We start from the raw sequence: 54,781 nt of genomic DNA, 5'->3' as shown, positions 1-54,781 counted from the left end.
CGGTATGGACGGGCCGGTGCTGAGCGGAGGAGTGATCGTGCTCGTCGCCGTGCTCTTGTGGATGCTCTATCTGCTGCCGTCGTGGCGAGGCCGGTTCCAGTACAACGCCGCCGAACGCAACGCCGTGCGACTGAACCAGGCGCTGCGCGTGCTCGCCGAGACGAGCGAGACGCCGGGGGAGGTCCGCGTCGAGCTGAACGCCCGCACCGCGCTCGCTCAGCAGAAGCTGGCGAAGAGGGTGCAGTCGGAGCGGGAGGCCGCCGCGCTCGAGGCTCTGCGGCAGGAACTCGCGGCCACCAGGGCCGACCCTGTGATCCGTCGGGCGCGCGCGCGCAGACGTGTGCGTATCCTCGCGACCAGCAGCCTGCTGGTCGGGCTCATCGTCGCCGGGCTGGGCGTGTGGCAGCTGCTGGCTGCCGGCGGATCTGCTCTGATCTGGGTCGGTGGTGCGGTGGTCGTCGTCGCCGGTGTCGCTCTGCAGCGCATGGCCGCGGTCGCGAACCGTGCCGCGCGCGCCGCCCACGTCGTGGCCACCCCTGTTGCTCCGCGTGTGACCCCCGAGCTTCACGACCAGGGCCGAGCGACGTGGACGCCGCGTCCGCTGCCCGAGCCGATGGCATCCGTGGCGGGGTCCCGCGCGCAGGTCGCGCAGGCTCAGCTGGACGCCCAGGAGGCGCGCCGCAAGGCCGCGCGAGTCGCCGCACTGCGCGAGCGGGCGGAGCAGATGGCACCGGAGCCGCCGGTGGCCCTGCCGGCCGCGTCGTCGCCGTACGCGCGGATGGGGTTCGTCGACGACGCCGAGATCGAGGCCCACGTGCGCGAACTGCTCTCCCGTCGAGCCGCAGGATGACGGTCTGCGACGCGAGCGGCCCTCTCGTCGTGATAGCGTAGAACCTGTTCACGGGCCTATGGCGCAGTTGGTAGCGCGCCTCGTTCGCATCGAGGAGGTCAGGGGTTCGAATCCCCTTAGGTCCACCGTGAAGACGGCCGATGGGACATGAGAGATCATGTCCCATCGGCCGTTCTGGTTCCTCGGCCGCTCGTGCTGGAGGTCGAGACCGGGTCTGTGAGTGAGCGCCCTCGCCGCACGGGGGTTGGGGCTGGTCAGCCCCGGCTCGCCTCGAGCAGTAGCCGGAGCCGCTCCTCGGGGCTGCCGACGATCGTGACCACGTGCGGGACGGAGCCTGCGCGCTCGAGGTCATCGACGAGTCCCACCAGCGCTTCGTCCATCGCGACGCGCAGAGCCGGGTCCTCGTCGCCCGTGACGTGGATCGGCCGGCTCCCGTCCAGGGGCACGATCGCGACGAGGTCGATCGCGGCCATCGACGCCTCCACGATCTCTGCGGCGCGGGCGAGGAGCGCGCCGTCACTGCGGCCCAGCTCCTCCAGAGCGGTCAGGTAGGCGAGGAAGTCGAGTGGCCCCCGCTCGCAGATCACCGCGGAAGCGGCGGCCGACTCCCGGAGCCGCGCCGCGGTGACGCGCAGCTGCACGGCGAAGCTGTGCTCGCTCGCGGGATCGTCGAGATCGAGGTCCTCGAAGGGGTCGGGCAGTACGACGTACTCGGGGCGGACCGCACGGAAGTCGGAGATCAGCGTGCTCTTGCCGCTGGCGTGCGTCCCCGACACCACGATCCTCATGTGCGTGCGGCGAGTCCGGCGAGCAGCTCCAGCACGCACAGAGCCGCCAGGCGGACGGTGCGGGCATCGTCGGCGTCGGCGGTGGCGTCGACTTCGGCCAGGTCGGCGCTCGCGACACGTCGATCCGTCGCGACGGCCCTGCTGAGGGCGCGCAGCTCCCACGCCTGCAGACCGCCGGGCACGCTCGCCGGGCAGCCCGGCGCGACCGACCGGTCGCAGACGTCGACGTCGATGTCGAGGTGGATGCGCGCATCGGCTCCGGAACCGGCGACCTCCACGGCCTCCGCGACGACATCGTCGATTCCGCGGCGGCGGAGCTCGTCGAGGGGGATGACACGGATGCCCCACTCGGCTGCGCGTCGGGCGTAGGCGGCGGAGTTCGCGAAGTCGGCGATGCCGATCTGCACGACCTTGGTCGGGTCGATGCGCGTGGTATCCAGCGGCGACGTGGCGGGGACATCTTCCACGAGGCGCCGCACGGGAGTGCCGTTCGAGATGCCGTCGCGCAGGTCGAAGTGGGCGTCGAACGTGATCAGTCCCGTCGCTTCGGCACCGAGCGCCACGGGATAGGTGAGCGAGTTGTCGCCGCCGAGGGCGATCACGAGTTTCGAAGGGGCGGCGAGCTCGCGCACGCGGGAGATGACCCTGGCCTCACCGGCGGAGCCGTCAGGATCGGCGATGTCGCCGGCGTCGGCGATGCGCAGCACCTCGTCGAGCTCGATCACCGGCGGTCCCATCAGCGCGGTGCCGTAGCGGGGGAGAGCCGCGCGGATCGCCGTGGGCGTCGCGTGCGCACCGGTCGGGGAGAGCGAGGTGCGCCAGGTCGGCACCCCGACGAGCACGGCGTCGGCGGTGCCGTCGAAGGCAGGCCAGGACCCGGCTCGGGGCCAGAGGGGATCGTGGCTCAGCGGTCGGGAGGACGAGGGCATGGTCAGACTCCGGGGATCAGGGCGTGCGCGATGGAGAAGATGACGAGACCGGCCAGGGCGCCGACGAACGTGCCGTTCAAACGGATGTACTGCAGGTCGCGGCCGACCATGAGCTCGATCTTCTCCGTCGTCTCCGCCGGGTCCCAGCGTTCGACGGTGTCGGTGATGATCGAGGCGATGTCGTGCCGGTAACGGTCGACGAGGAAGACCGCGGCGTCCGATACCCACGTGTCGACGCGGTTCTGCAGCGCGGCGTCGGTCGTGAGGCGCTCCCCGACCTCCTGCAGGGCCTGCACGGCGCGGCGTCGGAGGCCGCTCTCGGGATCGGCGAGGGCAGCGAGCAAGCCGTTCTTCGCGGTGTTCCACGCCTCAGCGGCCAGAGCGCCGACGCGGGGGCTGTCGAACAGCGACGCCTTGGCGTTCTCGAGCTTCGCCCGCGTCGCCGGGTCGTTCTGCAGGCTGTCGGCCAGACGTGCTAGATAGCCGTCGACCGCGAGGCGTGCCGGGTGGTGGGGGTCGGCCTGCACGGCGTGCACGAACTTGACCGCCTCGTGATACACCGTGTCGTCCACGAAGCGGTGAGCCAGCTTCGGCACCCACCCCGGAAGGCGCCGGGAGACCAGACCGCTGAACGATTCGGCGTTCGCGTCGAGCCAGCGCGAGATGCTGTCGGCGGCGAGGTCGACAGCGCCGTGATGGGCATCGGCCTCGACGATCTTCTCGAGCCACGCTCCGGCGGGCGGACCCCACTCGGGATCGACCAGATGCTCGCGGGCGAGGTCCGTGATCAGGTCTCGCACGTCGTCGTCGCTCAGTGCGTTGAGTACGGCCGTGGCGATCGTCGCACCCTCGGCGCCGACCCGCTCCGCATGCGGGGCCTCGCGCAGCCAGTCGCCTGCGCGCAGAGCGATCTTCGTGGTCGACAGCTTGGTGCGCACCACGTCGGCGGCGAGGAAGTTCGTCTCCACGAACTCGCCGAGCGAGCGGCCGATCTCGTCCTTGCGGTTCGGGATGATCGCGGTGTGCGGGATGGGGAGCCCGAGCGGGCGTCGGAAGAGCGCGGTCACCGCGAACCAGTCCGCGAGCGCACCCACCATGCCGCCTTCGGCCGCCGCGCGCACATAGGCGAGTCCCTCGATGCGCTGCTGGAACGCGAAGGCGAACACGAACACGACGGCCATGAACACCAGGGCGCCGAGGGCGACGGCCTTCATGCGTCGGAGCGCGCGGAGGCGCTCCTGGTCGGCGGGCGAGAGCTGCGTCATCGGTGTTCGCGGCATGACGTCATCCTTTCACGCCACCGCACCGGCGGCCCTGTGCGCGGAGCGTGCGCTGTCTCGGCGCACAGACAGCCGGATACCCCCTGGGGGGAGTACCCTCGAGGGGTGATCGAAGACATCAAGAAACGTGCGCTGCACCGCACCAGCATCCTCGAAGGACAGATGCGCGGCGTCGCGCGGATGATCGAGAACGAGGACTACTGCATGGACATCATCACGCAGTCCCGCGCCATCCAGCGCTCCCTGGAGTCACTCAACCGCCTGCTGCTGGAGAACCACCTGCAGACGCACGTCACCCACATGTTCGAGGAGGGCGGCGAGGAGCGGGAGAAGGCCGTCGTCGAGCTGCTCAAGGCCTTCGACTTCGACCGCAAGTAGGGTCCAGGGCCGGCGCGACACAGCGCCCCGACGGAGTCGTCGAGGCGCTGCGCGGTGAGTCACCTGCCGCTGTCGTCGAACACCTCGCCCTCCATGGCGTCGTAACCCTCGGCCTGCGGGTCGCCGTGGGAGCCGCCGGAGATCGCGTACTCCTCTTCGGGCGACAGCACCAGACGGTGGCGGAAGAAGAGCCCGAATCCGAGCAGGATCACGACGTAGACGATGGCGATCGCCACGATGGCGGGGCCGAACGTCGGATTCAGCAGGAACCCGACGAAGATCAGCGCGGCGATCACGAGCGCGACAGCTGCGCCGGGGATCCCCCACGGGCTCCGGTACGGCCGCGCGACGTCCGGGTACTTCCTGCGGAGGATCATGAACGACACCAGCTGGAGTCCGTAGGCGAGCACCGCGCCCCAGACCGCGATGTTCAGCACGATCGCGCCTGCCACCGACCCGGCGCCTTCGGCGTCGACGGCCGCGAGCACGTCGAGCACGATGAGGGCGACGAAACCGATCGCCGCACCGACGACGAGCGCCACCCACGGCGTCTGCCGCTTGCCGGTGAGGGAGAGGAAGCGAGGGTAGTAGCCTGCGCGGGAGAGCGAGTACATGTTGCGGCCGTAGGCGAACATGATGCCCTGCAGGGAGGCGAGCAGCCCGATCAGGGCGAAGAGCGCGAGCACCGCGGCGAGTTGGTCGCCCACGATGGCGCGGAAGCCGTCGAGCAGCGGCTCGCCCGCGGTACCGGTGGCCTCGGCGCCGATCACGCCGGTGTTCAGGAAGAGGACGAGCAGACCCGTGACGATGAGGGTGCCGCGCGCCCAGAAGCCGGCCTTGGGGATGTCGCGGGTCGGGTTGTGCGACTCCTCGGCGGCCAGGGGCAGCTCTTCGATGCCGAGGAAGAACCACATCGCGAACGGGAGCGCGAACAGGATCGGCAGCACGCCGTGCGGCAGGAACTCCGTCTGGCCGGGGTCGGGGGCGATGTCCCACAGCGCGTCCCAGCTGAAGGCGCCGGAGAAGATCGCCATCAGGGAGAACACCAGGATGATGCCGATCGAGATGATCGAGACGACGATCGCGAATCGGAACGAGATCGCGGCCCCCGCGGAGTTCAGCGCGATGAACACGATGTAGAGGATGAGGTACCAGAGCCACCCCGGCAGCTGGATTCCCAGCAGCTCGCTCGTGATGCCGTTCGCATACGACGCCGAGAAGTAGACGATCACCGCCGTGGTCGCGACGTACTCGATCGTCTCCGCTGCGCCCGTGACCAAGCCGCCCCACGGTCCAATCGCCGATCGCGCGAAGGAGTAGGCGCCCCCGGTGTGGGGCATCATCGCGGCCATCTCGCCGATCGCGAAGATCATGCCGTAGTACATGAGCACGAGGATCACGAAGGCGATCAGCATTCCGCCGAAGCCCGCGAAGTCGATGCCGAAGTTCCAGCCGGAGAAGTCTCCGGAGATGACGGCGGCGACCGCGAGACCCCACAGGCCCCAGACACCGGCAGACCTCTTCAGGGTGCGTTTCTCGAAGTATTCGTTCCCGGCGCGTGTATAGGTCGCCCCAGCGACCTTGCGGGATTCACTGCTCTGCTCAGACATCCGCTCTCCGTTCGCAAGCACACACAGGCGCCGGGTGCACCTTGCGGATGATTGTGACAGCCAATGGTGGTTTCGTCTACCTTTAAACGTCCTGGTGATCTACTCTGATGGCGAAGCCGGTCGGCCGATCGCTTCACCACGACGACGGGAGCGAGACGATGGCGGGAAACCTGAGCATCGAGCAACTGGATGCCGGCATCGCCGCCGGCGAGATCGACACGGTGATCGTGGCCTTCGCGGATGCGCAGGGGCGGCTGGTCGGCAAGCGGGTGTCCGCACGACTGTTCCAGGAGGACATCGTGCATCACGGTGCCGAGGCGTGCGACTACCTGCTGTCGGTCGATGTGGACATGAACACGGTCGACGGCTACGCGATGTCGGGGTGGGATCGCGGCTACGGCGACATGGTGCTGCGGCCCGACGTCGCGACGCTGCGCCGGATCCCCTGGCTGGCGGGGACGGCGCTGGTGATCGCGGACCTGGTGTGGGGAAACGGGGAGCCGGTGAGCCCGTCGCCGCGGGCGATCCTCGACCGTCAGCGCGATCGACTGGCCGAACGCGGCTGGACCGCGTTCTCGGGCACCGAGCTCGAGTTCATCGTCTTCGACAACACCTACCGCGACGCCTGGGCCCGCAAGTACGAGGGACTGACGCCGTCGACCGACTACAACGTCGACTACAACCTGCTCGCCTCCACCCGCCTCGAGCCGCTGCTGCGCGACATCCGCAACAGCATGGACGGCGCGGGCCTCTACTGCGAGGGCGTGAAGGGGGAGTGCAACCTGGGGCAGCAGGAGATCGCCTTCCGCTATGCCGAGGTGCGCGAGACCGCTGACCAGCATGCGCTCTACAAGAACGGCGCGAAGGAGATCGCGGAGCAGCACGGCCAGGCGCTCACCTTCATGGCGAAGTTCAATGAGCGCGAGGGCAACAGCTGCCATATCCACCTCTCGCTCCGCGCCGACGACGGCACTCCGGTCATGGCCGGAGACGGCGAGCACGGATTCAGTCCGATCATGGGGCACTGGATCGCCGGCATCCTCGCCACGCTCCGGGAGTTCACCCTGCTCTATGCGCCCAACATCAACTCGTACAAGCGGTTCGCGAAGGGCAGCTTCGCCCCGACCGGAGTGGCCTGGGGCATCGACAACCGCACCTGTGCGCTGCGCGTGATCGGGGCGGGGGCCGGGCTCAGGGTCGAGAACCGAGTGCCGGGCGGCGACGTGAACCCCTACCTCGGGATCTCGGCCATCATCGCCGGCGGTCTGTACGGCATCGAGAACGAACTGCCCCTGCCCGACCGCTTCACCGGCAACGCGTACGAGGCCGGCGTCGAACACCTTCCCACCACGCTGCGCGAAGCGGCACAGCTGTTCAGCGAGTCGGCCATCGCGCGCGAAGCGTTCGGCGACGACGTTGTGGAGCACTACCTGAACCAGGCGCGCATCGAGGTCGAGGCCTACGACGCCGCCGTCACCGACTGGGAGCGGATCCGTGGTTTCGAGCGGCTCTGACCCGGCACCGTTGATCGGGGTCACGACCTACCTCGAGCGGGCGCAGCAGGGGGTGTGGGATGTGCGGGCCGCGTTCCTGCCCGAGCAGTACCTGACCGGAGTGACGGCATCGGGCGGAATCGCACTGCTCCTGCCGCCACAGGACCCGGAGTCGGCGGATGCAGCCATCGCCGGGCTGGACGGACTGATCCTCTCCGGAGGGGCCGACGTCGCTCCCGAGCTCTACGGCGAGGAGCGGCATCCGCTCACGGATCCGGCCCGGGTCGACCGCGACGCGTGGGAGCTGGCGCTGTTCAGAGCGGCCGAGCGGCGCCGCATACCGGTGCTCGCGATCTGCCGCGGGCTGCAGCTCGTCAACGTGGCGCGCGGAGGCACTCTGCACCAGCACCTGCCCGAGTCGCTCGGCACCGAGCGCTACCGCCTGGGCGGAGGCGTGTTCGCCGAGAACGACATCGAGGTCTCGGGCGACACGGCGCTCGCCGGCGTCCTCGGTGCCGGCGACGTACGCGTTCACAGCTATCACCATCAGGGCATCGATCGGCTCGGGGAGGGGCTGGTCGCCGCTGCGCACTCCGCCGACGGACTCGTGCAGGCGTTCGTCGACACCGCAGATGGTCACGTCGTCGGCATTCAGTGGCATCCGGAGGAGAACGCCGAAGACCGACGTCTCTTCGAAGATCTCGTCTCGCAGGCTCGCGCGTTCGCCGCCGGGCGGAAGGAGGACGCCCGATGAGCGCGTTCACAGTCATCAACCCGTCCACCGGCGCCGCGATCCGCGAGGTCCCCAGAGCCGGCATCGGAGAGACGGATGCCGCGATCGCTCGTGCCGTCGCGGCGCAGCGTCGATGGGCGGCCCTGGCCCCGGTGGCACGTGCGGATGCCCTCCGGTCGTTCGCCCGCGCGGTGGACGGCGCCGTCGAAGAGCTGGCGCAGCTGGAGGTGCTCAACTCCGGGCATCCGATCGGCTCGGCCCGCTGGGAGGCCGGTCACGTCGCCCAGGTGCTCAACTACTACTCCGCCGACCCGGAGCGCCTGTCCGGGCGACAGATCCCGGTGGCCGGCGGGCTCGATGTCACGTTCCACGACCCCTACGGCGTGGTCGGCGTGATCGTTCCGTGGAACTTCCCGATGACGATCGCCTCGTGGGCGTTCGCACCGGCGCTCGCCGCGGGCAACGCCGTGGTGCTGAAGCCCGCCGAGCTGACACCTCTCACCGCCATCCGCCTCGGCGAGCTCGCGCGCGAAGCAGGACTACCGGAGGGGCTGTTCGAGGTCGTCACCGGGTCGGGCTCGGTCGTCGGGCAGCGTCTCGTGGAACACCCGGACGTGCGCAAGGTCGTCTTCACCGGCTCGACAGAGGTGGGCGTCGAAGTCGCGGCGGGCTGCGCGCGAGCCCTCAAGCCCGTCACGCTCGAACTCGGGGGCAAGAGCGCGAACATCGTCTTCGAGGACGCGGATCTCGAACGCGCGGCGGCCGGAGTTCCCGGATCCGTGTTCGACAACGCCGGCCAGGACTGCTGTGCGCGCAGCCGCCTGCTCGTGCAGCGCTCGGTCTACGACCGGTTCCTCGAACTGCTCGAACCGGCCGTCGCCGCCTGGCGTGTGGGCGACCCCGCCCGCGATGACACCGACATGGGGCCGCTCATCTCGGCGGGACACCGCGATACCGTGGCGTCGTTCCTCGACGGTGCAGACATCGCCTTCCGCGGCAGTGCCCCCGAGGGGGACGGGTTCTGGTTCGCGCCGACCGTGGTGCTCGCCGACCCCGCCGACCGCATCGCGCAGCAGGAGGTGTTCGGGCCCGTCGTCGCGGTGATGCCGTTCGAGGACGAGGCCGATGCCATCCGTCTGGCCAACGACACGGCGTACGGTCTCGCGGGCTCCGTCTGGACCGAGAGCCTGGGACGCGGTGTCCGCGTGGCCCGGGGTGTGCGCAGCGGCGTGCTGTCCGTGAACTCGCACTCCTCGGTGCGGTACTCCACGCCGTTCGGCGGCATGAAGGCGTCGGGCCTGGGGCGCGAACTCGGCCCCGACGCCGCCGAGCACTTCACCGAGACCAAGAACGTCTTCTTCGCGACCGATGAACACTGATCGCGTCGTCCTTTCACCCATCCGGAACGGAGAACCCACATGAGCATCGATCTGACCCAGCGTCTCAAGGACCGCGTCGCCATCATCACCGGCGGCGCGAGCGGCATCGGGTTCGCCACCGCCCAGCGCTTCGCAGCGGAGGGGGCCCTCGTCGTGATCGCCGACGTCGATCCGACGACAGGAGAGGCGGCGGCCGCCGAGGTGGGCGGCGTGTTCCGCCCGGTCGACGTCGCAGACGAGGCCAAGGTGAACGCGCTGTTCGACGGTGTCGCGGCGGAGTTCGGGCGGATCGACATCGCCTTCAACAACGCGGGCATCTCGCCGGCCGATGACGACTCCATCGAGACGACGGAGCTCCCGGCGTGGGATCGCGTGCAGGACGTGAATCTCAAGAGCGTGTACCTGTGCAGCCGTGCAGCCCTCCGTCACATGGTGCCCGCGGGGCGCGGATCGATCATCAACACCGCCTCCTTCGTCGCGCTCCTCGGATCCGCCACCTCGCAGATCAGTTACACCGCGTCGAAGGGGGGCGTGCTGGCGATGTCCCGCGAGCTCGGTGTGCAGTTCGCCCGTCAGGGAGTGCGGGTGAATGCGCTGTGCCCTGGACCCGTGAACACCCCGTTGCTGCAGGAGCTGTTCGCGAAGGATCCGGAGCGGGCGCAGCGGCGCCTGGTGCACGTGCCGATGGGACGCTTCGCGGAGCCCGCCGAGCTCGCAGCGGCCGTGGCGTTCCTCGCGTCCGACGACGCGTCGTTCATCACCGCGAGTGCCTTCGTCGTCGACGGCGGGATCACGAACGCCTACGTCACCCCGCTGTGAGCCACCCTCACCTCGCTGTGACAGGGTGAAGGCATGAGCGAGCACTCCCACGACGGCGACCTCGTCGAAGTGCGAAGGGCCGTCTACCGGCCACTGCGGCGCGGCAATGCGCTCGAGGACGCGGTGGCCCGACTCGTGCAGACGATCCGGCTCGGTGTGGTCGCTCCTGGCGAGTCCCTGCCTCCGGAGCGCGAGCTGGCGGCGTCGTTCGGGGTGAGTCGCGACACCGTGCGCGAGGCGATCCGCGAGCTGGCCGACACCGGCTACCTGCTGCCGCGGCGTGGTCGCTACGGAGGCACGTTCGTGGCCGACCCGCTGCCACACCCCAGCGTGCCGGGGGCGGTGACGCCGGACGAGATCGACGACGTGCTCGGGCTGCGCCGCGTGCTCGAGACCGGGGCCGTGCGCGCGGCCGCGAGCCGCTCCTTGGACGCCTCGACCCGTGCCGACCTGTGGGCGCGACACGAGGCGGCGGTGCCGGCGGGTCCTGAGGAGTATCGGCGCCTGGACACGCTGCTGCACCTGGCCATCGCCGAGGCCGCCGGAATCCCGTCGCTGGTCGCGCTCGTGGCCGAGAACAGGGCCGACGTCAATGCATGGCTCGATACGTTCCCGCTGATGCCGCGCAACATCCAGCACTCGGGGGAGCAGCACGAGAGCATCGTCTCCGCGATCCTCGCCGGACGTCCGGATGCTGCCGAGGCGGCGATGCGCGATCATCTCGCCGGGTCCGAAGCCCTGCTGCGTGGCTTCCTCCTCTGATCGGTGCCAATCGGTCGCCATTTCCTGAATCGGCAACGGATACCGTTGCGAAATCATCAAGAGGCTTCCGATTTCGCTATACCTGACGCCTTTCCTGTGACAGACTCGCGACAAGCGAATCTCAATGGGGAGGCTCCATGCCCGACAACACCCGAATGTCGACGGCGACACTCGATGCACCCACCGCCGCCGGCGCGGTCCACATCGACGGCGTCACCAAGCGTTATGGCACCGCCACCGCCGTCGACGACCTGACCCTCGACGTGCAACAGGGGGAGTTCCTCTCCCTACTCGGCCCGTCCGGCTGCGGGAAGACGACCACCCTGCGCATGATCGCGGGCTTCGAATACCCGGATGCCGGGGACATCCGCATCTCCGGCCGCAGCGTCTTGAACCTCCCCCCGTATCGGCGCGAGGTGAACACCGTCTTCCAGGCGTACGCCCTGTTCCCGCACCTCACGGTCGCCGAGAACGTGGCGTACGGGCTGCAGCAGCGGCGCGTGCCCAAGGCCGAGCAGCGGGAACGGGTGAGCGAAGCACTCGACATGGTGCAGCTGCGCGCCTTCGCCGACCGCAAGCCCACACAGCTCTCCGGTGGACAGCAGCAGCGCATCGCTCTGTCGCGTGCACTCATCAACCGGCCGAGCGTGCTCCTGCTCGACGAGCCGTTGGCGGCACTGGACCGCCAGCTGCGCGAGGAGATGCAGCTCGAGCTCAAGCTGCTGCAGGCGCGGCTGGGCACGACCTTCGTATTCGTCACCCACGATCAGGCCGAGGCGCTCTCGATGAGCGATCGGATCGCCGTGATGCGCGCGGGGCGGATCGAGCAGCTCGATGCGCCGGACGCCATCTACGCGGAGCCGGCCTCCGCCTACGTGGCGTCGTTCATCGGCCAGCAGAACTTCGTGCACGGCACGGTTCGGGCAGGTGGGGAGGCGGTCGACACGGCCATCGGCGTGATCGCGGGCCGCTGGGGTGGGGAGCATGTGGCGGCGGGGCAGCCGGCCGTCGCCGCCATCCGGCCGGAGTACGTCCGTCTGGAACAGGGCGAAGGCGGGGGCATCCCCGGGCGCGTGCTCGGTGTCTCGCACCTGGGTGAGACCCTCCAGGTCGCTGTCCGCGTCGGCGAGGACGCCACGTTCCTCTCGCGCATGCCGGCCCCGACCGCGCCGCGGGTGGGAGTCGATGACGCCGTCCGCTGTGTGTGGGATCCCGCGGATGCGCGGCTGTTCGCCGCCGAGGGCATCCCCACCACCGCGACGCACGTGATCACCCTGCCCAAGGACGGCGGGCTGTGACGGGCGCTCCTCCGGTGCGCGTGCTCGCACACCGGAGTGCCGCGCGGGTGATCCGCACCGAGCTGACCCGACGGGGCTTCCTCGCCACCGCGATCATGGCGGGCGGCGCCGTCGTGCTCAGCGCGTGCTCGCCGGGGCAGAACGCCGCGGCCGTGCATGCCGAGGGCGGCCCTCTCGAGGACAAGCTCTCCATCTACAGCTGGGGTGACTACGACGCCCCGGAGGTGCTCGAGCAGTTCACCGCCGAGAGCGGCCCGCGCATCGTGCTCGACGCCTTCAACTCCAACGAGGAGCTGATCGCCAAGCTGGTCGCCGCCCGCGGCACCTCCGGCTACGACATCGTGGTGCCGACCGGGGTGTTCGTCGGGCCCATGGCCGAGAACGGACTCCTGCAGAAGTTCAACCTCGACCTGCTGCCGAACATGAAGCACGTGGCCCCCGAGTTCCGTGGGCGCTCTTGGGATCCCGGCAACGAGTACTCGGTGTGCAAGGCGTGGGGGACCACGGGGTTCGTGTACGACAAGAGAGTGATCTCGCGCGAGCTCACGACCTGGAACGACTTCATCGATGCCGCGCAGAACGAGGCATCGGGCTCGACCTCGGTGCTCGACGACCCGGCACCGCTGCTGGGCATCTACTTCTGGGCGAACGGCATCGACTGGACGACCACCGATCCCGACCACCTCGACGCGGTCGAGAGGTTCCTGGTGAAGGATCTCGCTCCGCACGTCTCGGCGTTCGACTCGTACCCCGGTGGGTCGTCGATCCCGCAGGCGTCCCACGCGCTGCTGCAGTCGTACAACGGCGACGCGCGGCTCGGCATCTTCGAGTCGGACGACCCTGACCGCTGGCAGTGGGTGCTCGGGAGCCCGGCGACGGAGCTGTGGATGGACAACTGGGCGATCGCCGCGGGAGCTCCGCACCCCGAGGCCGCGCACGCGTTCATCGACTTCGTGCTGCAGCCCGACGTGCAGCTCGCACAGGTCGACTACATCGGCTACGACACCGGCATCTCCGGTATCCGCGAGGAAGCGGAGGCTGCGGGGCTGGAACGGCTCGACATGGTGTTCTTCGACGAGGAGCAGGTGGCCACGATGCACGAGGGCAAGCTGACCGATGCGCAGGACCGTGTCGTCTCGATCTGGAACTCGATGAAGGCGGCCGCCGGTGCCTAAGCTCAAGTTCGGTCTCGCGATCCCCGCGTGGGTCTGGCTGCTCGTCTTCTTCGTGGCCCCGATCTTCATGGTCGTGGTGTTCAGCTTCGGCTACAAGCCGAGCATCTTCGCCACGCATGCGCTCGACCACCTCTCGTTCGACCGCTACCTCGAAGCGCTCTCCCCGACGTTCTTCAGCACGTTCCTGAACACGCTGTGGATCGGCATCCTCGGCACGGCCCTGTGTCTGGTGATCGGCGGTCCGGTCGCATACTGGATCGCGGTGAAGGCCCCGCCCTCGAAGCGCGGACTCCTGCTCGCGCTCGTGATGGTGCCGTTCTGGACCAACTTCCTCGTGCGCACCATCGGCTGGCAGGTGATCCTCGCCCCCGAGGGCTGGCTCTCGCAGCTGCTGCAGGGCATCGGGGTCATCCCCGGTCCGCTCGATCTGCTCTACTCGCGCGGCGCGGTGCTCCTCGGCGTCGTCTACAACTACCTGCCGCTGATGATCCTGCCGCTGTTCGTGGCCTTCGATCGCGTGTCGGGGCCGCTGCGCGAGGCGAGCAAGGATCTCGGTGCGAACAGCGTCACGACCTTCCTGCGGGTGACCGTGCCCCTGGCCAGGCCCGGAATCATCGCGGGAGTGCTGCTGGTGTACATCCCGCTCATGGGCGACTACATCACGGCGACCGTGCTGGGCGGGGCGAAGGGCAACATGATCGGGCAGGTCGTGGCGAGTCAGTTCCAGACCGCGCAGAACTGGGCGCTCGGCTCGGCCATGGCGGTACTGCTGATCATCGTCATCATGCTCTCGATCGCCGTCGCGGCCGGACTCCTCTGGCTCGTGACCCTGCCGCTCCGGCAACGCAACCGCCTCGTCCTGGGGGAGGGATCATGACCGCCGTGACCGATGGACCGCAGAAGACCGCACCGCGCGTGCGCCGAGGGGCCGGTCGCTTCGTGCTGCCGATCTGGGCGGCGCTGGTGTTCCTGTTCCTGTTCCTGCCGATCCTCGTGATCATCGTCTACTCCTTCAATGTCGGCCGGCTGCTGGTGTCGTGGGACCATTTCGGCTTCGACTCGTTCCTCGCGATCGTGAACAAGCCGGCGATCCGCGACGCGGTGCTCGTCTCGGTGCGCACGGGCCTGCTGGCGGCGCTCCTTGCCACCGCGCTGGGAACCCTCGCCGGCATCGCGATGGCACGCAATCCCGGCAAGTGGGTGTGGTGGTTCCTCGGACTGCTGCTGCTCGTGTCGGTGACGCCGGAGATCGTGGATGCCGTCGCGCTCCTGCCGTGGTTGGTCTTCCTCGGGCAGGACGCCGGGATCGGCATCTTCAACGACGGCACCATGAGACTCGTGGTGGGACAGTCGCTGTTCTCTATCGCGATCGTGTCGTACATCGTGCGGGCGCGGCTCGTGGGGCTCGACGCCCGGCTCGAAGAGGCCTCGGCCGACCTCTATGCGCCCCCGGTGCGCACCTTCTTCAAGATCACGCTGCCTCTCGCGATGCCTGCGGTGCTCGCCGGGTTCCTGCTCTCGTTCACGCTGAGCCTCGACAACACCGTCGTCTCCGCCTTCGTGCAGGTCTCCGGCACGACGCCGTGGCCCGTCTACGTGCTCAGCGCCCTCCGCAGCGGGTTGCGGCCGGAGATCGCCGCGGTGTCCACGATCATGCTGGTGCTCACGCTGCTGGCACTCGCTCTGGTGGCGGTCGTCCTCAAGCGTGCGGGTGACTCGGCGACCGAGATCGCCCGCACGATGGCGGGAGGGTGAGCATGGTGTTCGCAGATCTGGTGTTCACCGCCGGCACACGGGGAGGACGGGTCTTCCTCGCGGACGCTGCGCGATCGACCGCGCATGCCGTCGCCGTCACGAACGGCCGCATCAGCGCAGTGGGACACGACGTCTCGGCGCTGGTCGGCCCGCACACCGAGGTCGTCGACCTCGACGGCGGGCTTCTGGTACCGGGGTTCCAAGACGCGCATGTGCACCCGGTGTGGGGTGGGTTGGACATGCTCCGCTGCGACCTCGCCGAGCTGTCGACGCGCGAGCAGTACCTCGACCGCATCGCCGCATATGCGCAGGAGCATCCCGATGACGAGTGGATCCTGGGCGGCGGATGGCAGATGTCGGCGTTCCCCGGCGGTGTACCGACCGCGGAAGACCTCGACTCCGTCGTGCCCGACCGCCCGGCATTCCTGCCCAACCGCGACGGCCACGGCGCCTGGGTCAACTCCCGAGCACTCGCGCTCGCCGGCATCACCCGCGCGACGGCCGATCCAGAGGACGGGCGGATCGAGCGCGACGCGACCGGCGCACCGAGCGGCACGCTGCACGAGGGCGCGATGGGCCTGGTCAACAGGCTGCTGCCGACGGAGGTGCCCGAGCGTCTGGTGGAGGCCCTCCTGCAGGGGCAGCGCCACCTGCACTCCTACGGCGTGACGGCGTGGCAGGACGCGATCGTCGGCACCGAGTACGGAGACGCGGGCGACCCGCTGCCCGCGTACCTGACCGCCGCCGCATCCGGTGCGCTCACCGGTCGCGTGGTGGGTTCGCTGTGGTGGGATCGGTCGCGCGGCCTGGAGCAGATCGACGACATCGTGCGCCGACGTGATGAGAGCACGGTCGGGCGATTCCGGGCACGCAGCGTGAAGATCATGCAGGACGGCGTGGCGGAGAACTTCACCGCCGCGATGCTCGAGCCCTACTGCGACGGCCACGGGCATCCGCGCGAGGACTCCGGGATCTCCTTCGTCGAGCCCGAGCTGCTCAAAGAAGCCGCGACCAGGCTCGATACCCTCGGATTCACGCTGCACTTCCACGCGATCGGCGACCGCGCGGTGCGGGAGTGCCTGGATGCGGTCGAGGCCGCGCTCGTGCGCAACGGACCTCGCGGGAACAGACACCACATCTCCCACATCCAGGTCGTGCACCCCGACGACATCCCGCGGTTCCGGGCGCTCGACGTCACCGCCAACATGCAGATGCTGTGGGCGACGCTGGAACCGCAGATGGTCGATCTCACCATCCCCTTCCTCGGGGAACAGCGGTCGGCGTGGCAGTACCCGTTCGGTGACCTCCTGCGTTCGGGGGCCGCGCTCGCCGCAGGAAGCGACTGGTCGGTGAGCACACCGAACCCGATGGCGGCGATCCACGTCGCGGTGAACCGTCGTTCCGCGCCGACCGAGTGGGAGGGCGATTACGAGCCGTTCCTCCCCGAGCAGGCGATCGACCTCGCCACGGCTCTCGTCGCGTACACGGCGGGCTCGGCGCGGGTGAACCACCTCGACGACACCGGCACGATCGCCGTGGGGATGCGGGCCGACCTCGCCCTGCTCGACCGTGACCCGTTCGAGCATCCGGCCGACGAGATCGGCCTGACCGAGGTGCGCGGCACCTGGGTCGAGGGGGAGCGGGTGTACGACTCCGCGGAGTGAGCCGCGGGACGACTCCGAACACACGAAACCCCGACGACATCGCGTCGCCGGGGTTTCGTGCCGGGTGCTCGTGTCGTCAGCCCGCGGCGACCTCGTCGGCGACTGCGAGAGCCTCGTCGAGCGCGGTGAGTCCGCGCACCAGATCCTCTTCGCTGATCACCAGCGGCGGAGCGACGTGCATGCGGTTGAAGTGCGTGAACGGCCAGACCCCGGCCTTCTTGGCAGCCGCGGCGAAGGCGCCCATCGGCGCGGCATCCGCTCCTGAGGCGTTGAACGGCACGAGGGGCTCGCGCGTCTCCTGGTCGCGCACGAGCTCGACGGCCCAGAACAGCCCGAGGCCGCGCACGTCGCCGACGCTCGGGTGCTTCTCGACCCAGCCGCGCAGCGTCGGCTCGACGATACGGGTGCCGAGGTCGCGCACGCGCTCCAGGATGCCGTCGCGACGGAACACCTCGAACGTGGCGACGCCGGCCGCGCAGGCGAGCGGATGGCCGGAGTAGGTCAGTCCGCCCGCGAACGGCATCGTGTCGAAGGCGCTCGCGATGCGGTCGGAGATCACCACGCCGCCCAGCGGAACGTAGCCGGAGTTCACGCCCTTCGCGAAGGTGATCAGGTCGGGGCTGGCGTCGAACGCGTCGATGCCGAACCACTCGCCCAGGCGGCCGAATCCGACCATGACCTCGTCGGCGATGTACACGATGCCGTATCGGTCGCACAGCTCGCGGACACCCTGCAGGTACCCGGGCGGCGGGACGAGCACGCCGTTGGTGCCCACGACCGTCTCGATGATGATCGCCGCGATGGTCTGCGGCCCCTCCAGCTGGATCGTCTGCTCGAGGTGTGCGAGCGCCCGCTCAGCCTCCTGCTCCGGAGTCTCGGAATGGAACGGAGAGCGATACAGGTACGGTCCGAAGAAGCGCACGGCACCGGAGTCGACCGTGTCGTTGGCCCAGCGCCGCGGATCGCCGGTGAGCGAGATCGCCGTCGAGGTGGAGCCGTGGTAGCTGCGGTACATCGACAGCACCTTGCGGCGTCCCGTGAACTGGCGGGCCATGCGCACCGCGTACTCGTTGGCCTCGGCGCCGCCGTTGGTGAAGAACACCTTCTCCAACCCCTCGGGCGCGACCTCCGCGATCAGACGTGCGAGCTCGCCGCGCACGTCGTTGGCGATGGAGGGCTGGATCGTCGCGAGGCGTCCGGCCTGCTGCTGGATCGCGGCGACCAGATCGGGATGCTGGTGCCCGAGGTTGAGGTTCACGAGCTGGCTCGAGAAGTCGAGGTAGGGGTTGCCCTGGTAATCCCAGAAGGTCGATCCCTCGCCCGCGGCGACGGGCAGCGGGTCGATCAGGCCCTGTGCGCTCCAGGAGTGGAACACGTGCCCGCGGTCGTCTGCACGCGCCTGCGCTTCGGCTTCGGGGGCGGGCAGCGGGTGCGCGACCCCGTGTCGGTCGGTGAAGTTCGTCATCGTCGTGTCCGCTCAGTCGTTGCTCGGGAAGTCAGTCGTTGCTCGGGAAGTCAGTGGTTGCTCGGGAAACCGAGGTCGATCTGGGAGGGGGTGTGGTCGGGCCAGCGGGTGGTGACGACCTTGGAGCGCGTGTAGAAGTGCACCGACTCGGGGCCGTAGATGTGCGAGTCGCCGAACAGCGAGTCCTTCCACCCGCCGAACGAGTAGGCGCCGATCGGCACGGGGATCGGAACGTTCACGCCGACCATGCCGACCTCGATGTCGAACTCGTACTGACGGGCCGTGCCGCCGTCGCGCGTGAAGATCGCGGTGCCGTTGCCGTAGGCGTTGGCGTTCACGAGGGCGACCGCGTCGGCGTATGTGTCGACGCGGACGACCGACAGCACCGGGCCGAAGATCTCGTCGTCGTAGACCTTCATGCCGGGGGCGACCTGATCGATCAGACTGACACCCAGGAAGAAGCCCTCCGAGTCGAACTCCTTCTGCGTGCCGTCGACGACGACCTTCGCGCCCTCGGCCTGAGCGCCCGTCACGTAGGAGGCGACCTTGTCCCGGTGCTCGCGGGTGATGAGCGGACCCATCTCGCTCGCGGTATCCGTGCCCGCGCCGATCGTGAGGCCGCCGATGCGGTCGGCGATCGCGGTGACGAGGTCGTCGGCGATGTCGCCCACCGCGACCAGCACGGAGACGGCCATGCAGCGCTCGCCGGCGGATCCGTAGGCGGCGGAGACCGCGGCGTCGGCTGCCGCGTCGATGTCGGCGTCGGGCATCACGACCATGTGGTTCTTCGCGCCACCGAGGGCCTGCACGCGCTTGCCGGCAGCCGAGGCACGCTGGTAGATCGAGCGGGCGATCGGAGTGGAGCCGACGAAGCTCACCGCGTTGACGCGCGGGGAGTCCAGGATCGCGTCCACGGCCTCCTTGTCGCCGTTGACGACGTTGAGCACTCCGTCGGGCAGGCCCGCCTCGCTGAAGAGCTTCGCGAGCCAGACGGAGGCGGACGGGTCCTTCTCGCTGGGCTTGAGGACGACCGTGTTGCCGCAGGCGATGGCCGAGGCCACCATCCACAGCGGCACCATGACCGGGAAGTTGAACGGGGTGATCGCCGCGACGACGCCGACCGGCTGCTTGACCGAGTGCACGTCGACGCCGCGGGCCACCTGCTCGCTGCGCTCGCCCTTGAGCAGGTGCACGAGGCCGGCGGCGAACTCGACGTTCTCGATGCCGCGCGACACCTCGCCCGCTGCATCCGAGAGCACCTTTCCGTGCTCGCTCGTCACGATCGCGGCGAGCTCCGGCGTGCGCTCCTTGAGCAGCTGGCGCAGGCGGAAGAACACATCGGCGCGCTTGATCAGGCTCGTCTCGCGCCAGGCGGGGAGGGCAGCGGCTGCGGCGGCGATCGCGGAGTCCACCTCGACGGTGGACGCGAAGGCCACCTGCTTCGACACCTGGCCGGTGGCGGGGTCGAAGACCTGGCCGGTGCGGGCCGCTTCGGCGGTCTCCGCTCCGTTGATGACGTGACGGACGATGTCCACGATGTTCCTCCGAGGGCTGAAGAATGCGCCGTTCGAACACTCTGACCGGTGTCCGATAGGCTTGTGCTCCTCAATGATCACAGAGCCGAGGAGCTGGTCGTGATGTCAGAACGTCAGGACTTCCGCTCCATCCGGACAGATCGTCCGGTTCGTGGCGACGCCCTCCTCACGGTCGCCGACGTCCTCGCGGAGACCGTGCTGCAGGCGGGCGCTCCGGAGGTGATCGTCGGCGGTGGGGCGCTCGATGCCGCCGTGCGCTGGGTGCACGTGTCCGACAGTGCCGGTGTCGCCCGTCTGCTCGACGGCGGCGAGCTCCTGCTCAGCACCGGGGCCGGCTGGCCGACCGCTCCGGCGGAACTGCGTGCTTTCGCCGTCGGACTTCACCAGGCCGGGGTCGCGGGTATCGTGGTCGAGCTCGGCTCTGGCCAGGCGCGCATCCCGGAGGCCGTCGTCGAGGTGTGCACGGAGCGCGGGCTCGCACTGATCGCACTCACCAGCGAGATCAAGTTCGTCACGGTCACGGAGACCGTGCACCGCGCGCTGATCGCGGCGCAGACCATGGCCCTGCGCGAACGCCAGCACCTGCACGAGCTCTTCACGGCGCTCAGCTTGCGCGGAGCTCCGGCCGACGTCGTCGTCGCGGAGACGGCGAGAGCGCTCGGCGCACCCGTCGTACTGGAGAACCTGGCGCGTGAAGTGATCGCGCACGAGACCCTGCGGATGCCGGTCGCGGAGGCGCTGGGGAAGCTGCGCTCGGCCGACCGTGTGCCCGTACAGGCGCGCGGCGTGCGGTGGGGGACCCTCCTCGCACTCCCCGGACCTGCGCATCCTGCCGGCCGGCTCACCGTGCTCGAACAGGGGGCCACGGCCCTCGCATTCGGATGCCTTGCGGACGGCGGTGACTCCGAATGGTCGCTGCTCGCGCAGCGCGGCCTCATCGACGATCTGCTCGGCGCCCGCTTCGCGAGTCCGGATGACGTCCAGGCCCGTCTCGCGACCAGCGGCTTCATGCTCGCGGGGCGGCACTGCCACGGCATCGTGGCACGCGGCACGGAATCTGCGGTGCACCTCGCGCACCGCGCGGCCAGGGCCGGGGTCGCGGTGGTCGCCGCGCGGGTGGGTGACGACGATGTCGCACTGCTGTCGCTGCCGGCATCCGCTCCGCTGACGGATGCGATCGTCACGAGCCTCGTCGGCCCCGACCGCACGGTCTTCGTGGGGCCCCCTGCGGATGACGTGCTGGGGCTGCTCGCCTCGCTTCGGGCCGCGCGCGATCTGGCGGCGAGCGACCGTTCGGACAGCGGTCCCCGCGTGCGGCGCGTCGACGACCGTCCGCTGGAGCGGTTCGTCGCCTCGCTGCGCGACGACCATCGCCTTCTCGCGCACAGCGAGCGGATGCTGGCGCCGGTCGTGTCGTACGACCGGGAGCGCCGAGGAGACCTGATCGACGTGCTGTCGGCGCTCGTCGCACACCCCGGGAATCGATCAGCGGCGGCGAACGCCAGTCACCTCTCGCGGTCGGTCTTCTATCAGCGCCTCACGTTGATCGGCGATCTGCTCGACGCGGACCTCGACGACGGGGAGACGCTCGCCGCGCTCCACCTCGCACTGCTGGCGAGGCGGAGCGCGACGCCCGTGGCCTGACCCTGCGTCCTCGCCGTCGTGGCGCCGTCGTGGCCGGGACGGTCAGAGTACGGACTGCGCGCGCGTCAGCACATCCCGCAGGATCTGCTCGATCTCCCGGAACTCGGACGGTCCGACCGTGAGCGGCGGCGCGAGCTGGATCACGGGGTCGCCGCGGTCGTCGGCGCGACAGTACAGCCCGGCCTCGAACAGGGCGGGGGACAGGAAGCCGCGCAGCAGCCGCTCGGACTCGGCATCGTCGAAGGTCTCCTTCGTGCCCTTGTCCTTCACGAGCTCGATGCCGAAGAAGTAGCCGTCGCCGCGCACGTCGCCGACCAGCGGCAGGTCGAGCAGCTTCTCGAGCTCTGCACGGAACAGCGGGGAGTTCTCCCGCACGTGCGCGTTCAGTCCCTCCTCGTCGAAGATCGCGAGGTTCTCCAGTGCGACCGCGGCTGACACCGGGTGCCCGCCGAACGTGTAGCCGTGCGGGAAGGACAGGTCGCCCTTCGAGAAGGGCTCGTAGATGCGGTCGCTGACGATCGTCGCGCCGATCGGGGAGTATCCGCTGGTCATGCCCTTGGCACAGGTGATCATGTCGGGCACGTAGCCGAGACCGGTGCAGGCGAAGGTGTGACCGAGACGCCCGAAGGCGCAGATGACCTCGTCCGAGACGAGCAGCACGTCGTGGCGGTCGCAGATCTCGCGCACCCTGGCGAAGTAGCCGGGAGGGGGCGGGAAGCAGCCGCCGGAGTTCTGCACCGGCTCCAGGAAGACCGCGGCGACCGTGTCGGCGCCTTCGAAGAGGATCATCTCCTCGATGCGGTCGGCCGCCCAGCGTCCGAACGCTTCGAGGTCGTCGGCGGGTCCGCCCATCTCGGCCGCGCGGTAGAAGTTGGTGTTCGGCACGCGGAAGCCACCGGGGGTGATCGGCTCGAACATCGACTTCATCGCGGGGATGCCGGTGATCGCCAGGGCTCCCTGCGGCGTGCCGTGATAGGCCACCGACCGCGAGATGACCTTGTGCTTGGCGGGCTTGCCCTGCAGCTTCCAGTAGTGCTTGGCGAGCTTGAACGCGGTCTCGACCGCCTCGCCGCCGCCGGTGGAGAAGAAGACCTTGTTGAGGTCGCCCGGCGCCTCGTCGGCGAGACGATCGGCCAACTCGATCGCGGCCGGGTGCGCGTACGACCACAGGGGGAAGAACGCCAGCTCGGAAGCCTGCGCCGCGGCAGCCTCGGCCAGTCGACGTCGACCGTGCCCTGCGTTCACGACGAAGAGGCCGGCGAGCCCGTCGAAGTACTCCTTGCCCTTGGCATCCCAGATGCGGTGCCCCTCGCCCTTGACGATGATGGGCACGCCAGACTCGGCCATCGTGGACTGCCGGGTGAAGTGCATCCAGAGATGGTCCTTCGCCATCGTCTGCAGCGCGGACTCGGAAGGTATGGTGCGTGCGGTGCTCATCTGGTCCCCCAGTTGTAGAGCTGCTTCTGCAGCTTGGCATAGATGAAGGTTTCGGTGGAGAGGACGCCGTCGATCGGGCGGATGACGTCGTTGATCAGCGCGAGCAGGTCGTCGTCGTCCTCGCAGACCACCTCGGCGAGGACATCGAAGGATCCGACCGTGATGACCACATAGTCGACGGCGTCGATGGCGGCGATGGCCTCGGCGACGCGGCGGGCGTCGCCGGACACGCGCACGCCGATCATGGCCTGGCGGTGGAAGCCCAGCTGCATCGGGTCGGTGACGGCGACGATCTGCATCACGCCGGACTCGGTGAGCCGCTGCACGCGCTGGCGCACGGCGGCTTCGCTCATCCCGACGGTGCGGCCGATCTCGGAGTACGAACGTCGTCCGTCCTCCTGGAGCAGCTCGACGATCGTCTTCGAGACCGCATCGAGGGAAGGGTGCTTCTTCGCCGGACTCATGGTGCGATCCTCGCACTCCACGATGCGCTGAGCAACCGATTTCGTGGAATCTGGCTATTCGTCCAGCGGAATCGGCAGGAATCTCAGCTCTCGAGCGGTCCCAGCCAGGCGCTCGCCGCCGTGGAGTGCGCGGACTCGGGGTCGGACGGGTGGAACGCTCCGGCCAGAACGTCGCGGTAGAGGCGCGAGAGTTCATTGGCCGAGAAGTACGACCCGCCGCCGGCGACGAGCATCGCCTCGTCGACGACGTGCTTGGCCATCGTGATCGCCCGATGCTTGACACCGGAGAGCTGGGGGAACCACCGCGCGCCGTGATCGATGCGCTCATCCACATCGCGTGCGAGCGCGGCGATCTGCGGGGGCAGCGCGTCGTAGGCGATGGCCATGTCGGCGATGCGCCAGCGGATGTCGGGATCCTGGCTGTACGCGAGCCCGGTCTTCTTCGAATGCCGCTTCTGCGCCGTGGCCACCGCGAGCTCCAACGCTCGCCGGGCGATCCCCGTGTAGACGGAGGCGAGCAGGATCTCGAAGACCGAGAAGATCCCGAACACGATCGGGTCGGGGCTGGGCCCCGGATCGATGCGTCGCACGACGTGGGCGGCGTCGGACACGGCGCCGTTCAGCCGGGTGGTCCTGCTCTGCGTGCCCCGCATGCCGAGGGTGTCCCAGTCGTCGGAGGTGGTGACGGCATCCGTGCGCTCAACGAAGGCGAAGACCAGCTTCGGGGCATCGGGGCTGGTGGTGTCGAGACCGTGCAGGCCCAGGCGCGTCCAGACCGGGGCGAGGGAGGTGAAGATCTTCGTTCCCGTGAAGGAGTAGCCGCCGTCCCCGTCCGGCACAGCCGCCGTGTCGCTGCCGAACAGCACCAGGTCGTTGCCGCCCTCGCTGATGCCGAACGCGAAGACCTCACCAGCGACGGCGCCGTCCTGCACGAACTCGAGGCCGGGGACCCCGCGGTCGGAGAAGACCTTCGCGACGCCCGTCCAGACGAGGTGCATGTTGATGGCCAGGGCTGTCGCCGGGGCCGCCCCCGCCAGGCGCTGCTGCAGGAGCGCGGCCTCGGCGAGCTCGAGTCCCGCGCCACCGCGCTCTCGTGGCACCAGGATCGACAGGTACCCGGCAGCCCGCAGCTCGTCCAGGTCCTGCTGAGGGAAGGTGTTCTCGCGGTCGTGGATCGGCGCGCGCTCGCGGATGCGCTCGAGGAGGGCGTCGGGAAGGAATGCTGCGGGATCGAATGTCATGCCAGTGCCTCCAGAAGCTGCCGTACCGATTCCTCCGGGCGGTCGCGGTGCAGGGAGTGCCCTGCACCCTCGACCACCGATAGGGAGATGAGGGGGTTCGCGGCGAGCACCTCGTCGGCGAGCTCTCCCGTGAAGATGCTGTAGACGGCGGGATCCGCGCCGATCACGTGCGTGGGGACCGTCAGGCGCGCCGCTTCTGCGCGCACGTCCCACGGTCGATTCTGGGCGCTGGTCTGCTCCACGGCCCACGCGCTCGCACGCCGCACGGCGTCGACCTTGAGCTCCTGATCCTGCGGATGCCAGTGCGGATGCTCCTGCTGCACGACCTCGATCCGGGTGTCGGCGAACGCGCGTTCCTGGCTCCGGCGGATGATCGCGGCGTCGCGACCGTCCACGTGGATCGCCGGGTCGATGAGCACGAGGCGCCGGGTCCACTCCGGGCTGGAGGCCGCGGCGACCGTGCTGGCCGCGCCACCGAGCGAGTGACCGATGACGGCATCCCAGGCACGGTCGCCGTCGGGGATGGTCTCGGCGAGGTCGGCCCCATAGGCGGAGACCGAGTAGTCGAGGGAACGCGGAGCGTCGCCGTGGCCGCGGAGGTCGACGGCGGTCGCGTGCCAGCCCGCGTCGGCGAGAGCGTCGCCGAGACGCCACATCAGTGCGCCTGAAGACCCGAGACCGTGCACCAGAAGGGCGCGACGGGAGGCCGACGGCGACCCCCACGAGAGGCGGGGAAGAGTGAGCGGTGCGGCCATGCCCCCAGCCTATGACCGGGGACGTGCCGGGGTCCCCGGAGCGCGCAGTCTCGCGCGCATCAGCGCAGTGGCACCAGAGGAGGGAGGTCGGCCGCGATGGTCAGCACGCGCCCCGCGGCCGCGTGACCGGCGGAGAGGCGTGAGGTGAGGTCTTCTCCGTCGAGGGTCGCCGCGAGGAAACCGGAGGCGAAGGCATCCCCGGCGCCGACCGGCTCGACGACGTCGACCACGGGGGCGGGTACGAAGACAGGCTCGGCTTCCCCCTCGAACGCCGTGGCGCCGACATCGCCGTCCTTGACGATGAGCAGGGCGCAGTTCGGCAGGAACGCACGGATCTCGGTCGGGGTCACCGTCCCCCAGATGCGCTCGGCCTCATCGCGGCCGACGAAGGTGATGTCCGCGGCATCGGCGAGGCGGGCGAGCGTCTCGGCGGCATCGTCCCTGCTCCACAGGGGACGACGGTCGTTCACATCGAACGACACGAGGGCGCCGGCTGCGCGTGCATCGGTGAAGAGTCGGTCGACCATCTGCCGGCACGAGGCCGACAGTGCTGGCGTGATCCCGGTGGTGTGCACGATGCGCACCCCGTCGAGGCGGGAGGGGTCGAGGAACCCCTGCTCCATGCGCGAAGCGGCTGATCCGCTGCGGTAGTAGTAGACGGAGGAGGACTCCGCGCCCGGGTCCTTGAACATGACCCCGGTCGGGGCGGCGTCGTCGCGCTCGACCCACAGCTCCACCCCACGGCGTTCGAGCTCGGAGGCGATGCGGTCTCCGAGCGGATCGGCGCCGAGGCGGGATGCCCAGGCGACGCGGTGTCCCGTCGAGGCGACGCCGGCGGCCACGTTGGACTCCGCGCCGGCGAGTCCGACCGACGCCTCGGCGGCTTCGGCGAGCCGGGAGTCGGTCGGAGTGATCAGCGCCATGGTCTCGCCGATGCAGACGATCTCGGGGAAGGAGGAGGAGGGAGAGCTCATGAGGGGGTGACCGCCAGGGGTTCGGTGTCGGGGTGGGGGCTCGCGTCGCGGTGACGCAGGTCCGGGAAGGAACGGACGAAGACGACGGCCACGATCAGTCCGACCGCGGCGAAGATGGTGGCGGCGAGGTAGGCGCCGCGCCAGTCGCCCACATCCACGAGGAAGCCGGCGACAGCGGAACCGGCGGCGGCGCCGATGAGCTGTCCGGTGCCGGCCCAGCCGAAGGCCTCAGCGGTCTCGCTGAACTTCACGCTGGCCGAGGTGATCGCGAAGAGCACCGCCAGGGCGGGCGCGATGCCGATGCCGGCGAGGATGAGGGTGCCGCCCAGCCAGAACACGTTGAGCATGACCATCGTCAGCCCGAGGCCGATCGTGACGATCAGCAGACGGCGGGCCATGGCCCAGGGCCCGATGGGGATGTGGCCGAAGGCGAGACCACCGGCGAGGCTTCCGGCCGAGAACACGGCGAGGACGAGTCCGGCGGCGAGGCTTCCGTGCTCGAAGGTCGCCACGACGCCGACCTCGACGGCGGCGCAGGCTCCGATCAGGAGGAACCCGATCACGGTCGCCAGCATCACGGGCGGCTTGAGCACGACTTTTCCGAGGGCGTTGCGGCTGCGCGGGATGCGCACCCGCCCGACCTCGGGGGAGAGGATGAACCACGCGCCGCCGCCGACGAGGATGATCGCGACCAGCAGCAGACCCTCGGCGGTGCCGATCTGGGTCGAGACGAGTGTGATCACGACGGGCGCGAGCACCCAGATGATCTCCTGCAGCGACGCGTCGAGGGAGAACAGCGGGGTGAGGTTCGAGGAGTTCACGAGCTTGGGGTAGATCGTGCGCACGGCGGCCTGTACCGGTGGGGTGGAGAGGCCGGCGATCATCCCGAGCGCCATGTACCCCGGCACCTCGAGCGGAAGCAGAGCCAGACACAGTACGGCCACCACACACACCGACAGGGTGAGAGTGAGCACTCGACGCATGCCCCAGGCGCCCATCCAACGGCTGGTGATGGGGCCGGCGATCGCCTGGCCGACGCTGGTCGCGGCGAGGACGAGACCAGCGGACCCGTAGGAGCCGGTCTGCTGCTCGACGTGCAGCAGGATCGCCAGCGACATCATCCCGTTGGGGAAGCGCGCGGTCAGTTGAGCAGCGATCATGCGCGCCACTCCCGGCGTGCGAAGAAGATCCCGATATCCCGCCACCAGACAACGGTACCGGCCCGCGGGGCCGGTCGCGGATGGGGCGATCCGCGACACGCCCGCGACACGCCGAAGGGTGAATTCCACAGGAATCCGAATGTCGGTGGGGCGTCGTAACGTGCCCCCTGTGGATGGATCGCTCACAGGGGCTTCCCAGCCGCGATTTCACGCGGTTCGCCTGCCTTCGGAAGGGGGCTCGGCCTGTGGAAGAAACGGTGGAGAACCTGTGTTGTATCTGTTGAGAACGGTGGATAACTACACGGATGTAACTACTACCCCTTGTGGTCGCCCCCAATGTCGGTCCCCATATGTAGTATTGAAGTCCCGGCAGGGGGTCTACCGGGAAACAGCCTGATGAGAAGCAGGCCAGAGATTTGAGGGGTTACGAAAAAGATGTCGATCACGGTCTACACCAAGCCTTCCTGCGTTCAGTGCAACGCCACCTACCGTGCCCTGGATGCCAAGGGAATCGAGTACGAGGTCCTCGACCTGTCGGAAGATCCGACGGCGCTCGAGCAGGTCAAGGCGCTCGGCTACATGCAGGCACCCGTCGTCGTCACCGACGAGGGCCACTGGTCGGGCTTCCGCCCCGACAAGATCGACGAGCTCGCGTCCCGTCTGGCGTGACGCACCATGAGCGCCGTCGCGACCGCAGCGCCGCTCCTGGTCTACTTCTCGAGCGTCTCGGGTAACACCGCGCGTTTCATCGAGAAGCTCGGGTTCCCGTCCCGACGCATCCCCCTCCACCGGAACGAAGAAGACCTCGTCATCGACGAGCCCTTCGTGCTGGTCACCCCCACCTACGGCGGGGGAGCGGGGCGGGGCGTCGAGAAGGGCGCCGTTCCGAAACAGGTGATCCGGTTTCTCAACGACGAGCGCAACCGACGCCACATCCGCGGAGTGATCTCCGCGGGGAACACCAACTTCGGCGATGCCTTCTGCCTCGCCGGTGACATCATCAGCCGCAAGTGCCACGTGCCTCACTTGTATCGGCTCGAGATCTTCGGCACACAAGACGATGTGGATCGCGTGAGCGACGGATTGGAACGACGGTGGCAGCTTCAGTGACCGAGACAGTGGCATTCAAGGCGAACCCCTCGTACGAGGGTCTCGACTATCACGCCCTCAACGCGATGCTCAACCTGTACGACGCGAACGGGAAGATCCAGTTCGACGCCGACAAGCGCGCCGCGCGGGAGTACTTCCTGCAGCACGTGAACCAGAACACGGTGTTCTTCCACTCGCTCAAGGAGCGCCTGGACTACCTCGTGGAGAAGGAGTACTACGAGGGCGCCGTCATCGAGAAGTACTCGATGGAGTTCATCCAGAAGCTCAACGACCTCGCCTACGGCAAGAAGTTCCGCTTCGAGACGTTCCTCGGCGCGTTCAAGTACTACACGAGCTACACGCTGAAGACGTTCGACGGCAAGCGCTACCTCGAGCGCTTCGAGGACCGCGTCGTCATGACCGCCCTCGGTCTCGCCTACGGCGACGAGAAGCTCGCCGTGGCCCTCGTCGAGGAGATCATCTCCGGTCGTTTCCAGCCGGCGACCCCCACCTTCCTCAACGCCGGCAAGGCGCAGCGCGGCGAGCTCGTCAGCTGCTTCCTCCTGCGCATCGAAGACAACATGGAGTCGATCGCCCGCGGCATCAACTCCGCGCTGCAGCTCTCCAAGCGCGGTGGCGGCGTCGCACTCCTGCTGTCGAACATCCGCGAGTCGGGCGCGCCGATCAAGCAGATCGAGAACCAGTCCTCGGGCATCATTCCGGTCATGAAGCTCCTCGAAGACAGCTTCAGCTACGCCAACCAGCTCGGTGCGCGTCAGGGCGCCGGCGCGGTGTACCTCAACGCGCACCACCCCGACATCATGCGCTTCCTCGACACCAAGCGTGAGAACGCCGACGAGAAGATCCGCATCAAGACGCTGTCGCTGGGCGTCGTCGTGCCCGACATCACGTTCGAGCTCGCCAAGAACGACGAGGACATGTACCTGTTCTCGCCGTACGACGTCGAGAAGGTCTACGGCGTTCCGTTCGGCGACATCTCGGTCACCGAGAAGTACCGCGAGATGGTCGACGACCCGCGCATCAAGAAGACCAAGATCAACGCGCGCGAGTTCTTCCAGACCGTCGCCGAGATCCAGTTCGAGTCCGGCTACCCGTACGTCATGTTCGAAGACACGGTGAACAAGGCCAACCCGATCAAGGGTCGGATCAACATGTCCAACCTCTGCAGCGAGATCCTGCAGGTGAACACGCCGACCACGTACAACGACGACCTGTCGTACGACAACATCGGCAAGGACATCTCCTGCAACCTCGGTTCGATGAACATCGCGCTGTCGATGGACGCCGACGACCTCGGCCAGACCGTCGAGACCGCGATCCGGGCACTGACCGCGGTCAGCGACCAGAGCCACATCGGCTCGGTGCGTTCGATCGAGGACGGCAACGACCGCTCGCACGCCATCGGCCTGGGCCAGATGAACCTGCACGGCTACCTCGCTCGCGAGCACGTGTACTACGGCTCCGAAGAGGGCATCGACTTCACGAACATCTACTTCTACACGGTGCTGTTCCACGCGCTGCGCGCGTCGAACAAGCTCGCGATCGAGCGCGGCACGACGTTCGACGGGTTCGAGGACTCGACCTACGCGTCGGGGGAGTTCTTCGACAAGTACATCGACCGCGCCTGGGTTCCCGAGACCGAGAAGGTCAAGGAGCTGTTCGCAGGCAAGCACATCCCGACACAGGACGACTGGGCCGAGCTGAAGGCGTCGATCCAGAAGCACGGCATCTACAACCAGAACCTCCAGGCGGTGCCGCCGACCGGCTCGATCTCGTACATCAACAACTCGACGTCGTCGATCCACCCGATCGCGTCGAAGATCGAGATCCGCAAGGAAGGCAAGCTCGGCCGCGTCTACTACCCGGCGGCGTTCATGACGAACGACAACCTGGAGTACTACCAGGACGCATACGAGATCGGCTACGAGAAGGTCATCGACACGTACGCCGCGGCGACGCAGCACGTCGACCAGGGCCTGTCGCTGACGCTGTTCTTCAAGGACACCGCCACCACGCGTGACATCAACAAGGCGCAGATCTACGCATGGCGCAAGGGCATCAAGACGATCTACTACATCCGCCTGCGTCAGCTGGCGCTCGAGGGCACCGACATGGCCGAGTGCGTCTCGTGCATGCTCTGACCTGTTGCTGACCTGAGAACGCGGCCGAACCCCGAGGAACGACGAAGAAAATGACTCCCGAAAGACTCAAGCTGGTCTCCAGCGTGCAGGCGATCAACTGGAACCGTATCCAGGACGACAAGGACCTCGAGGTCTGGAACCGTCTGGTGAACAACTTCTGGCTGCCGGAGAAGGTGCCGCTGTCGAACGACGTGCAGTCGTGGAACACGCTCACCCCCGACGAGCAGCTGCTCACCATGCGGGTGTTCACGGGGCTCACGCTCCTCGACACGATCCAGGGCACGGTCGGTGCGGTGTCGCTGATCCCCGACGCGATCACTCCTCACGAAGAGGCCGTGTACACGAACATCGCGTTCATGGAGTCGGTGCACGCGAAGAGCTACTCCTCGATCTTCTCGACGCTCGCGTCGACGAAGGAGATCGATGAGGCGTTCCGCTGGTCCACGGAGAACCCGAACCTTCAGAAGAAGGCTCAGATCATCATGGACTACTACCAGGGCGATGACCCGCTCAAGCGCAAGGTGGCCTCCACCCTGCTGGAGTCGTTCCTGTTCTACTCGGGGTTCTACCTGCCGATCTACTGGTCGTCGAAGGCGAAGCTGACGAACACGGCCGATCTGATCCGCCTCATCATCCGTGACGAGGCCGTGCACGGGTACTACATCGGCTACAAGTTCCAGAAGGGCCTCGAGAACGAGACCCAGGCGCGTCGCGATGAGCTCAAGGACTACACGTTCTCGCTCATGTACGAGCTCTACGACAACGAGGTGCAGTACACGCAGGACCTCTACGACGGTGTCGGTCTGACCGAAGACGTCAAGAAGTTCCTGCACTACAACGCCAACAAGGCCCTGATGAACCTGGGCTACGAGGCGATGTTCCCCTCCAGCGTCACGAACGTGAACCCGGCCATCCTGTCGGCGCTCTCGCCGAACGCCGACGAGAACCACGACTTCTTCTCGGGGTCGGGCTCGTCGTACGTCATCGGCAAGGCCGAGGCCACGGAAGACGACGACTGGGACTTCTGAGAAGTCGTCTCGGCAGACTCCCGTCCTAGGTCGGGTGGGGCTGAAGAAGGGCCGTGGGGTGTTCGCATCCCACGGCCCTTTCTGCGAGATGAGCGACCTGCGACGCGAACGTGAGGGGAGCCCACGAGCACGTGGCTTTTGTAACGGCATCCGATGACAGGCGGGCACTTCTGCGGGGCGCTGATCCTTGATGGCATGAAGGTATGACAAGACCTTCCCTGCTCGCGATCGGCTCTGCCGCGGTCGCGGGGTGCATCGTGCTCGCGCTCGGCATCATCGCGACCCCACCTTCCCCCAGTCTCAGACCGCACTCGAGCGGCGACGCTGCGCTCGCCCGGACGGTCGAGCGGACCGCGCGTGCCGAAGGGGCACTCGACCGCCTGAGTGTGGGGTACATCGACCTGCGGTCCGATGACGCGGCGATCACGACCGGCTTCGGCGCCGATGACGACACGGAGTACGAGATCGGTTCGGTGACGAAGACCTTCACCGGCCACCTGTTCGCGATCGCGATCGACCGCGGGGAAGTCTCTCCGACCGAGACCCTGGCGAAGGTCTTCCCGGTCCTGGACGGCACTCCGGCGGGATCTGCGACCCTGGTGAGCCTGTCGAACCACACCTCAGGACTCCCCAGCCTCGACGAGGCATCCACCCCGCGGGTGCTGCTCGACACGATCACCAACAGCAACCCGTACCGAGGCGGCGTGAACGATCTGCTCGAACAGGCGGGCCGGCAGCAGCTCTCCGACGCCGGGACCTTCCGTTACTCGAACCTGGGCATGTCGTTGCTCGGACAGGCGCTCGCAGAACGGGCGGGTGTCGAGTACCCGGCGCTCCTGCAGGAGCGGATCTTCGACCCGTTGCAGATGACGCAGAGCAGGATCTCGCTCGACGGGGCCGACTTGCAGGACCCGACGACCGGATACTCTGCGACCGGCGTGCCTCAGGCGCCCTGGTCGATCGCCGCGTTCGCGCCCGCTGGCGGCATCCGCTCGACGCTCGGCGACATGACGAAGTACCTTCGTGCGCTTCTCGACGGTTCCGTTCCCGGCGCAGCGGCCATGGACCGCCACCCCGGCAAGGGTGGGATCGACGAGGGGTATGCCTGGACGATCATCGATCAGGAGGACGGCCCGACGTTGACTCTGCACAACGGGCAGACGGGAGGCTTCGCGTCGTTCCTCGTCCTCGATCGTGAGGGCGGCCGGGGCACGATCGTGCTCTCCAACACCGCGGCGCAGCTTCCGGGGGTCGCTGTGAACCTCATCGAGAAGGGCATCACCGAATGAACCTGTTCCTCGCCATCGCACTCGTGGCGTTCTCCGCGCTCTACGCCGTCAGAGCGTGGGGGATCAAGCGGTTCCGGATCGCGGACCGGACGGCCGCCATCGCCGAATCCGTCGGACTCCTCGCCGTGTTCACCGTGCTGCACTTCGCCACGGGCTGGGCCGGCGTGTCGATCGCGCTGTGGTTCGCGGCCGTCGCGCTCGCCGCCGGTGGCGTGGTGGGGCTCGTGCTGCGCGTCGACGCTCTCCCGTGGATCCGGACGCGCCGCCGACTCACCTGGCGTGTGATCCGCCTGGCGCTCGGCGGGCTGGTGTCTGCGGTCGTGTTCGGACTCGGGGCGATCTCCGCCTTCGGATGACCCGGACGATCGACGGGGAGAGGAGCCGTGGCATCACTCGATCCCGCGGCTCCTCTCGTCCGCCAGGCGGGCGCGTCGATCCTCCTCACGCTTCGAGTAGGTGGCGGCGCGGATCGCGTCGTCGGATTCCAAACCCGTGCCCAGAGCCCCGCCGAGCGTCGCCGCCGATGCGACGAACCACGTGAGCACGAAGAGATCCTCGACGTCGACCGTCCGCCCGAGCGCTTCGCTCATCACGGTCGTATCGAGCACGAAGAGCGCCCACGCCAGATTCACCACGTACAACGCCAGATAGCAGATGATGATGCCGATGGTCAGCGTCAGGATCGTCGAGGTGTTGTAGAGGCGGGATCTCTCGCGCGCCTGTGTCGAGTCGTCGTCCGGGCGGTCCCAGAGCCTGCCGTCGATCACGATCCAGGCGATGAGGATCGCGATGGAGGCAACGGTCGCGGCCGCCAGGCGCCAGCCGGACAGCGAGATGGCGAGCGACCACACCGTCGGCTCGATCGTCGCCACGGCCCCGGTGGCCAGGGCTGCGACCAGCGCGGACTTGAGGCCGGCCGCGAGAAGCCACGGACGGTTCGCCAGCACCATGCCCCGCAGCACGCGCCCCCGGGCGCTGAGGCGGGGAAGCGGCAGACGCTGCTCCTCGGGCGAGGCGGGAGCAGCCATTCCGCTGACGAGCCCACGCACTGCGTGGCGGGCCCTGCTCTGCACCCGGTAACCGCCCAGTGCGGGCAGGGACAGCACCGCGGCCTGGCGTCGAGGATCGATCGCCGCCAGTAGATAGCGACCGTCGTCGTCGCGAAGCGGGAGCTCGGTGACGCCGACGACGAGGTCCCACCGGTTCTGCTCGGCGTGCGCGCGGAGTCGTTCGAGGGCGACGTCGACGTCTTCGGATCCGAGGGTGAACGGCTCGCTGAGGAGCTCGACGATCCAGCCGTCGGCCTGCGCGGCGACCGGCGGTGTGAGATCGGTCATCCGACGTGCGACGACGGTGGGCGAAGCCGGGTCCGCCACGAGCCCCACTCGGATCGGCTCCATCTCCGCAACCTACACCTCTCCCGAGTACACCGCACGGGAGCGAACTGATCTTCGCCCTGTGATGTCGGCGGCCCGTGGCAAGATCCGTGCATGGAAACCCTCAGACTCCGGACCTGGTCCGAGAACGACCTCGAGCTGCTGCATGCCGCCAACACCCCAGAGATGACCGCGCACCTCAACGGGCCGGAGACCGACGACCAGATCACGGAGCGCCACGCCCGTTACCTGCGCCTGGTCGCCTCCGGAGAAGCGCGGATGTTCGTCGTCGAGGACGAGGAGGGGATGTCGCTCGGGTCGATCGGCTACTGGCCGGTCGTGTGGAGGGATGAGCCGGCATGGGAGACCGGATGGTTCGTCCGACCCGAAGCGCAGGGGCGCGGGGTCGCATCGAAAGCCCTCGCCCTCCTGATAGACGACGCCCGTGCGCACCCCGAGCCGCGGCGGCTCCTGATGGCCTGTCCCGCGATCGAGAACTCCGCCTCAAACGGAGTCTGCCGGCGTAACGGCTTCACACTGCACGGCACGGTCACGGACCAGTTCCGTGGTGCCGAGATGACCGTGAACGAATGGGCCCTCGACCTCACGGCCTGATCGACGTCATTCCGCGGGGTACTTCTGCGCCTTGAGCAACCGCGCCAGGTGAGCGGCGTTCCTGGTGGCAGTGCTGATCGCGGACGCGACCTTCTCGGGAGTCTCCTCGAGGTCCTTGTAGTCGGTGGTCTGCATCGCCTCGCCGTTCCAGTAGACCGAGCTCTGTGCGGGAACCGTGTATCCGACGTCGTTCAGCGACTGGAAGAGGATCGCCGCGATGTGGTGGGCGCCGTCCTCGTTGCCGACGACGCCGGCGATGGCCACCTTGTCGAACAGGATGGGGCGGCCGTCTTCGTCGCTCTCGCCCAGCTCAGCGTCGAGGCGTTCCAGCACGCGCTGCGCGACGCTCGAATGCTGACCCATCCACGTCGGCGTGACGAAGATCAGGATGTCGGCGTCGAGTACCTGCTGACGGATCCGCGGCCACTCATCACCGTCACCCATGTCCTTCTCGACCCCAGGGGTCAGCGAGAAGTCGACGGCGCGCACGAGGTCGCCGGTGACATCGTGCGCTGCCAGGGCGTCGAGGAGCTGCGTCGCGAGGAGGTCGGAGCTGGACGACGCGGGAGACGGCTTGAGCGTGCAGGAGATAGCGACGGCGGTGAGGGGAGTGTTCATGCTCCGAGCACACCAGACCTCGAAGAACGTGCACAGGGGGTTTCCCAGTCCGGGCTATCCTGGTAGACGGCACCGACGACAGGAGATCCCGTGATCCTCAGCTTCCTCTTCTTCATGATCCTCTTCATCGGAGGCATCCTGCTGATGGGCATCTCCTTCGGGCTGCCGGCGTTCCAGGCGCTCGCCTTCTGCGGTGGTCTTCTGCTGGTGACGCTCGCGCTCGCCTTCATCTTCCGCCAGGGCGGTTCGGCCACTCGTCGTTCGAACAACTGGTCGGGCAACGCCACCGAGTGACCCGCGCGGCGTCGTCGCCTCAGGGCTTCTTGCGCCGCAACGCCTCCGCTGCCTGGCGCCCGGCGACGACCGGCAGGACGCCGGTGAAGCCTTCCCGGGCCCGGGCAGCCTCGGCGATCTTGCCGCGCGCGGCGAACCATCCGATGACGAGTGCGGGGATGAGCAGCACGAGCGAGGCCAGCACCCAACGTCCGGTCTCGGAGAAGCCCATGGACACCAGCACGAACAGCAGGAACGCCAGGGTCAGGTAGCCCGTGTAGGGGGTTCCGAACATCCGGAACGATGGGCGTTCCACCAGTCCTCTCTTCGCGAGCGTGTGCATCTTCAGCTGACACAGGATGATCGTCGCCCAGCCGCCGATGATGCCGATGGCCGAGACCTCCAGCACGATCTCGAAGGCCTGCGAGGGCCAGAGGGCATTGATGCCGACCCCGATCAGCGTGATCGAGGCGGTGAGGAGGATGCCGCCGAACGGTACGCCGTTCGCGCTCATCCTCGCCGTGAAGCGAGGCGCCGAGCCGTTGACGGACATGGATCGCAGAATGCGACCAGTGGAGTAGAGGCCCGCATTGAGGCTGGAGAGCGCTGCGGTGAGGACGACGAAGTTCATGACCGACCCGGCGACCGCTCCGGTGTGCGGCGAGCCGATGTGGGAGAAGAAGGTGACGAAGGGCGACTCCCCAGCCTTGTACGTGTCGAACGGCAGCAGTAGCGAGAGCAACAGGATCGAGCCGACGTAGAAGACGGCGATCCGTACCACGACGGTGTTGATGGCCTTGGGCATGACCTTCGCGGGCTCTGAGGTCTCACCGGCGGCGGTGCCGACGAGTTCGATCGACGCGTACGCGAACACGACACCCGAGATGGCGAGTATCGGGGCGAAGTAGCCCATCGGGAACACACCGCCGTTGTCGGCGATGACGGCGATCCCGGTGACTCCGAGATCCGTGGTGCCGTTGAAGATGATGAAGCAGGTCCCGACCACGAGGAAGACGACCAGAGCGGTCACCTTGATCATCGCGAACCAGAACTCCATCTCGCCGAACAGCTTCACGCTGACCAGGTTGAGCGACAGCACGACGACCAGAGCGACGAGGGCGATGAGCCATTGGGGGACGGCCTGCAGCGGCTCCCAGTACTGCGCCCAGAACTTGACGTAGAGCGCGGCGGCCGTGACGTCGACGATCGAGGTCATCGCCCAGTTCAGGAAGTAGAGCCAGCCGCTCGCGAACGCCAGCTTCTCACCGTAGAACTCTCGTGCGTACGAGACGAAGGAGCCCGAGGAAGGGCGGTGCAGCACGAGTTCGCCGAGCGCGCGGAGGATGAGGAACGCGAAGAAACCGCAGAGGGCGTAGACGAGGATGAGTGCAGGGCCGCTGGATGCGAGACGTGCGCCCGCACCCATGAACAGCCCCGTGCCGATCGCGCCGCCGATCGCGATCATCTGGATCTGGCGGGGCTTGAGGGTCTTGTGATACCCCGCCTCCTCGTTGGAGAAGTCTGCGACCGCGAGGGTGCGATCACCCGTGAGCTCACGCTCGTTCTCGCGTGCGTCTTCGGGATCGAGGGGGACGCGGGATGTGGGGTCGGCCATGCGATACCTCTCCGGGCGAAGCGACGCGGACGCGATCTGCGCCCGACCTCCTGTGCGAAATCCTGCACAGGCTCCATGAATCATGGCGGCGATCGCGTTCGAGGACACGCATCTGGCGAGGATTCTCGCGCAAAGTACCGGTATGGGATCCGGCGTCCCGATATCGACGTCAGCGTCGTCTGGCGAGTCTCGCCTCGAGGTTCGCCCTGACAGCCGGCCACTCCGGTTCGATGATCGAGTACTCCACGCTGTCGCGCAGCGCGCCGTTACGGTAGCGGCTCATCGCCCGCATGACCCCGTCCTGCTTCGCGCCGAGGCGCTCGATCGCCGCCCGCGACTGGAAGTTGACCCACTGCGTGGTGAGGCCGACGCGGAAGACTCCGAGGGACTCGAATGCGTGACGCAGCAGCAGCAGCTTGGACTCGGCGTTCGTGCCCGAGCCGTGCGCGGACGGTCGATTCCAGGTGAAGCCGATGTGCAGTCGGGGTACGTCGGCCACGATGTCGTAGTACGACGTGAGCCCGAGGATGCGACCGTTGGTGTCGAAGGCCGTGAAGGGGATCATCTCGCCCTTCTCGATGAGGCCGATCCGTCGCTCGACCTCCGCAGCCACGCCGTCGGGTGCGGGGACCGAGGTGTACCACGCCGTCTTCCAGAGCTCCCCCTCCTGCACGGCCTCGATCAGTCCGTCGATGTGCGATCGATCGAGAGGTCGGAGTTCCACGAGCTCGCCGGAGAGGGTGACGGGGGAGGGGGCGACGAGGAAGGCCATGCCGATATTCAACCAGCAGTGACGAGGGGCCTCTGACGCAGCAGGCGCTGGTAGGCCTCGACCAACTCGATGGTGACGTCCAGCTCGAACGCGAGACTCGCCAGGTGCGGCCCGCGCACCTCTTCCGCCTCGGCATACGCCCGCGGTGTGATCAGGCGGGACGCCGCCCATTCGTCGGCCTGACGCTCCTGCTGCGTTCGTGTGGCCGATGTCGTCGCGGGGAAATGGCCGAGGCAGGCGTGCCCCAGCTCATGGGCGAGCACGCTACGGGTCGTGCGGGCGCTCATCCCCGGAGCGAGACGGATCGTTCGCGTGGTGGGGTCGTAGCCCCCGCGGGTGCGGCCGGGCCGCTCGACCACGCGCACCCGCTGCGCGTCGGCGAGGTGGAGGAGCTGGTGCATTCTCTCCTCCTCGTGACGTCTCGCGGGCGGAAGCCGGTATCGGCCTACTCGTAGAGGTCGTCGGTGTCGGCGTCGTGCCGGACGCCGGATTCGAAGGCGACCTCACGGCTATCTTCGCGGGGGCCGGCGACATCGGGGGTGCGCCGGATCGGCGTGATGCGCGCTGTGGTCTCGCCGTCGGCTCTGAGGCGCTCTTCCGCGCGGGCGAGAAGGACATGGGGCTCGACGCCGAGGTCGGCGCAGACCGCGTAGACGACGGGTACCGGGATCGCTCGCTTGCCCGTCACGTAGTTGTCGAGTGCGCTTCGGGCGATGCCGATGCTGCGCGCCATCGCGGCGATGCTGCTCCGCGAGGCGGCGATCTCCGCGCGCATCTGGCGACCGACGGCCTCGTTGAACTCCTCTGCAGGTGTCTTCACCCGGCTCACCATAGCAGCGTGACGACGCCAGAATGCCGCCATTCTGGCCCATTCGACCCCCATGCGTGTCCGTTCGTGGCGCTAGTGTAGGCGTATGGGGACGGAATTGCGTCATTTGCTGGCATCGGAAGTCGACGGAGCACGGTTTCACGCCGGGGTGTCCTTTTCCGAGCTGTCGGAGCGTACGGGTATCGGCCCTGACGCCCTGGGGGAGCTTCTCGACGGCAGGGAGGACTTCACCGTCGTCGACCTCGTGCGTATCGCCGATGTGCTCGGCATCCCGGTCACCGCGCTTCTTCCGGGAGCGGCAGGCGACGACTCGTGACGGTTGCTGTGCCGGACCGCAGTGTCCGTGCCTGGCGATAGCGTGGGGGCATGAAGACAGTGTCGTTCGGATCGTCCACCGCCCCCGCCGTGATCGCCGGCATGATGCGCATCGACGACAAGGATGACGCGCACATCCGCCACCTCTACGACACGACCAGGGATGCGGGCATCGACTTCTTCGACCATGCGGACATCTACGGCGGCAGCATGCACCACTGCGAGTCGCGGTTCGCCGAGGCGCTGCAGCTGACCTCTTCCGAGCGCGACGAGATCGTGCTGCAGACGAAATGCGGCATCGTGCCCTCGCAGGGGATGTTCGACTTCTCCTACGAGCACATCGTGGCCCAGGTCGAGGGTTCGCTCGCTGCTCTGCGGACCGACCGCCTCGATGTGCTCCTGCTCCACCGCCCCGATGCGCTCGTCGAGCCCGAGGAGGTCGCCCGCGCGTTCGATGACCTGGAGAGCGCGGGAAAGGTCAGGGCGTTCGGCGTCTCGAACCACACCCCGCGTCAGATCGATCTGCTCCGCACCGCAGTCCGGCAGCCGCTGGTGGCGAATCAGCTCCAGCTGTCGATCACGCACGCACCGATCATCGCGCAGCCGGTCGCTGCCAACATGGCCGGCCATGACCAGAGCCTGGTGCGCGATGGCGGCGGCATCGTGGAGTACTGCCGTATCAACGGGATCACGATCCAGGCATGGTCGCCGTTTCAGGACGGCTTCTCGCACGGGGTGTTCCTCGGCAACCCCGCCTACGCGGAGCTGAACGCGGTGATCGATCGCCTCGCGGCGGTGCACGACGTCACCCCGATCGCCATCGCGACCGCCTGGATCACCCGTCACCCCGCCGGCATGCAGGTGGTCCTCGGAACCACGACGCCCGAGCGGGTGCGTGATGCGGCAGCCGGTGCCGATGTCGCGCTCACCCGACCCGAGTGGTACGAACTGTTCCGTGCCGGCGGACACCTGCTTCCGTAGACCCCTGCGGTCCGTCGCGGCGTCGTCTACCCTGAACTCATGTCGTTCCTGTTCTCGCTCCTCGTCATCGCCCTGATGATCGGCGCGCTGATCGACATCATCACGCGGGACAGCTCGCTGGTGAAGTTCCTGCCGAAACTGGCGTGGATCATCATCGTGATCCTGCTGCCGCTGATCGGTGGCCTGCTCTGGTTCGGTCTCGGCCGCGAGTACGGGGAGTCCGGCATACAGATGCCGCGGATGCGACGAGCTGAGCGGCCCGCGGCGTCGACCGACGTGCGTCCGGCGCCACCGAGGGACACGAGAACCACCGAGCAGCAGATCGCCGATCTCGACCGTGAGATCGAGGAGTGGCGGTTGCGCCAGGAGATCGAGAAGAAGCGCGGGGCCGACGGCGACGCGCCAGCCGGCACCTCTTAGGCGGCCGGCAGCCCCTGATCTGCCGGCGGGAGGTCGAAGGACTCGCGGATCGCGTCCTCCAGGAACGGATATCGGAATTCGAAACCGGCCTCTGTGAGCATCTCCGGCAGCACCCACCGGCTCTTCAGGATCAGCTCGGTCTCGGTGCGCATGCCGATGGCTCCGAGCTCCAGCATCCATCGGGGCATCGGAACCCCGATCCGCGCTCCGAGGGCCCGCCGCACCGTCGCCATGAACTCGACGTTGTCCACCGGATGCGGAGAGGCAGCGTTGACGGGGCCCTCGAGCGCCGGATTCCGCTCGAGGAAGTCGATGATGCGCGCGACATCCTCGATGTGCACCCAGCTGAAACGCTGGCGGCCACGACGCGCGCCGGGGAGATGTCCCGTGCCCGCAGCGCGCCGAGCCGCGCTGACCGGCCATCGTCCGTCGTACTGGGACCCGCCGAGCCCGAACCGCGCCAGGTCTCTCACCGGGCCGAGCACGCCGCCGTGGCCGAGCACGATCGTGCTGCGCAGGGCGACGCGGCGGGTGGCGGGGAGCTCGCCGGCGAACAGCGCCTTCTCCCACGCCTTCGCGACCTCGACCGAGAACCCACTGCCGACCTCGCCCGTCGATTCGGTCATCGGACGATCCTCCGCGTGGCGATAGATCGTCGCCGTCGAGGAGTTGATCCAGAGCGCGGGAGGTGCGGAGGACCGGGTGATCGCGGTGCTAAGCGACGCGGTGGTGTCGAGGCGGGAGCGGAAGATCTCCGCCCGGTTCTCTGGGGTGTAACGGCAGTTGACGCTCTTGCCGGCCAATCCGATCACGAGGGCGGCACCGTCGACGGCGCGATCGATCTCCACCTGATCGCCCCAGCGGATGTCGGCGCCTGAACGCGAGATCGTGACGACCTCGCGCCCCTCCGCGCGGAACCGGGGCACGAGGAAGCGCCCCATGAACCCGGTGGAACCGCCGATGACGACCCGTCCTGTGCTCATGCGGTCTGCTCCTTCTCGTGATGCTGGATGCGATAGGCGAACTCTCCCCGATACTCGTACAGGCGGCCGAGGAACGGCGCATCGACGGTCAGGGCCATGCGCTGCCGATCGAGGTCGTCGTCGAAGCGCTCGGTGAGGCGGATGACAGGTGCCACGGGCCGGGGGATCCGCACCCGGAGGCGACCGAAGCGAAGTCCGACGGCTCGGCTCCTCAGATGCAGTGCGCCCTGACGTACCTCGACGTCGAAGCAGGCGGCGAGGAGGCCCGGTTCGCCGAGCTCGTCGACGACGCGGCCATGGCGGGTGAGTGCGACGGCGTCTCGCATGGTCCACGTGCCACGGCCGAAGAAGAAGGTCCGCTCACTGAGCGCTCTGGACGCGATGGTGCGGTTCTCGACCCGGAACGGCACCTCTCGCTCCCACCCCGCGGCGACCACGCCGCGTCGTTCGAGGACCCGGAGGAAGGGCCACAGCCATCGACGCGGAGTGCCCACTCGCTCGAACACCCCCTCGCCGATGCCGGTCGCTCCGTCCGGGATCGGTGCGAAGTACAGGCGCAGTCGGGGGTGAAGGTCGGCCATGCGCTCGCCGAGTGCTCTGGCGTACGGGGACTGCGGCACGGGCGTCACGGTTCGAGCCTAGCCTCGGCCTCGCATCGCCCCGCACTGCGGTCCACCCTTCGTCAGGCTCCTGGTCGCAGCAGTCGGTCGAGCAGGGTGAGCGCCTCGTGCTGAGGAGCGGTCTCGTCGAGCAGCCACTGCGTCTGCAGGCCGTCGGACGCCGCCACCACCAGGGCTGCGACCGCATCAGCGTCGAGGTCGTCGCGGATCCTCCCCTCCTCCTGCTGGCGTCGGACGACGTCGGCGAGTCGGGCGCGGAGGCGCGTGAAGCGACCGGTGGCGAACGTGCGCGCCGCCGGATGGCCCTCCTCGAGCGCCGTGGCGACGAGCGTCGAGTACAGCTGCACGAGACCGGGTATCGCACGGTTGAGCCGCGCGGACTCGATCATCATCTCCACCGGCGTCGCGTCGGGCGGGGGAGAGCTCGGTTGGCGCGACGGTACGGTGCTCTCCTCGTAGACCGCGACGAGGAGCTCCTCCAGGGAGCCGAAGTAGTGGGTGAGAGCCGCGTGCGTGACCCCGACCTCGCGCGCGATGGCCCGCAGGCTCGTGCGGTCGGCGCCACGTTCGGCGAACACCTCGATGGCGCGGTCGAGGATCTCCTGCCGACGGGCGATCCCCTTCGCGTAGGCCCCGCGCTGCCGTGGGGGCTCCGGGGGTTCGGGGGTGTCGAGGGGCATGAGGGCAGTCTAGCGATTCAAAACTTCCGCGTGGAGGTATTTGATGATAGCGTGCCTGAACGGGACACCGGTCCCGCCACGTCACCGATGACCGAAGGAGCACGACCGATGACGATTCGGACTTCCCTGCAGCTGTTCACCATCAAGGACGAGCTGGAGGCCGACCTCGAATCCTCCCTGCAGGCGGTGGCAGCCCGCGGTTTCACGGCCGTCGAGCCGTACGACTTCGTGCGCCGCGCCGAGCCCCTCGCAGCCGCGCTCACCGCCGCCGGTCTGGTCGCCCCCTCCGGACACGCCTTCCTGGCGTCGCCGTCGTTCGTCAACCCCGACGGCAGCGGCACCACGGTGCCCGTCCCCTCCCCGGCTGAGGTCTTCGCCGCGGCGAAGGTGCTCGGCATGGATACGGTCATCGACCCCTACACCGAACCGGCTCGTTGGGAGTCGATCGAGCAGATCGAGGAGACGGCGCGACTGCTCAACGAGGCCGCGGAGATCGGTGCGGCCGTCGGTGTGCGGGTCGGATACCACAACCACGCCCACGAGCTGGAGGCCGTGTTCGACGGCGTCACCGGCCTGGAGGTCCTCGCCGGGCTGCTCGACGACCGCGTCGTGCTCGAGGCCGACCTGTACTGGGTGGCCCGTGGCGGCGTCGATCCCGTCGCGCTGCTGGAGCGTCTGGGCAGTCGGGTGATCGCCGTGCACGCGAAGGACGGCACACTCGACCCCGCACTCGCGGGAGCGTATCCGCCCGCCGATCAGGTGGCCGCCGGTGAGGGTAACGTCCCGCTGATCGAGGCCATCACCGCAGCACCGGCGCTGGAGCTCGCGATCGTCGAGTTCGACCACTACGAGGGCGACCTGTTCGACGCCGTCGAGCGCAGCCGGGTCTACCTCGACGAGAAGGTGGCGGCCTGATGGCGGTGGGCGTCGGCATCATCGGTGCCGGGAACATCAGCGACCAGTACCTGTCCAACCTCACGACGTTTCCCGATGTGCGCGTCGTCGCGATCGGCGACCTGCTCGAGGAGCGCGCCAAAGCGCAGGCCGAGAAGTACGGCGTGCCTCGTGCCGGCGGTGTCGACACGGTGCTCCAGGATCCGGAGATCGACATCGTCGTGAATCTCACGATCCCGGCCGTGCACGTGGAGGTCTCCGAGGCGATCATCGCAGCGGGGAAGCACGTCTGGACCGAGAAGCCGATCGGTGTGAGCCGTGAGGAGTCCCGCGGCCTGCTGCAGAAGGCGGACGCGGCGGGCCTGCGCGTCGGCGTCGCCCCCGACACCGTCCTCGGTCCTGGCGTGCAGACGGCGAAGCGAGCGATCGCGCGCGGAGACATCGGGCGTCCGCTGTTCGCGCAGACCACGTTCCAGTGGTCGGGACCGGAGATCTTCCACCCGAATCCCGCGTTCCTCTACGCCAAGGGCGGCGGACCGCTGCTCGACATGGGGCCGTACTACGTGTCGGCCCTCGTGCACGTGTTCGGGCCTGTCGCCTCGGTCGCAGCACTCGGACTGCAGGGCTCTCCCACGCGCCGGGTGCAGGTCGGTGAACTCGCAGGCCAGGAGTTCCCGGTCGAGATCCCCTCGACGCTCAGCGTGCTGATGGCGTTCGAGGAGGGCGGGCAGGCGCAGAGCCTGTACAGCACCGACTCACCCGTCGTCCGCCAGGGCATCGTCGAGATCACCGGCACCGAGGGCACGATCGTGATCCCGGACCCGAACACGTTCGGCGGCGCGATCTCGATCACCCGTCCGCTCACACGTCTGTTCATCCCGCCGGAGCCCGTGCAGCAGGAGATCATCGACGTCGAGCAGGAGGGCGTGCTGTCCGGCCGCGGCGTCGGGCTGCTCGACATGGCGCGGGCGATCGCCGCGGGGCGTCCACACGTCGCCACCGGCGAGTTCGGCTACCACGTGCTCGACACCCTGCTCTCGATCGAGGAGGCCGCCGAGGCGCGGAGCTTCGTCGAGGTCGAGAGCACCCTCGATCAGGTGGGGTCGATCGCCGCGGACTTCGACCCGTTCGAAGCCACGCTCTGACACCGGCCGTACGTGGCGGCCAGGAGCGGATCACCGCGTCCTGGCCGTCACGTCGCGGACCACTCTCAGGGCTCGAGCAGGCGGACGAGACGCTCGTGCCCGGTCTCCTCGAGTTCCGCGATGTCGTCGCGGGACTTCAGGAAGTCGGAGAACGACCGGTAGCCGAGCGCCTTCTCGCTGAACGACGGGTCCATGCGACGCATATGCGTCTTGACCGCGGAGCTGTGCAGCCACTCGTCGGCGTCGGCCTTGTCGTGCCCCAGACGGAGCGCGCGCTCCAGCAGCTGCGTCGCCACCTCCTGATCGTCGACCTTGTCCTCGACCCGCACTTCCTCCGCCTTCGGGGCGGCCTTGGAGCGCGATCGCTTCGAGGCGACCTTCGGCTTCGAGGCGGTCTCCGTCACCGTCTCGGCGACAGCCTCCGCCACCGGCGTCGGCGCCTCGACCGCGGGAGTGGCCGCGGCGGCGACCGGCTTGGAGGGGCGCACGACACCGGGCAGCGAGTCGTACGACTCGAACTCGTCGCACGCGGCGGCCAGCGACTTGGCTGTGGAGCCAGACACCCCGACGCCGATCACGTAGCGGCCGAGGCGCTTGCAGCGCTGAGCCAGGGGCACGTAGTCGCTGTCACCCGCGACGATCACGACATGGGTGAGATCGGGGAGGCGGAACATGTCCTCGACCGCATCCACGGCGAGCCGGATGTCGGCGCCGTTCTTGGCATACGCCGCGGCGGGGAACAGCTGCACGAGGTCGACAGCGCGGGCAACGAGCTGCGAGCGGTACACGGCGTTGACGGGGGAGGACCAGTCCGCGTATGCGCGGGTGAGCACCAGCGTGCCGAACGAGGCCGCGTAGTCGATGATGGCGCCGACCTCGATCATCGCCCGGCTCAATCGCTCGGTGACCTCGGGGTCGTTCGGGTTCTCGCTGATCCGCTGACGGTCCTTGCCGTAGGCGTTGCGACCGTGCACCCGGTCGTACCAGGAGATGACGATGTTGTCGAAGTCGAGGTAGACGGCGACGCGGGCATCGGTGGTCTCGGCCATGCTCACACCTCCTCGCGGGGGTAGCGGACGCCGATCTGCGCCCTGATCTCGTCAAGGGTGCCCATGATCGCGACGCTCTCGGCGATGGGCAGGATGTCGCCCGCGAGGGTGCCTTCGCTCACCAGACGTTCGGCGGCGAGCGCCTGGAACTGCATGCCACGGCCCTCGACCTCGGAGGTGTAGCTCTCCTGCACCGTGCCGTCCGGCAGGACGAGGCGGAACGTGGTCGGGCTGTACCAGACGGTGTCGATGTCGATGCGGGCGGCCGTGCCGATGATGCTCGCGACGTTGGGGCCTGCAGCCCGCGACGACGAGAGGCTGGTCGAGACCGCACCGCCGTCGTGGGTCATGACCGTGGCGACCTCGGAGTCGGCTCCCGTCTCGATGAGGCGGCCGACGGCACGGATGCTGGTCGGTGCGCCGAGGATGTCCCAGATGAAGGAGATCGGGTAGATCCCGAGGTCCAGCAGGGCGCCGCCACCGAGTTCGAGGGCGTTGAGCCGATGCGCGGGGTCGGAGGGCAGCAGCTGGGTGTGATCGGCGCTCACCGCCCGGATCTCACCGAGGGCGCCGTCGGCGATGAGCTCGCGGATGCGGACCATGTGCGGCAGGTACCGCGTCCACATCGCCTCCATCACCAGCAGACCGCGCTCGGCGGCGAGCGCCTGCAGGTCTTCCGCCTCGGCGCGGTTCAGGGTGAACGCCTTCTCGGCGAGCACATGCTTGCCGTGCTCAAGGGCAAGGCGGGCGTTCTCGTGATGCATCGGGTGCGGTGTCGACACGTAGATGATGTCGACATCGGGGTCCGCGACGAGGTCTTCATACGAAGAATGCGCGCGGGGGATGTCGAAGCGGGCGGCGAACGCGTCGGCCGACTCCTGTGACCGGGATCCGACGGCCACGAGGTCGAGCCCCGCGGTTCGCAGATCGGACGCGAATGCGCCGGCGATTCCGCCGGTCGCGAGGATTCCCCACCGAAGACCTGTCATGGTCTCAGCGTAGGGGGTGCTCCGGGTGTGACGGACTGTTACATCCCGTGACGCCCGGCATCGACGCCATGGCAGCGGGTGGGGAGCGGCTCCTACCGTGACGGGCATGACCGAACCCCTCATCATCGGCGCCATGGTGCGCACCCTCGGCGCGTATCCCTCGGGTTGGCGGCAGCCAGGGGCGCACCGCGACCCTGCGAGAGACGCCGACATCCTGCGCCACATCGCGCGAGAGGGGGAGGAGGCGGGGCTCGACTATCTGTTCTTCGGCGACTGGCTCGCCACGGGGCCGGACCTGGAGTTCCGCGATCCGTATCTGCTGGCGCGCATCGACCCCGTGAGCGCTGTGCTCTTCCTCGCGGGAGTGACCTCGCGGATCGGCCTGATCGCCACGGTGAACACGACCTACGCCGACCCGTACACGACCGCGCGGTCGCTCGCCTCGCTCGACGTGCTCACCCGCGGCCGTGCCGGTATCAACCTCGTCACCGGCGCCGAGCCGCGCGCGGCCGGGAACCACGGTCGCGACGCGCACGCCGACAACGAGACCCGCTACGACCGGGCAGAGGAGTTCGTCGAAGCCCTGCGCCGGCTGTGGGATTCGTGGGGCGAGGACGCCTGGATCGCCGACGCCGATCGTGGGGTGCTGATCGATCCGGAGGGGCTGCGCGCCGCCGAGCTGCGGGGCGCTCAGGTGCGGGTCGCCGGGCCGCTCAACGTCGCTCGACCTCCGCAGGGCCGGATCCCGATCGTGCATGCCGGCACATCGCCGCGGTCGAGGGCGCTCGCGGCGACCGAGGCCGATCTCGCCCTGACCGCCGCACCGACGCTGGCGGACGCCATCGCCACACGACGGCTGCTGCGGGACATCGCCGCCGAGTCCGGACGCTCGCCCGATGCGCTGAAGGTGATCGCGCCGGTGCTCCCGGTCGTCGCGGACACGGATGCCGATGCTCGTCGCATCGTGGAGCGGCTGCTCGCCCTGGTGCCGCTCGCCGAGGGGCACCAGGCGGCGCGGACGGCGTTCCCGCTGAACCGCAGCATCGCCGCGCTCGCCGACGCGTTCGACGTTCCGGTCGACGACCCGCTGCGCTCCGCCACCTTCGATGCGCCGGTGACTGCCGCGGAAGCACTCCGGCTGGGCGCGCGCGGTGCGGCGCTGATCGAACGTCTCGCCCTCATCGCCGGGCTGAACGTCTCCGGGGGCGGGACCGCCGATCCCCTCACCTGGCGGCACCTGGTCGCCGCGCACGCGGTGCCGGCCGCCTTCGTCGTCGGTGACGCGGGAACCATCGCCGATCATTTCGAGACCTGGCGGGAGCAAGGCGGGGCGGACGGGTTCAACGTGCTGTCGGCTTTCCAACCGGCGCAGTTCGAGGCGTTCACGCGTAACGCGGCGCCGGAGTTGCGCCGTCGCGGGCTGCTGCGAAGCGAGGAGCAGGGCGACGGGACCACACTCCGCGACCGCCTGCGCATTACGTCGTATGTCGACGCATGACGACCGGCGTCGCCCGGGTCGCGCGTTCCCGCCCCTGATTCCTACCGTGAAGTCACCTCAACGCACGGCATCTCGACACACAGCACCTCACCCGAAGCATCACACCCGAAACCTGGAGAACCACCCATGAACCGTCGCCTCCTCCGCGCCGCCGCCATCGCGGTGCCGCTCATCCTGGCGGGAAGCCTCGCCGCCTGCGCGTCGACGCCCGCCCCGGCGAACTCTCCCGCCGAAGGCGGCGACCCCGTAAAGGGTGGAACGCTCACGTACCTCGAGCACCAGGCCTACACGAACCTGTATCCGCCGCAGGCCGGCTTCTACCCCAACGGCGGCATCGTGAACAACATCGCGGCCCGCCTGACCTGGCAGAACCCTGACACGCTCGAGATCGAGCCGTGGATCGCCTCCGACTGGACCGTGAACGACGACGCGACCGAGTACACGTTCAACCTGAACCCCGACGTGACGTTCTCGGACGGCACGGTGCTCGACGCCGCGGCAGTGAAGAAGAACTTCGACACCTACGGCCTGGGCGATGCGGAACGGGGCCTGACCGTCTCCGAGGCGATCAACAACTACGCCAGCAGCGAGGTGGTCGACGACGACACCGTGACGTTCCACTTCTCCGCACCGTCCCCTGGGTTCCTGCAGGCGACCTCGACCATCAACTCGGGTCTGCTGTCGCCGGAGACGCTCGACGGCACGATCGAGGACTTCGGCGCGGGCAACGCCGCCGAGATCATCGGGTCCGGTCCGTTCACGGTCACGGGGGAGAAGCTCGGCACCGAGTACACGCTCACCGCGCGCGACGACTACGACTGGGGACCCGACAGCGTCGACAATGACGGTCGCCCGTACCTCGACGCCGTGCACGTGCTGATCACCCCCGAAGACTCGGTGCGGATCGGCTCGCTGCTCGCGGGCCAGGCCGACTACGTGCGCTACGTGCAGGCGTTCGACGAGGACCGCGTCGAGGCAGCCGGCTTCACCCTCTACGCGCCGCAGACCCGCGGCGTCAACAACTCGATCGCCCTGCGTCCCGAGAATCCGCTGCTCACCGACATCCGCGTGCGGCAGGCGATCATCGCCGCGGTGAACGCGCAGGAGGTCGTCGACACGCTGTTCACCGAGAACTACACGGCGGCGACGTCGGTGCTCTCCTCCCAGGCGCTCGGCTACAAGGACGAGTCGAAGCACTACGCCTACGACCCGAAGAAGGCCGAGAAGCTGCTCGACGAGGCCGGCTGGGAGCCCGGCGCCGACGGCATCCGCGAGAAGGATGGCGAGCGCCTCTCGATCACGGTGTACGAGGCGAAGCCGCAGCCGCTGTCGAAGCAGACCCTGGAGCTCGTGGCGCAGCAGCTGGCGAAGGTGGGTGTCGAGCTCTCGGTCAAGCCCGGTGATGCCGGAAGCTACGCCGAGGACACGCGCGACCCGCTCAAGACCGGCTTCTACCACTCGATGGTCGGACGCGCGGATCTGGACGTGATCAAGAGCCAGTACTTCACGAAGAACCGCGATGTGCTGATCTCGAAGGACGCGAAGCTCGATGAACTGCTGCTCGCCGTGGCCTCAGAGCCGGACGCCGACAAGCGCGTCGCCGCATCGCAGGCCGTGCAGGACTACATCGCCGAGCAGGCCTACGTGATCCCGCTCTTCGAGGAGCCGCAGGTGTACGGCACCGCGACCTACGTGCACGGCGTCGCCTTCGAGTCGGTCGGACGCCCGACGTTCTCCGGCGTCTGGCTCGCCGAGCACTGATCGGGATGGTGCGTCGATGAGTTTCGTCCTCCGACGAGCCGGGCAGGCCGCGATCGTTCTGATCGCGGCCTTCACGGCCACGTTCTTCCTGCTGCAGCTGCTGCCGGGCGATGCGATCCTGATCAAGTTCTCCGATCCCAGCCTCGGGCTGTCCCCGGATCAGCTCGACAGCATCCGAGCCACCTACGGCACGGATCTGCCGTGGTGGGAGCAGTACGTGCACGCGGGGCTCGGGTTCCTCGCCGGGGACTTCGGCTACTCCACGCAGTTCGGCACGCCCGTGCTGACGATGCTCGCGGAGGCGCTCCCCGCGACGCTGCTGCTCGCGTCCCTCGGGCTCCTCGTCGCTCTGCTCCTGGCCGTGCTGATCGCCGGACTCTCCTCGCTCGCCCCGTTCGCCTGGCTTCGCGACGGACTTCGTCAGGTGCCCGGTCTCTTCGTCGCGGTGCCGGTCTTCTGGCTCGGCATCCTGCTCATCCAGGTGTTCTCGTTCGGGCTCGGCTGGGTGCCGATCGTCGGGGCCGACCCGGTGAGCGGACTCATCCTGCCCGTGCTGACCCTCGCCGTGCCGATCTCGGCTCCGCTGGCGCAGGTGCTGGTCCGCGCGATCGATCAGGTGCAGGCGCAGCCGTTCGTCACGGTGGTCCGGGCGAAGGGGGCCCCGCCGCTGTGGGTGCTCACGCGCTCCGTCGCCCGCAACGCCGCCGTGCCGACCCTGACGATCGCCGGTGTGCTGTTCGGGGAACTCGTCGGGGGAGCCGTCGTCACCGAGACGGTGTTCGGCCGCACGGGCATCGGCCGTCTCACCGAGCAGGCCGTCGCGAACCAGGACATCCCGGTGCTGCAGGGTGTGGTGCTGCTCTCGGCGCTCGGCTTCGTCGTCATCAGCTTCGCCGTCGACCTCGTCACGCCGCTCATCGACCCGCGTCAGCGCGCGGTCGCGCGCTCCACCGCGTCCGTCGCCGCCCGCTCCGCGCCTCAGGAGGTGCCCGCATGACCGCTCCCGTGATCGCTGCGACGAGTGTCGAACCGGACTCCGAGCCGACACCGACCGTCCCCGAGCTTCCGCGGACCCCTCGCCGCCCTGGCCGTCTGCGCGGCCGCGCCTGGGGGCTGTATCTCGCGTTCGCCGTGGTCGCCGTCGCGGTGCTGTGGGCGGTCATCCCCGGCGTGTTCGCGCCCGGCGACCCGCTGACCGGTGTGCCGGCCGACAAGCTGCTGCCGCCGAGTGCCGCGCATTGGTTCGGCACCGACACCCTCGGCCGTGATCTGTTCGGCCGTGTCGTCCACGGTGCCGTGCACTCGCTCTCGGGCGCGCTGATCGCCGTCACGGTGGGTCTCACCCTCGGCACGGTTCTCGGCGCGATAGCCGGAGCCGTGGGCGGGGTGGTGGACGACGTGCTGATGCGCATCGTCGACGTGCTGCTCGCGATTCCCGGGCTGCTCCTGTCCCTCTCGGTGATCATCCTGCTCGGATTCGGCACGGTCAACGCCGCCCTCGCCGTGGGACTCGGCAGCGTCGCGGCGTTCGCGCGGCTGATGCGCGCCGAGGTCGCCCGGGTGCGGCGCACCGAGTACGTCGAGGCCGCCTTCGGCAGCGGTGCCACCTTCTTGGCCGTGCTGCGTCGACACGTGCTTCCCAACTCCCTCACCCCCATCGTCGCGCTCGCCGCCCTGCAGTTCGGGACGGCGATCCTCGCCATCTCGACGCTCGGGTTCCTCGGCTACGGCGCTCCGCCACCCACCCCGGAATGGGGACTGCTGATCGCCGAGGGCCGCAACTACGTGGGCACCGCTTGGTGGCTCACGGCATTGCCGGGTCTCATCGTCGTCGCGGTCGTGCTCAGCGCGAACCGCATCAGCCACCGCATCGGAAGGGGCACGCGATGAGCGTTCTGACCGCATCGGATCTGCGCATCTCCTACGGGGGTCGTGAAGTCGTGCACGGCGTCTCCTTCGGGATCGGCGAGGGGGAGACCCTCGCCCTCGTCGGGGAGTCGGGGTCGGGCAAGTCCACGACCGCCCACGCGCTCCTCGGGCTCCTCCCCGCAGGGGGCAGGGTCGACGGCGGGACGGTCGTCCTGGGCGACCTCGACATCTCCGGGTGGTCCGATCGTGCGCTGCGCGGCATCCGCGGTGCGGAGATCGGCCTGGTCCCGCAGGATCCGACGACCTCCCTCGATCCGGTGCGTCCGGTCGGGAAGCAGGTCGAGGAGATCCTGCGCCTGCACGGGCATCGGGATCGGCGCTCGCGTCGTGCACGGGCCATCGAGCTGCTCGACCGTGTCGGTATCGACGACCCGGATCTGCGGGCGCGTCAGTATCCGCACGAGCTCTCCGGAGGCATGCGGCAGCGTGTGCTGATCGCGACCGCGATCGCCCTGCGACCCCGCCTGCTGATCGCCGACGAGCCCACCAGCGCCCTCGACGCCACGGTGCAGCGCAAGGTGCTCGATCTGCTCGACGAGCTGCAGCGCGAGGAGGGCACCAGCATCCTGCTCGTGACCCACGACCTGGGCGTTGCCGCCGATCGGGCGGAGCGACTCGTCGTGCTCAAGGACGGCCGGATCGTGGAGCAGGGGCGGAGCGAGGAGGTGCTCGCCGCACCGACGGACCCGTACACGCGTCAGCTGCTCGCCGATGCTCCCGCGTTCACGACCGGCTTCCGGCGTCCGGACGCCCCGCCGTTCCTGCGGGATGCCGCAGCCGTCGCCGCGGAGAACCCGTACGCGATCGTCGCCGAAGGGCTTGTGAAGGAGTTCCGCGTCGCCGGCCGGGAGCGGTTCCGCGCTGTCGACGACGTCTCGTTCCGGGTTCGCCGTGGTACCACCCACGCGCTCGTCGGCGAATCGGGGTCGGGGAAGACCACGACGGCGCGACTGGTCACGCGCTTCCATCAGCCGGACGCCGGGACCATCGAGGTCGCCGGAGAAGACGTGACCCACGCGAAGCGCGAGCAGCTGCGAGCGCTGCGCCGCCGTGTGCAGCTCGTCTACCAGAACCCGTTCGCCTCGCTGGATCCCCGCCAGCAGATCGTCGACATCGTCGCGGAGCCGCTGCAGAACTTCCAGGTCGGATCTCGCGCCGAGCGCAGCGAACGCGCGCTCGCTCTCCTCGACCGGGTCGCGCTCCCGTCCGACGTCGCGCGGCGCACCCCGCGCGAACTCTCGGGCGGACAGCGGCAGCGTGTCGCGATCGCGAGGGCTCTCGCGATCGATCCCGAGGTCGTGGTGCTCGACGAGGCGGTGTCGGCGCTGGACGTGACCGTGCAGGCGCGCATCCTGGAACTGCTCACCTCGCTGCAGGCGGAGCTCGGGCTCACCTACCTGTTCATCTCGCACGACCTCGCCGTCGTGCGCAGGATCAGTCACACGGTCTCGGTGATGCGCCGCGGCCGGATCGTGGAGGAGGGGCAGACGGAAGACCTCTTCCGCGACCCGCAGCACGAGTACACCAGGGAGTTGCTGGCAGCGGTCCCCGGACGAACGGAGATCGTCGTATGACCACCGAATCCGCCCCTTCGACCGGGCCCACCGTCGCGTTCTTCACGCGTCTGCTCGACGACGCGTCTCCTGCCGAGAGGTATGCGCTCGCCACCTCGCAGATCCAGCAGGCGGAGCGCCACGGGATCGGGAGAGCCTGGGTCGCACAGCATCATTTCCACGCGGCCGAGGGTGGTCTGCCGTCGCCGCTGGTGTTCCTCGCGCACGCGGCCGCCGTCACGAGTGACATCCGACTGGGGACCGGCGTTATCACCCTGCCGTTGGAGGACCCGGTGCGGGTGGCCGAGGATGCCGTGGTCGCAGATCTGCTCTCCGGGGGGCGAGTGGATCTGGGCCTCGGCAGCGGCGGCACCCCGTCGTCGTTCGTGCCGTTCGGGGAGGATGTGCGAGACAAGGCGGTGACCTACGACCGCAAGTTGCGCACGCTCCTCGACGGCCTCGCCGGTCGCGACGTCGGCGCGGGCAACACGCTCTACCCGGATGCGGGAGACCTCGCCGACCGTGTGTGGCAGGCCACCTTCTCCGCTCCCGGCGGTCACCGCGCCGGCATCCACGGGCACGGGCTCCTGCTCTCCCGCACTCAGCCGCGCAGGCCCGACCGCCTGTACGCCCCCTTGTCCGAGCTGCAGGACCCGATCATCGACGCGTACCTCGAGGCACTGCCGGTCGGGGTGACTCCGCGGATCACC

55 protein-coding genes and 1 tRNA gene (1 of these 56 cut by a window edge) are annotated in these 54,781 nt (G+C 68.6%); 33 read left to right on the top strand and 23 right to left on the bottom strand.

The window, feature by feature from the left end; translation table 11 throughout:
- The first annotated feature begins 4 nt into the window (after positions 1 to 4).
- Positions 5 to 850, top strand: coding sequence for a hypothetical protein (locus ABRP18_RS12910; protein ID WP_061015653.1), 846 nt, complete (start codon positions 5 to 7; stop codon positions 848 to 850).
- 52 nt (positions 851 to 902) lie between these two features.
- Positions 903 to 975, top strand: a tRNA-Ala gene (locus ABRP18_RS12905).
- A 129-nt stretch (positions 976 to 1,104) separates the two neighbouring features.
- On the opposite strand, the gene ABRP18_RS12900 is transcribed toward ABRP18_RS12905, so the two are convergent.
- The 3 genes from ABRP18_RS12900 to ABRP18_RS12890 are packed head-to-tail and all read right to left on the bottom strand — an operon-like array spanning position 1,105 to position 3,847.
- Complete coding sequence (locus ABRP18_RS12900) at positions 1,105 to 1,626, bottom strand: AAA family ATPase (RefSeq protein ID WP_164734105.1); 522 nt, start codon at positions 1,624 to 1,626, stop codon at positions 1,105 to 1,107.
- An 8-nt stretch (positions 1,627 to 1,634) separates the two neighbouring features.
- Entirely contained in the window at positions 1,635 to 2,567 is a 933-nt protein-coding gene (locus tag ABRP18_RS12895; RefSeq protein WP_349884791.1) for an arginase family protein, read from the bottom strand.
- Between the two features lie 2 nt (positions 2,568 to 2,569).
- Positions 2,570 to 3,847 carry a DUF445 domain-containing protein gene (locus ABRP18_RS12890; RefSeq protein ID WP_349884790.1) on the bottom strand — a complete coding sequence of 426 codons (1,278 nt, stop codon included), beginning with the start codon at positions 3,845 to 3,847 and terminating at the stop codon, positions 2,570 to 2,572.
- Between the two features lie 105 nt (positions 3,848 to 3,952).
- On the opposite strand from ABRP18_RS12890, the gene ABRP18_RS12885 reads away from it, so the two are divergent.
- Entirely contained in the window at positions 3,953 to 4,225 is a 273-nt protein-coding gene (locus ABRP18_RS12885; RefSeq protein ID WP_045263421.1) for a metal-sensitive transcriptional regulator, read from the top strand.
- A 59-nt stretch (positions 4,226 to 4,284) separates the two neighbouring features.
- On the opposite strand, the gene ABRP18_RS12880 is transcribed toward ABRP18_RS12885, so the two are convergent.
- Positions 4,285 to 5,835 carry an amino acid permease gene (locus ABRP18_RS12880; RefSeq protein WP_349884789.1) on the bottom strand — a complete coding sequence of 517 codons (1,551 nt, stop codon included), beginning with the start codon at positions 5,833 to 5,835 and terminating at the stop codon, positions 4,285 to 4,287.
- 107 nt (positions 5,836 to 5,942) lie between these two features.
- On the opposite strand from ABRP18_RS12880, the gene ABRP18_RS12875 reads away from it, so the two are divergent.
- The 10 genes from ABRP18_RS12875 to ABRP18_RS12830 all read left to right on the top strand — a co-directional run bounded on the left by ABRP18_RS12875 (position 5,943) and on the right by ABRP18_RS12830 (position 16,913).
- Positions 5,943 to 7,349, top strand: a complete 1,407-nt coding sequence (locus ABRP18_RS12875) for a glutamine synthetase family protein (protein WP_046749788.1) — start codon at positions 5,943 to 5,945, stop codon at positions 7,347 to 7,349.
- Complete coding sequence (locus ABRP18_RS12870; protein WP_058631249.1) at positions 7,330 to 8,082, top strand: gamma-glutamyl-gamma-aminobutyrate hydrolase family protein; 753 nt, start codon at positions 7,330 to 7,332, stop codon at positions 8,080 to 8,082. The genes ABRP18_RS12875 and ABRP18_RS12870 overlap by 20 nt, the downstream gene beginning before the upstream one ends.
- A complete protein-coding gene (locus ABRP18_RS12865; RefSeq protein ID WP_349884788.1) occupies positions 8,079 to 9,440 on the top strand; it encodes an aldehyde dehydrogenase family protein in 1,362 nt (453 codons plus the stop codon). Before ABRP18_RS12870 ends, ABRP18_RS12865 begins: the two co-directional genes overlap by 4 nt.
- Positions 9,441 to 9,479: 39 nt before the next feature.
- Complete coding sequence (locus ABRP18_RS12860; protein WP_349884787.1) at positions 9,480 to 10,259, top strand: 3-oxoacyl-ACP reductase; 780 nt, start codon at positions 9,480 to 9,482, stop codon at positions 10,257 to 10,259.
- Positions 10,260 to 10,292: 33 nt separating this feature from the next.
- Complete coding sequence (locus ABRP18_RS12855; RefSeq protein WP_046749784.1) at positions 10,293 to 11,021, top strand: FadR/GntR family transcriptional regulator; 729 nt, start codon at positions 10,293 to 10,295, stop codon at positions 11,019 to 11,021.
- 137 nt (positions 11,022 to 11,158) lie between these two features.
- Entirely contained in the window at positions 11,159 to 12,319 is a 1,161-nt protein-coding gene (locus ABRP18_RS12850; protein ID WP_349884786.1) for an ABC transporter ATP-binding protein, read from the top strand.
- Positions 12,316 to 13,494, top strand: coding sequence for a spermidine/putrescine ABC transporter substrate-binding protein (locus ABRP18_RS12845; RefSeq protein ID WP_046749782.1), 1,179 nt, complete (start codon positions 12,316 to 12,318; stop codon positions 13,492 to 13,494). Before ABRP18_RS12850 ends, ABRP18_RS12845 begins: the two co-directional genes overlap by 4 nt.
- Entirely contained in the window at positions 13,487 to 14,371 is an 885-nt protein-coding gene (locus tag ABRP18_RS12840; RefSeq protein WP_058631244.1) for an ABC transporter permease, read from the top strand. The genes ABRP18_RS12845 and ABRP18_RS12840 overlap by 8 nt, the downstream gene beginning before the upstream one ends.
- On the top strand, positions 14,368 to 15,249 hold the full coding sequence (locus ABRP18_RS12835) for an ABC transporter permease (protein WP_218867307.1): 882 nt from the start codon (positions 14,368 to 14,370) through the stop codon (positions 15,247 to 15,249). Before ABRP18_RS12840 ends, ABRP18_RS12835 begins: the two co-directional genes overlap by 4 nt.
- Positions 15,250 to 15,251: 2 nt before the next feature.
- Entirely contained in the window at positions 15,252 to 16,913 is a 1,662-nt protein-coding gene (locus ABRP18_RS12830) for an amidohydrolase (protein ID WP_349884785.1), read from the top strand.
- Between the two features lie 76 nt (positions 16,914 to 16,989).
- On the opposite strand, the gene ABRP18_RS12825 is transcribed toward ABRP18_RS12830, so the two are convergent.
- Together ABRP18_RS12825 and ABRP18_RS12820 are read right to left on the bottom strand one after the other, a co-directional pair.
- Positions 16,990 to 18,378 carry an aspartate aminotransferase family protein gene (locus ABRP18_RS12825; RefSeq protein ID WP_349884784.1) on the bottom strand — a complete coding sequence of 463 codons (1,389 nt, stop codon included), beginning with the start codon at positions 18,376 to 18,378 and terminating at the stop codon, positions 16,990 to 16,992.
- Between the two features lie 50 nt (positions 18,379 to 18,428).
- Positions 18,429 to 19,913, bottom strand: coding sequence for a CoA-acylating methylmalonate-semialdehyde dehydrogenase (locus tag ABRP18_RS12820; protein ID WP_179515865.1), 1,485 nt, complete (start codon positions 19,911 to 19,913; stop codon positions 18,429 to 18,431).
- A gap of 102 nt (positions 19,914 to 20,015) precedes the next feature.
- On the opposite strand from ABRP18_RS12820, the gene ABRP18_RS12815 reads away from it, so the two are divergent.
- Positions 20,016 to 21,557 carry a PucR family transcriptional regulator ligand-binding domain-containing protein gene (locus tag ABRP18_RS12815; RefSeq protein WP_349885359.1) on the top strand — a complete coding sequence of 514 codons (1,542 nt, stop codon included), beginning with the start codon at positions 20,016 to 20,018 and terminating at the stop codon, positions 21,555 to 21,557.
- Between the two features lie 42 nt (positions 21,558 to 21,599).
- On the opposite strand, the gene ABRP18_RS12810 is transcribed toward ABRP18_RS12815, so the two are convergent.
- The 6 genes from ABRP18_RS12810 to ABRP18_RS12785 all read right to left on the bottom strand — a co-directional run bounded on the left by ABRP18_RS12810 (position 21,600) and on the right by ABRP18_RS12785 (position 27,588).
- The gene (locus ABRP18_RS12810) at positions 21,600 to 22,994 is read right to left on the bottom strand and encodes an aspartate aminotransferase family protein (protein ID WP_046749776.1); all 1,395 of its coding nucleotides are present in this window, start codon (positions 22,992 to 22,994) and stop codon (positions 21,600 to 21,602) included.
- Positions 22,991 to 23,458: an Lrp/AsnC family transcriptional regulator gene (locus ABRP18_RS12805; RefSeq protein ID WP_045263434.1), complete on the bottom strand. Its 468-nt coding sequence runs from the start codon at positions 23,456 to 23,458 to the stop codon at positions 22,991 to 22,993. Before ABRP18_RS12805 ends, ABRP18_RS12810 begins: the two co-directional genes overlap by 4 nt.
- Before the next feature lie 83 nt (positions 23,459 to 23,541).
- Complete coding sequence (locus tag ABRP18_RS12800; RefSeq protein WP_349884783.1) at positions 23,542 to 24,699, bottom strand: acyl-CoA dehydrogenase family protein; 1,158 nt, start codon at positions 24,697 to 24,699, stop codon at positions 23,542 to 23,544.
- On the bottom strand, positions 24,696 to 25,454 hold the full coding sequence (locus ABRP18_RS12795) for an alpha/beta fold hydrolase (RefSeq protein WP_046749774.1): 759 nt from the start codon (positions 25,452 to 25,454) through the stop codon (positions 24,696 to 24,698). Before ABRP18_RS12795 ends, ABRP18_RS12800 begins: the two co-directional genes overlap by 4 nt.
- Positions 25,455 to 25,513: 59 nt before the next feature.
- The gene (locus tag ABRP18_RS12790; RefSeq protein ID WP_349884782.1) at positions 25,514 to 26,428 is read right to left on the bottom strand and encodes a sugar kinase; all 915 of its coding nucleotides are present in this window, start codon (positions 26,426 to 26,428) and stop codon (positions 25,514 to 25,516) included.
- Positions 26,425 to 27,588 carry an MFS transporter gene (locus ABRP18_RS12785; protein ID WP_046749772.1) on the bottom strand — a complete coding sequence of 388 codons (1,164 nt, stop codon included), beginning with the start codon at positions 27,586 to 27,588 and terminating at the stop codon, positions 26,425 to 26,427. Before ABRP18_RS12785 ends, ABRP18_RS12790 begins: the two co-directional genes overlap by 4 nt.
- A 435-nt stretch (positions 27,589 to 28,023) precedes the next feature.
- On the opposite strand from ABRP18_RS12785, the gene nrdH reads away from it, so the two are divergent.
- From nrdH to ABRP18_RS12755, 6 genes are all read left to right on the top strand, one after another.
- Entirely contained in the window at positions 28,024 to 28,257 is a 234-nt protein-coding gene (gene nrdH / locus ABRP18_RS12780; RefSeq protein ID WP_045263439.1) for a glutaredoxin-like protein NrdH, read from the top strand.
- A 6-nt stretch (positions 28,258 to 28,263) separates the two neighbouring features.
- A complete protein-coding gene (gene nrdI, locus ABRP18_RS12775; RefSeq protein WP_045263440.1) occupies positions 28,264 to 28,698 on the top strand; it encodes a class Ib ribonucleoside-diphosphate reductase assembly flavoprotein NrdI in 435 nt (144 codons plus the stop codon).
- Positions 28,695 to 30,839 carry a class 1b ribonucleoside-diphosphate reductase subunit alpha gene (gene nrdE, locus ABRP18_RS12770; RefSeq protein ID WP_349884781.1) on the top strand — a complete coding sequence of 715 codons (2,145 nt, stop codon included), beginning with the start codon at positions 28,695 to 28,697 and terminating at the stop codon, positions 30,837 to 30,839. The genes nrdI and nrdE overlap by 4 nt, the downstream gene beginning before the upstream one ends.
- 50 nt (positions 30,840 to 30,889) lie before the next feature.
- The gene (gene nrdF / locus ABRP18_RS12765; RefSeq protein WP_045263442.1) at positions 30,890 to 31,867 is read left to right on the top strand and encodes a class 1b ribonucleoside-diphosphate reductase subunit beta; all 978 of its coding nucleotides are present in this window, start codon (positions 30,890 to 30,892) and stop codon (positions 31,865 to 31,867) included.
- A 203-nt stretch (positions 31,868 to 32,070) separates the two neighbouring features.
- On the top strand, positions 32,071 to 33,156 hold the full coding sequence (locus ABRP18_RS12760) for a serine hydrolase (protein ID WP_113681737.1): 1,086 nt from the start codon (positions 32,071 to 32,073) through the stop codon (positions 33,154 to 33,156).
- Positions 33,153 to 33,512, top strand: coding sequence for a hypothetical protein (locus tag ABRP18_RS12755; RefSeq protein WP_113681738.1), 360 nt, complete (start codon positions 33,153 to 33,155; stop codon positions 33,510 to 33,512). Before ABRP18_RS12760 ends, ABRP18_RS12755 begins: the two co-directional genes overlap by 4 nt.
- A 33-nt stretch (positions 33,513 to 33,545) precedes the next feature.
- Here ABRP18_RS12755 and ABRP18_RS12750 read toward each other — a convergent pair whose 3' ends face one another.
- A complete protein-coding gene (locus tag ABRP18_RS12750) occupies positions 33,546 to 34,556 on the bottom strand; it encodes a hypothetical protein (protein WP_061017957.1) in 1,011 nt (336 codons plus the stop codon).
- A 90-nt stretch (positions 34,557 to 34,646) separates the two neighbouring features.
- Between ABRP18_RS12750 and ABRP18_RS12745 the strand changes: the two genes are divergently transcribed.
- Complete coding sequence (locus ABRP18_RS12745) at positions 34,647 to 35,147, top strand: GNAT family N-acetyltransferase (protein ID WP_113681739.1); 501 nt, start codon at positions 34,647 to 34,649, stop codon at positions 35,145 to 35,147.
- 6 nt (positions 35,148 to 35,153) lie between these two features.
- Here the strand turns inward: ABRP18_RS12745 and ABRP18_RS12740 are convergent, their stop codons facing one another.
- Positions 35,154 to 35,765, bottom strand: a complete 612-nt coding sequence (locus ABRP18_RS12740; protein ID WP_349884780.1) for an NAD(P)H-dependent oxidoreductase — start codon at positions 35,763 to 35,765, stop codon at positions 35,154 to 35,156.
- 90 nt (positions 35,766 to 35,855) lie between these two features.
- Here ABRP18_RS12740 and ABRP18_RS12735 point away from each other — a divergent pair, with 90 nt between their 5' ends.
- Positions 35,856 to 36,059, top strand: coding sequence for a hypothetical protein (locus tag ABRP18_RS12735; protein WP_028503256.1), 204 nt, complete (start codon positions 35,856 to 35,858; stop codon positions 36,057 to 36,059).
- Positions 36,060 to 36,078: 19 nt separating this feature from the next.
- Here the strand turns inward: ABRP18_RS12735 and ABRP18_RS12730 are convergent, their stop codons facing one another.
- From ABRP18_RS12730 to ABRP18_RS12715, 4 genes are all read right to left on the bottom strand, one after another.
- The gene (locus ABRP18_RS12730; protein WP_141369010.1) at positions 36,079 to 37,653 is read right to left on the bottom strand and encodes an amino acid permease; all 1,575 of its coding nucleotides are present in this window, start codon (positions 37,651 to 37,653) and stop codon (positions 36,079 to 36,081) included.
- A gap of 169 nt (positions 37,654 to 37,822) precedes the next feature.
- Complete coding sequence (locus ABRP18_RS12725; protein WP_141369012.1) at positions 37,823 to 38,425, bottom strand: GNAT family N-acetyltransferase; 603 nt, start codon at positions 38,423 to 38,425, stop codon at positions 37,823 to 37,825.
- A gap of 8 nt (positions 38,426 to 38,433) precedes the next feature.
- A complete protein-coding gene (locus tag ABRP18_RS12720; RefSeq protein WP_046749758.1) occupies positions 38,434 to 38,826 on the bottom strand; it encodes an ImmA/IrrE family metallo-endopeptidase in 393 nt (130 codons plus the stop codon).
- Positions 38,827 to 38,870: 44 nt separating this feature from the next.
- Complete coding sequence (locus tag ABRP18_RS12715; protein ID WP_231589757.1) at positions 38,871 to 39,245, bottom strand: helix-turn-helix domain-containing protein; 375 nt, start codon at positions 39,243 to 39,245, stop codon at positions 38,871 to 38,873.
- Between the two features lie 94 nt (positions 39,246 to 39,339).
- On the opposite strand from ABRP18_RS12715, the gene ABRP18_RS12710 reads away from it, so the two are divergent.
- The 3 genes from ABRP18_RS12710 to ABRP18_RS12700 are packed head-to-tail and all read left to right on the top strand — an operon-like array spanning position 39,340 to position 40,970.
- Positions 39,340 to 39,570, top strand: a complete 231-nt coding sequence (locus tag ABRP18_RS12710; protein ID WP_275044712.1) for a helix-turn-helix domain-containing protein — start codon at positions 39,340 to 39,342, stop codon at positions 39,568 to 39,570.
- Between the two features lie 50 nt (positions 39,571 to 39,620).
- Entirely contained in the window at positions 39,621 to 40,550 is a 930-nt protein-coding gene (locus tag ABRP18_RS12705; protein WP_349884779.1) for an aldo/keto reductase, read from the top strand.
- 39 nt (positions 40,551 to 40,589) lie between these two features.
- Complete coding sequence (locus ABRP18_RS12700; RefSeq protein WP_058631229.1) at positions 40,590 to 40,970, top strand: PLDc N-terminal domain-containing protein; 381 nt, start codon at positions 40,590 to 40,592, stop codon at positions 40,968 to 40,970.
- Here the strand turns inward: ABRP18_RS12700 and ABRP18_RS12695 are convergent.
- The 3 genes from ABRP18_RS12695 to ABRP18_RS12685 are packed head-to-tail and all read right to left on the bottom strand — an operon-like array spanning position 40,967 to position 43,253.
- Positions 40,967 to 41,953, bottom strand: coding sequence for a DUF1731 domain-containing protein (locus ABRP18_RS12695; protein WP_349884778.1), 987 nt, complete (start codon positions 41,951 to 41,953; stop codon positions 40,967 to 40,969). The genes ABRP18_RS12700 and ABRP18_RS12695 overlap by 4 nt on opposite strands.
- A complete protein-coding gene (locus tag ABRP18_RS12690; protein WP_141369016.1) occupies positions 41,950 to 42,582 on the bottom strand; it encodes a DUF4166 domain-containing protein in 633 nt (210 codons plus the stop codon). Before ABRP18_RS12690 ends, ABRP18_RS12695 begins: the two co-directional genes overlap by 4 nt.
- 53 nt (positions 42,583 to 42,635) lie before the next feature.
- Positions 42,636 to 43,253 (bottom strand): helix-turn-helix domain-containing protein, encoded by a 618-nt coding sequence (locus ABRP18_RS12685; protein ID WP_349884777.1) that lies wholly within the window; start codon positions 43,251 to 43,253, stop codon positions 42,636 to 42,638.
- Positions 43,254 to 43,361: 108 nt separating this feature from the next.
- Here ABRP18_RS12685 and ABRP18_RS12680 point away from each other — a divergent pair, with 108 nt between their 5' ends.
- Both ABRP18_RS12680 and ABRP18_RS12675 read left to right on the top strand, forming a co-directional pair.
- Positions 43,362 to 44,168 carry a sugar phosphate isomerase/epimerase gene (locus ABRP18_RS12680; RefSeq protein ID WP_349884775.1) on the top strand — a complete coding sequence of 269 codons (807 nt, stop codon included), beginning with the start codon at positions 43,362 to 43,364 and terminating at the stop codon, positions 44,166 to 44,168.
- Positions 44,168 to 45,292, top strand: a complete 1,125-nt coding sequence (locus ABRP18_RS12675) for a Gfo/Idh/MocA family protein (protein ID WP_141369020.1) — start codon at positions 44,168 to 44,170, stop codon at positions 45,290 to 45,292. Before ABRP18_RS12680 ends, ABRP18_RS12675 begins: the two co-directional genes overlap by 1 nt.
- 65 nt (positions 45,293 to 45,357) lie before the next feature.
- Here ABRP18_RS12675 and ABRP18_RS12670 read toward each other — a convergent pair whose 3' ends face one another.
- Entirely contained in the window at positions 45,358 to 46,341 is a 984-nt protein-coding gene (locus ABRP18_RS12670) for an NYN domain-containing protein (protein ID WP_349884774.1), read from the bottom strand.
- 2 nt (positions 46,342 to 46,343) lie between these two features.
- Positions 46,344 to 47,330 carry a Gfo/Idh/MocA family protein gene (locus ABRP18_RS12665; RefSeq protein WP_046749750.1) on the bottom strand — a complete coding sequence of 329 codons (987 nt, stop codon included), beginning with the start codon at positions 47,328 to 47,330 and terminating at the stop codon, positions 46,344 to 46,346.
- A gap of 106 nt (positions 47,331 to 47,436) precedes the next feature.
- Between ABRP18_RS12665 and ABRP18_RS12660 the strand changes: the two genes are divergently transcribed.
- From ABRP18_RS12660 to ABRP18_RS12635, 6 genes are all read left to right on the top strand, one after another.
- Entirely contained in the window at positions 47,437 to 48,828 is a 1,392-nt protein-coding gene (locus tag ABRP18_RS12660) for an NtaA/DmoA family FMN-dependent monooxygenase (protein WP_349884773.1), read from the top strand.
- A gap of 126 nt (positions 48,829 to 48,954) precedes the next feature.
- Positions 48,955 to 50,589, top strand: a complete 1,635-nt coding sequence (locus tag ABRP18_RS12655) for a TIGR04028 family ABC transporter substrate-binding protein (protein WP_349884772.1) — start codon at positions 48,955 to 48,957, stop codon at positions 50,587 to 50,589.
- Positions 50,590 to 50,605: 16 nt separating this feature from the next.
- Positions 50,606 to 51,586 (top strand): ABC transporter permease, encoded by a 981-nt coding sequence (locus ABRP18_RS12650; protein ID WP_193761555.1) that lies wholly within the window; start codon positions 50,606 to 50,608, stop codon positions 51,584 to 51,586.
- On the top strand, positions 51,583 to 52,479 hold the full coding sequence (locus ABRP18_RS12645; protein ID WP_349884771.1) for an ABC transporter permease: 897 nt from the start codon (positions 51,583 to 51,585) through the stop codon (positions 52,477 to 52,479). Before ABRP18_RS12650 ends, ABRP18_RS12645 begins: the two co-directional genes overlap by 4 nt.
- Positions 52,476 to 54,092 carry an ABC transporter ATP-binding protein gene (locus ABRP18_RS12640; RefSeq protein WP_349884770.1) on the top strand — a complete coding sequence of 539 codons (1,617 nt, stop codon included), beginning with the start codon at positions 52,476 to 52,478 and terminating at the stop codon, positions 54,090 to 54,092. The genes ABRP18_RS12645 and ABRP18_RS12640 overlap by 4 nt, the downstream gene beginning before the upstream one ends.
- On the top strand, positions 54,089 to 54,781 hold the 5' portion of the coding sequence (locus ABRP18_RS12635) for a putative FMN-dependent luciferase-like monooxygenase (RefSeq protein ID WP_061018275.1). The gene runs 363 nt beyond the window's last position; 693 of the gene's 1,056 nt are visible here — the first part of the coding sequence; its start codon is at positions 54,089 to 54,091; its stop codon lies beyond the right edge, outside the window. Before ABRP18_RS12640 ends, ABRP18_RS12635 begins: the two co-directional genes overlap by 4 nt.

It is taken from the genome of Microbacterium sp. WHRI 7836 (assembly GCF_040223885.2).
In the GTDB taxonomy this organism is placed as follows: domain Bacteria; phylum Actinomycetota; class Actinomycetes; order Actinomycetales; family Microbacteriaceae; genus Microbacterium; species Microbacterium oxydans.
Note: the sequence above shows the minus strand (reverse complement) of the source record. Positions and strands in the feature narration are given on the sequence as shown.

What these genes read in the sequence shown, in the direction of transcription:
- ABRP18_RS12910 (WP_061015653.1), top strand. Translation starts at nt 5, where the DNA reads ATGGACGGGCCGGTGCTGAGCGGAGGAGTGATCGTGCTCGTCGCCGTG.
- ABRP18_RS12895 (WP_349884791.1), bottom strand. Translation starts at nt 2,567, where the DNA reads ATGCCCTCGTCCTCCCGACCGCTGAGCCACGATCCCCTCTGGCCCCGA.
- ABRP18_RS12890 (WP_349884790.1), bottom strand. Translation starts at nt 3,847, where the DNA reads ATGCCGCGAACACCGATGACGCAGCTCTCGCCCGCCGACCAGGAGCGC.
- ABRP18_RS12880 (WP_349884789.1), bottom strand. Translation starts at nt 5,835, where the DNA reads ATGTCTGAGCAGAGCAGTGAATCCCGCAAGGTCGCTGGGGCGACCTAT.
- ABRP18_RS12875 (WP_046749788.1), top strand. Translation starts at nt 5,943, where the DNA reads ATGGCGAAGCCGGTCGGCCGATCGCTTCACCACGACGACGGGAGCGAG.
- ABRP18_RS12865 (WP_349884788.1), top strand. Translation starts at nt 8,079, where the DNA reads ATGAGCGCGTTCACAGTCATCAACCCGTCCACCGGCGCCGCGATCCGC.
- ABRP18_RS12860 (WP_349884787.1), top strand. Translation starts at nt 9,480, where the DNA reads ATGAGCATCGATCTGACCCAGCGTCTCAAGGACCGCGTCGCCATCATC.
- ABRP18_RS12855 (WP_046749784.1), top strand. Translation starts at nt 10,293, where the DNA reads ATGAGCGAGCACTCCCACGACGGCGACCTCGTCGAAGTGCGAAGGGCC.
- ABRP18_RS12850 (WP_349884786.1), top strand. Translation starts at nt 11,159, where the DNA reads ATGCCCGACAACACCCGAATGTCGACGGCGACACTCGATGCACCCACC.
- ABRP18_RS12835 (WP_218867307.1), top strand. Translation starts at nt 14,368, where the DNA reads ATGACCGCCGTGACCGATGGACCGCAGAAGACCGCACCGCGCGTGCGC.
- ABRP18_RS12830 (WP_349884785.1), top strand. Translation starts at nt 15,252, where the DNA reads ATGGTGTTCGCAGATCTGGTGTTCACCGCCGGCACACGGGGAGGACGG.
- ABRP18_RS12825 (WP_349884784.1), bottom strand. Translation starts at nt 18,378, where the DNA reads ATGACGAACTTCACCGACCGACACGGGGTCGCGCACCCGCTGCCCGCC.
- ABRP18_RS12815 (WP_349885359.1), top strand. Translation starts at nt 20,016, where the DNA reads ATGTCAGAACGTCAGGACTTCCGCTCCATCCGGACAGATCGTCCGGTT.
- ABRP18_RS12810 (WP_046749776.1), bottom strand. Translation starts at nt 22,994, where the DNA reads ATGAGCACCGCACGCACCATACCTTCCGAGTCCGCGCTGCAGACGATG.
- ABRP18_RS12805 (WP_045263434.1), bottom strand. Translation starts at nt 23,458, where the DNA reads ATGAGTCCGGCGAAGAAGCACCCTTCCCTCGATGCGGTCTCGAAGACG.
- ABRP18_RS12800 (WP_349884783.1), bottom strand. Translation starts at nt 24,699, where the DNA reads ATGACATTCGATCCCGCAGCATTCCTTCCCGACGCCCTCCTCGAGCGC.
- ABRP18_RS12795 (WP_046749774.1), bottom strand. Translation starts at nt 25,454, where the DNA reads ATGGCCGCACCGCTCACTCTTCCCCGCCTCTCGTGGGGGTCGCCGTCG.
- ABRP18_RS12790 (WP_349884782.1), bottom strand. Translation starts at nt 26,428, where the DNA reads ATGAGCTCTCCCTCCTCCTCCTTCCCCGAGATCGTCTGCATCGGCGAG.
- ABRP18_RS12785 (WP_046749772.1), bottom strand. Translation starts at nt 27,588, where the DNA reads ATGATCGCTGCTCAACTGACCGCGCGCTTCCCCAACGGGATGATGTCG.
- nrdH (WP_045263439.1), top strand. Translation starts at nt 28,024, where the DNA reads ATGTCGATCACGGTCTACACCAAGCCTTCCTGCGTTCAGTGCAACGCC.
- nrdI (WP_045263440.1), top strand. Translation starts at nt 28,264, where the DNA reads ATGAGCGCCGTCGCGACCGCAGCGCCGCTCCTGGTCTACTTCTCGAGC.
- nrdF (WP_045263442.1), top strand. Translation starts at nt 30,890, where the DNA reads ATGACTCCCGAAAGACTCAAGCTGGTCTCCAGCGTGCAGGCGATCAAC.
- ABRP18_RS12760 (WP_113681737.1), top strand. Translation starts at nt 32,071, where the DNA reads ATGACAAGACCTTCCCTGCTCGCGATCGGCTCTGCCGCGGTCGCGGGG.
- ABRP18_RS12755 (WP_113681738.1), top strand. Translation starts at nt 33,153, where the DNA reads ATGAACCTGTTCCTCGCCATCGCACTCGTGGCGTTCTCCGCGCTCTAC.
- ABRP18_RS12750 (WP_061017957.1), bottom strand. Translation starts at nt 34,556, where the DNA reads ATGGAGCCGATCCGAGTGGGGCTCGTGGCGGACCCGGCTTCGCCCACC.
- ABRP18_RS12745 (WP_113681739.1), top strand. Translation starts at nt 34,647, where the DNA reads ATGGAAACCCTCAGACTCCGGACCTGGTCCGAGAACGACCTCGAGCTG.
- ABRP18_RS12740 (WP_349884780.1), bottom strand. Translation starts at nt 35,765, where the DNA reads ATGAACACTCCCCTCACCGCCGTCGCTATCTCCTGCACGCTCAAGCCG.
- ABRP18_RS12730 (WP_141369010.1), bottom strand. Translation starts at nt 37,653, where the DNA reads ATGGCCGACCCCACATCCCGCGTCCCCCTCGATCCCGAAGACGCACGC.
- ABRP18_RS12725 (WP_141369012.1), bottom strand. Translation starts at nt 38,425, where the DNA reads ATGGCCTTCCTCGTCGCCCCCTCCCCCGTCACCCTCTCCGGCGAGCTC.
- ABRP18_RS12720 (WP_046749758.1), bottom strand. Translation starts at nt 38,826, where the DNA reads ATGCACCAGCTCCTCCACCTCGCCGACGCGCAGCGGGTGCGCGTGGTC.
- ABRP18_RS12710 (WP_275044712.1), top strand. Translation starts at nt 39,340, where the DNA reads ATGGGGACGGAATTGCGTCATTTGCTGGCATCGGAAGTCGACGGAGCA.
- ABRP18_RS12705 (WP_349884779.1), top strand. Translation starts at nt 39,621, where the DNA reads ATGAAGACAGTGTCGTTCGGATCGTCCACCGCCCCCGCCGTGATCGCC.
- ABRP18_RS12700 (WP_058631229.1), top strand. Translation starts at nt 40,590, where the DNA reads ATGTCGTTCCTGTTCTCGCTCCTCGTCATCGCCCTGATGATCGGCGCG.
- ABRP18_RS12695 (WP_349884778.1), bottom strand. Translation starts at nt 41,953, where the DNA reads ATGAGCACAGGACGGGTCGTCATCGGCGGTTCCACCGGGTTCATGGGG.
- ABRP18_RS12685 (WP_349884777.1), bottom strand. Translation starts at nt 43,253, where the DNA reads ATGCCCCTCGACACCCCCGAACCCCCGGAGCCCCCACGGCAGCGCGGG.
- ABRP18_RS12680 (WP_349884775.1), top strand. Translation starts at nt 43,362, where the DNA reads ATGACGATTCGGACTTCCCTGCAGCTGTTCACCATCAAGGACGAGCTG.
- ABRP18_RS12675 (WP_141369020.1), top strand. Translation starts at nt 44,168, where the DNA reads ATGGCGGTGGGCGTCGGCATCATCGGTGCCGGGAACATCAGCGACCAG.
- ABRP18_RS12670 (WP_349884774.1), bottom strand. Translation starts at nt 46,341, where the DNA reads ATGGCCGAGACCACCGATGCCCGCGTCGCCGTCTACCTCGACTTCGAC.
- ABRP18_RS12665 (WP_046749750.1), bottom strand. Translation starts at nt 47,330, where the DNA reads ATGACAGGTCTTCGGTGGGGAATCCTCGCGACCGGCGGAATCGCCGGC.
- ABRP18_RS12660 (WP_349884773.1), top strand. Translation starts at nt 47,437, where the DNA reads ATGACCGAACCCCTCATCATCGGCGCCATGGTGCGCACCCTCGGCGCG.
- ABRP18_RS12655 (WP_349884772.1), top strand. Translation starts at nt 48,955, where the DNA reads ATGAACCGTCGCCTCCTCCGCGCCGCCGCCATCGCGGTGCCGCTCATC.
- ABRP18_RS12650 (WP_193761555.1), top strand. Translation starts at nt 50,606, where the DNA reads ATGAGTTTCGTCCTCCGACGAGCCGGGCAGGCCGCGATCGTTCTGATC.
- ABRP18_RS12645 (WP_349884771.1), top strand. Translation starts at nt 51,583, where the DNA reads ATGACCGCTCCCGTGATCGCTGCGACGAGTGTCGAACCGGACTCCGAG.
- ABRP18_RS12640 (WP_349884770.1), top strand. Translation starts at nt 52,476, where the DNA reads ATGAGCGTTCTGACCGCATCGGATCTGCGCATCTCCTACGGGGGTCGT.